Consider the following 45,815-nt stretch of genomic DNA (forward strand, 5'->3'; position numbering starts at 1 on the left):
CGGACCGTGCTGCGCGGCGACGTACGGGCCCGCGCGGCGGTCCGCGGCGACGGCGCCGGGCTGGCGCTGACCGGCTCCGGAGGCGACGGCGTCCGCGCGGTCCTCGACGGTGGCGAGCTGGTCCTGCTGGCACGCGGCTCGCGGGCCGGCGCCTGGGTGCGCACCGCGGCGGCCGCGCTGCCCTCGTCGTTCGACACCGGGAGCTGGCACGAGCTCGAGCTGCGCCGGCGCGGCGGAGCGGTCGTCATCACGGTCTCCGCGGCCGGGCAGGGCGACCCCGTGGCGACGGTGCGCGCGACTACGGGTGCCGCGACCCCGGCGCGCCTGTCGCTCGTGTCGGCCGGCGGCGCCGGCTTCGACGACGTCACCGCGGCGCCGCTGTACCTGCCGCGGACCGACGTCGTCCCGGACCCGGTGCCCGGCCCGGCCGACCCCGCGTACGGCGACGAGTTCGACGGCGGCCTCGGCGACGGCTGGACCTGGCTGCGCGAACCGGCCGCCGAGGTCGTCGACGGCCGGCTGCGGTTCACCGTGCAGGACGCCGACCTCACCGGCGCGAGCAATTCCGCGTCGGTGCTGCTGCGCGACGTCCCGGACGACGAGTGGATGGCCGAGACCGCCGTGACCGCCGACTTCGGCCGCCCCGACGGCTACCCGCAGGCCGGCCTGATCGCCTACGCCGGCGACGACCACTACCTGCGGCTGGCGGTGCGCGGCCACGGCGAGCCCGTGCTCACCACGTTCCAGAAGGAGATGCCGTACGGCACGCGGACGGTCGCCAACTCCGCCACGTTCGGCGCGGGCGAGCCCACGACCTGGCTGCGGCTGCACCATCGCCGCGACCCGGACACCGGCGCGCACCTGCTGCGCGCGGCCAGCAGCCCCGACGGCGAGCACTGGACGTGGTCGACCACCCACACCCTGCCCGCCGACGCGGAGCTGCGGCTCGGCCTCGCGGCGCACGGCGGCGAGCCGGTGGAGGCGAGCTTCGACTACCTGCGCGTCTACCGGAGGTGAGCTACGACGCCGAGGCGAGCACGTCGTCGACGACGGCGCGCGCCTCGGCCTGGATGCGGGCGAGGTGGTCCGGACCCTGGAAGCTCTCGGCGTAGATCTTGTACACGTCCTCGGTGCCGGACGGACGCGCCGCGAACCAGCCGGACTCCGTCACCACCTTCAGCCCGCCGATCGGCGCGTCGTTGCCCGGCGCCCTGGTCAGCTTCGCGGTGATCGGCTCACCGGCCAGCTCGGTCGCCGTCACCTGGTCCGGCGACAGCGCGCCGAGCGCCTTCTTCTGCTCGCGGGAGGCCGGCGCGTCGACCCGGGCGTACACGGGGTCGCCGAACGACGACGTCAGCCGGCGGTAGTGCTCGCTCGGCGTCGACCCCGTCACGGCGATGATCTCCGCGGCCAGCAGGCAGGCGATGATGCCGTCCTTGTCGGTGGTCCAGACCCGGCCGTCGCGGCGCAGGAACGACGCGCCCGCGGACTCCTCGCCGCCGAAGCCGACCGACGAGTCGACCAGGCCGGGCACGAACCACTTGAACCCGACCGGCACCTCCAGCAGCGGCCGGCCCAGCGACGCCGCCACGCGGTCGATCATCGACGAGCTGACCAGCGTCTTGCCGACGGCGGCGGCGCCGGGCCAGTCGGCGCGGTGGCGGTAGAGGTAGTCGATGGCGACGGCGAGGTAGTGGTTGGGGTTGAGCAGCCCGCCGTCGGGCGTGACGATGCCGTGCCGATCGGCGTCGGCGTCGTTGCCCGTCGCGACGGCGAACTCCGCGCCGTCGGCGAGCCGCGAGATCAGCGACGCCATGGCGTACGGCGACGAGCAGTCCATGCGGATCCTGCCGTCCCAGTCCAGCGTCATGAACCGCCACGTCGGGTCGACCAGCGGGTTGACGACCGTGAGATCGAGGCCGTGCCGCTCGGCGATGGCCGCCCAGTAGTCGACCGACGCGCCGCCGAGCGGGTCGGCGCCGATGCGTACCCCGGCGTCGCGAATGGCGCCGACGTCGACGACCGACGGCAGGTCGTCGACGTACGCGCCGAGGAAGTCGTAGGTGGCGGTGGTGTCGGCCGCCCGCGCCGAGGCGAGGTGCATGCGCCGCACGCCGTGCAGCCCGTGCTCGAGGTACTGGTTGGCGGCGTCCTGGATGGCGCCGGTGATCTCCGAGCCGGCCGGACCGCCGTCCGGCGGGTTGTACTTGAAGCCGCCGTCCCAGGGCGGGTTGTGCGATGGGGTGACGACGACGCCGTCGGCCCGGCGCGCCCCCGGCACGGAGTTGTAGGTGAGGATCGCGTGCGACACCGCCGGCGTGGGGGTGTAGCGGTCGGCGGCGTCGACCAGCAGCGTCACGTCGTTGGCGGCGAACACCTCGACCGCCGTCGCCCACGCCGGCTCGGACAGCGCGTGGGTGTCCTTGCCGAGGAAGAGCGGCCCGTCGATGCCGTTGGCGGCCCGGTAGTCGCAGATCGCCTGCGATGTGGCGGCGATGTGGTCGTCGTTGAACGCCGCGGCCAGCGACGAGCCGCGATGGCCGGACGTGCCGAACGCGACCCGCTGGCCGGGATCGGCGGGGTCGGGGTGGGTGGTGTAGTACGCCCGCACCAGCTGGGCGATGTCGACGAGGTCCTCGGGGGTGGCGGGCTGACCCGCTCGCGGGTGGTTCGTCACCGTGTCATCCTCTCGCGGCTCGGGTACGTCCTCCATACCCGGCACAGCCTTAGGATGCTCCGATGAACGACAGCACACCCGGCCGACATAGGGTGCAGGTGTCCCTCCCGTGAACCAGGGCACCCTCCTCAACCTGGGCCTCGTCCTCGTCTTCATCCTCATCGGCGGCGTGTTCGCGGCCACCGAGCTGGCGCTGGTCTCGCTGCGCGAGAGCCAGCTGGCCCAGCTGGCCCAGCAGGGCCGCCGCGGCGAGCGGGTCTCCGAGCTGGCCCGCAACCCCAACCGGTTCCTCTCCGCCGTGCAGATCGGCGTCACCGTCGCCGGCTTCTTCTCCGCCGCCTACGGCGCCTCCACGCTGGCCCCCGACCTCGCGCCCGTCCTCGAGGACTGGGGACTGCCCGGCGGCGCCGCCGACACCGTCGCGTTCATCGTGCTCACGCTGTTCATCGCCTACCTGTCGCTGGTGCTGGGTGAGCTGGTCCCCAAGCGCATCGCCCTGCAGCGCGCCGCCGGCGTCTCGCTGGCGGTGGCCCCGCCGCTGGACCGCTTCGCCACGCTCATGCGTCCGGTCATCTGGTTCCTGTCCAGGTCGACCGACGTCGTCGTGCGGATGCTCGGCGGCGACCCCTCGGCGCAGCGCGAGGAGATCAGCGACGAGGAGCTGCGCGAGCTGGTCTCCGGCCACGAGGGCCTCGGCGAGGAGGAGCGGCGCATCGTCGGCGACGTGCTCGACGTCGGCGACCGCCAGGTCCGCGAGGTCATGCGGCCGCGCACCGAGGTCGACTTCCTCGAGGCCGACCTGCCCGTGTTCAAGGCGGTCAAGCTGGCCTCGACGATGCCGCACTCGCGCTACCCCGTCGTCGGCACGTCGACGGACGACGTCGTGGGCTTCGTGCACGTGCGCGACCTGTTCGACCCGGAGATGTCCGGCCGCAGCATCCGGGTCGGCGAGCTGGTCCGCGACGTGCTCGTGCTGCCCGGCACCAAGCGGGTGCTGCCGGCGATGACGGAGATGCGCCGGCAGGGCTCGCACCTGGCCGTCGTCGTCGACGAGTACGGCGGCACCGCCGGCATCGTCACGCTCGAGGACCTCGTCGAGGAGCTGGTCGGCGAGATCCGCGACGAGTACGACACCGACGAGCTGCCCGTGTCGGCCGCGGCCGGCGGCGTGGTCGACGTCGACGGCATGCTCAACATCGGCGACTTCGCCGAGCGCACCGGCGTCGAGCTGCCCGACGGGCCCTACGAGACCGTGGCCGGCTTCGTGGTCGCCCGGCTCGGCCGGCTGCCGTCGCCGGGCGACGTCGTCGACTACGACGGCGTGCGCATCGAGGTGGTCGCGCTGGACGGACGGCGCGCGTCGCGGCTGCGCGTCCACCCGCGGCCCGAGCCGCCGCCCGTCGAGACCGTCCCGCCTGTCGCCGGCTGAGCCGTCACCAGTCGTGCACGGTGCCGTCGGCGAGGCGGTTGTACGGCAGGTAGGCCTGCTCGTAGGGGTACTTCCCGGCCTCGTCGACGTCGAGGGTGACGCCGAGGCCGGGCGCGTCCCCGGGGTGCAGGAAGCCGTCCTTCCAGGTGAACGTCTGCTGGAACACCTGGTCGGTCTTCGCGCCGTGCTTCATGTACTCCTGGATGCCGAAGTTGTGGATCGCCAGGCCCAGGTGCAGAGCGGCGGCCATGCCGACGGGTGAGATGTCGGTGGGCCCGTGCATGCCGGACTTGATCTGGTACTGCGCGGCGAAGTCGAGGATCTTGCGCAGGTGGGTGATGCCGCCGGTGTGCGTGACGGCGCTGCGGACGTAGTCGATGAGCTGCTCGGTGACCAGCGTCTGGTAGTCCCAGACGGTGTTGAAGATCTCGCCGATGGCCAGCGGCGTCGTCGTGTGCTGGCGGACCAGCCGCAGGCCCTGCTGGTTCTCGGCGGGCGTGCAGTCCTCCAGCCAGAACAGGTCGTACGGCTCCAGGCTCTTGCCCAGCTTCGCCGCCTGGATCGGCGTCATGCGGTGGTGGCCGTCGTGCAGCAGCGGCAGCTCCGGCCCGAACTCGTTGCGCACGGCGTCGAACACCGTCGGCAGGTGCCGCAGGTACGACCGGGTGTCCCAGTCCTCCTCCTGCGGGTACGCGCCGCGGCTGGCCGGCTCGTAGTCGTACCGGCCGCCGCCGGGCGCGTCCGCCGCGCCGGTCGCGATGTCGGCGCGCGGGGCCGAGGCGACGCCGTAGATCGTCTTCAGGCCCGGCACACCGCTCTGGACGCGGATCGCCCGGTAGCCCTGCTCGAGGTGGTCGCGGATGCTGTCGAACAGCTCCGGCAGGTCGCGGCCGGACGCGTGGCCGTAGGCGAGCAGCCCGGTCCGCGAGGCGCCGCCGAGCAGCTGGTAGAGCGGCATTCCGGCGGCCTTGGCCTTGATGTCCCACAACGCGACGTCGACCGCCGCGATGGCGGCCATCGTGACGGGGCCGCGTCGCCAGTACGCGCTGCGGTACAGGAACTGCCAGGTGTCCTCGATGCGGTGCGGGTCGCGGCCGATCAGCAGTGGCACGACGTGGTCGCGCAGGTAGGACACGACGGTCAGCTCGCGGCCGTTCAGGGTCGCGTCGCCGAGCCCGGTCAGGCCGTCGTCGGTGGTCAGCTTGAGGGTCACGAAGTTGCGATCCGGGCTCGTGACGACGACCTCGGCGGTCTGGATGGCGGTCATGCGGCGGGATCCCCTCGTCCGGCGGTGAGTGCCGGCGACTCATGCTAGGCACCGGCGCCGCACCCGGCGCGCATGGGGTGCCCGCGGCGCGAAGGGGTGCACCGGCGTGTCCCGCGGCGCGGTGACTGACAGAATGACCGTATGACCAACAGTCGCCGCCCACGTGTGCTCTCCGGGATGCAGCCGACCAACGCGTCGCTGCACCTGGGCAACTACCTCGGGGCGCTGCGGCAATGGGTGGCCCTGCAGGACGACCACGACGCCTTCTACTGCGTCGTCGACCTCCACGCCATCACCGCCGGACACGACCCCGCCCAGCTGCGCGAGCGCACCCGCGTCACCGCGGCCCAGTACCTCGCCGGCGGTGTCGACCCGGAGCGCAGCACCCTGTTCGTGCAGAGCCACGTGCCCGAACACGCCCAGCTGGCCTGGGTGCTCAGCTGCATCACCGGTTTCGGCGAGGCCAGCCGGATGACCCAGTTCAAGGACAAGTCCGCCCGCGCGGGTGCCGACAGCACCACCGTCGGGCTGTTCACCTACCCGATCCTGCAGGCCGCCGACATCCTGCTCTACAACGCCGACCAAGTGCCGGTGGGCGAGGACCAGCGCCAGCACATCGAGCTCACCCGCGACCTCGGCGGCCGGTTCAACTCCCGGTTCGGCGACACGTTCGTGCTGCCCAAGGCGTACATCCCCGAGGCGACGGCGAAGATCTACGACCTGCAGGACCCCACGGCCAAGATGAGCAAGAGCGTCGCCGGGTCGGGCCTCATCGAGCTGCTCGACTCGCCCAAGACCATCGAGAAGCGCATCAAGAGCGCCGTCACAGACACCGGGCGCGAGGTCGTGGCCGATGCGCAGAACAAGCCCGGCGTCACCAATCTGATCACTATCCTGTCTGCGTTCAGCGGTCGCTCGGTCGCCCAGATCGAGCAGGACTTCGCCGGACGGGGGTACGGCGACCTGAAGAAGGAGGTGGCGGCGGCGGTGCTCGACGTCGTCGTTCCGTTCCAGCAGCGGGTTCAGGAGCTGCTCGGCGACCCCGCCGAGCTGGACGCCGTCCTGGCCCGGGGTGCCCAGAAGGCTCGCGAGGTGGCCGCGCCGACGCTCGCCACGGTGTACGAGCGCGTCGGGTTCCTCGCCGCGCGGTGACCCGGTGACAGACCAACCCCGGCCCGCCGGCCAGACGATCGGCCTGGCCGTCCCGATCCCCGAGCCCTACGGCAGCGAGCTGCAGGACTGGCGCCGCTCGTTCGGCGACCCGCTGGCCGACGCCATCCCGGCGCACATCACGCTGCTGCCGCCCACGGTCATCACCGACGCCGAGCGCGCCGGCGTGTACGAGCACCTCGACAAGGTAGCCGCGCGGTTCGCGCCGTTCCGCGTGCACCTGCGCGGCACGGCGACGTTCCTGCCGGTGTCGCCGGTGGTGTTCGTGGCGCTGGCGCAGGGCATCTCGGCCTGCGAGCGGCTGTCCGACGCCATCCGCACGGGGCCGCTCGAGGTCGAGCTGTCCTTCCCGTACCACCCGCACGTCACCGTCGCCCACCACGTCTCCGAGGAGGCGATGGACAACGCCTTCGACACTCTGGCCGGCTACGACGCCGGCTTCGACGTGTCGGCGTTCAGTCTCTACGAGCACGGCGACGACGGCTACTGGCGGCGCGAGCGCGACTTCGTCCTGACGGGAGAGGCAGCGCGCGTGTGATCTCCCGGCTCCGCGCGGTCTGGGACCGGCTGCAGCTGACCCTCCCGCTGCGGGCCTGGAAGCGTTACGGCGACCTGCGGGGCAACCGACTGGCCGGCGCGTCCAGTTTCTACGGGTTCGTGTCGCTGTTCCCGTTGCTGGTGCTGGCCGCGGCGATCGTCAGCGCCATCGCCGGCGAGTCCGGCGTCGACACGGTGCAGGACATCGTCGAGGAGAACCTGCCCGGCCTGGACGTGGACGTGTCGCAGTTCCACCAGAACGCGGGGGCGGTCGGTGTGATCGGCGCCGCGACCCTGCTGTTCACCGGCCTGGGCTGGGTCGACTCCATCCGCGCCGCCGTCCGGTCCATGTGGGGCATGGACGACCAGCCGGGCAACATCGTGGTCCGCAAGCTCCTCGACATCGCGGTGCTCGCCGGCCTGGGCGTGCTGATCCTGGTGTCGTCCGGCGCGAGCGTCGTGGTCATCTCGTTCGCCGGCGAGGTGCTCGACTGGCTCGGGCTGGGCGACGGCGGCTGGATGATCCGGGTGATCAGCGGCCTGGTGTCGGTGGGCGCCAGCACCGCGTTGTTCGCCTACATGCTGTCCGGGCTGCCGCGCATCGTGGTGCCGGTCCGCATCCTCGCGGTCGTGTCGGTGCTGAGCGCCGTCGTCTTCGAGGTGCTCAAGCAGTTCTTGGTGCAGTACGTCGTCGGCACGGCGACGCAGAACTCCTATGCGGCCTTCGCCACGCCGCTGGCCATGCTGGCGTGGATCTACCTGGTGACGCGGCTGCTCATGGTGGCCGCGGCGCTGACGGCCGAGACCGCCATCGACGAGCTCGAGGCCCGGGAGCGCGCCGAGGCGGCCGCGGCGCTGCAGTCGCGGACCCGCGGCGACGGGCCGGGCGGGGTCATGGCTCCGGAGGAGGTGCTGTCGCCCGGCCAGATCCGCGCGACGGGGGTCGCCGCCGGAGCCGTCCTCGGCGCGGCCGGCCTGGCGCTGGCGCTGCTGGCGGTCCGCGCCGCACGTACCGTCGGCTCGGCCGTCCGCAGCTCGGCCGCCCGCAGCTCGGCCGACTGACGGCGCGCGCCTTCGCGGGTGCGCCGGCGCGCGATGGCCGTCGAACCAGGCGTCTGGCCGGTTCACCGGAATGCCATGGGTGGTGGAGCGGGTCCATGCCTGCTCGACGGAGCATTTCCGGTTCGGATGCTCCGTGGGTCGGGGTCGCGTCTCGGTTCGGCGTTGGTGTCGCTCGGCGTCCACGTGGTGAGATTTGGCGGCGATTCGCGGGCCATCACCAGGCGTTCTCCCGCATCACGAGGCATGCAGGCCTGGTACAGCACGAGAACGCCTCGTGATGTAGGCGATCGTCGATGATCATCGCTGTCCACAGGCAGCAACGCCCCACCGATCACGGCACACGCCCCCAGCAGGGGGACGGTCAACGCGGCAAACCCCGCGAACGGCGCCCACTGGACGAACGAGAAGCTCGACTGTCTCCAGGCGCCGGCGTCAGCGCGACGAGTAGCGGCCGGAGGACTTGGGGCGGCGCCGGCGAAGGGCGAAGCCGAGCCCGCCGGCGAGCGCGGCGGCGCCGAGGCTGAGCCAGACCACCGGGGGCACGTCGGCGGAGCTGCCGCCCGGGCTGGAGAGGGCGTCGCCGTAGTCCTCGAGCGGGTTGCGGCCGAGGATGTCGCCCTCGTCGGAGGCGTCGGTGACCATCGCCTCGACCTCGTCGGGCGCCACGAGACGGCCGACCGGCTCGGTGCCGGGCGCGGCGAACGCCCAGTCGAAGAGTGCGGCGGCGGCGTCCTCGGCGCGGCCCTCGGCGCCGAGGATGGTCGCGATGAGCAGCCGGCCGTCGCGCTCGACGGCGCCGACGAAGGTGTGCCCGGCGAGCGTGGTGAACCCGGTCTTCAGGCCGATGGCGCCCTCGTAGGAGCCGAGCAGCCGGTTCTGGTTCTGGATCTGGAACGTCGCGCCGTCGGTGCCCGGGAAGTCGTAGACAGGCGTGGCGGCCAGCCGGGCGATGGTCTCGTCGTCGAGGGCCTCGCGGCCGATCAGTGCGAGGTCGTACGCCGACGACAGCTGGCCGGGGGAGTCCAGGCCGTGCGGCGTGACCGCCTTGGTGTCGAACGCGCCGAGCCGGCGGGCCTCGTCGTTCATCCTGTCGACGGTGACGTCCTGGCCGCCGGCCGCCTCGGCGATGGCGTGCGCGGCGTCGTTGCCGGAGGCGAGGATCAGGCCGTGCAGCAGCTGGTCGACCGTGTAGGTCTGCGTGGCGACGATGCCGACGCGGCTGCCCTCGACCGAGGCGTCCTCCTCGGTGGCGACGTAGGTCTCGTCGGGGTCCAGCGCGGCGTCGGTGGCCAGCGCCGTGAGCAGCTTGATCGTGCTGGCCGGTGGACGGCGTTCGTGCGGGCTGTACGCGGCCAGCACGTCGCCGGTCCCGGCGTCGGCGACGAGCCAGGCCCGCGCGTCGATGACGGGCAGCGGCGGCGCCGACGGCGACACCAGCGGCACTCCGGTGGCCGCCAGCTCCGAACCGCCGACGATCTCGTCGACGGGGGAGTCGGCCGGCGGCTCCAGGACGGTGGGCGACGGCGTGGCCACCACGGTGCCCGGCGCCTCGGTGCTCGGCGGTTCGGTGCCGGCCGGCGTCTCGGCGTGGGCCTGCACCAACGCGCCGGACCCCAGCACGAGGAGCGCCGCCACCGGCACGATCCAGGCGCGGTGGCTGCGGCGCGAGCGCAGTGCGGAGCCCATGGTCGAGGTCAGACTAACCAAGTCTCTGGGGCGGGCGGTCAGCTCGGTGCGTCGTCGAACGGGAGCACGAGGGTCCGGAGGAGGTCGGCGAGCCGCTTCTGCTCCTCGGTGCCCAGCCCGGCCAGCAGCCGGCGCTCGTTCGCCAGCAGGCCCTCGAGGGCGGCGTCGACGGACTTCTTGCCGAACTCGGTGAGCCGGACCCGGACGGCGCGGCGGTCGTCCTCGTCGCGGCGCCGGCTGACCAGTCCGCGGGCGGTGAGCTTGTCGACACGCGCCGTCATGGTGCCGCTGGTGACCAGTGTCTGGCCGAGCAGGACGCCGGGCGAGAGCTCGTACGGCTCGCCGGCGCGGCGCAGCGCGGCGAGGACGTCGAACTCCCACGGCTCCAGCCCGTGCTCGGCGAACGCGGCCCGTCGCTCGCGGTCGAGATGCCGTGCCAGCCGGCTGACGCGCGACAGGACCTCCATGGGGCCGACGTCGAGGTCGGGCCGCTCGTGCCGCCACGCCTCGATCAGCCGGTCGACCTCGTCCTGCGCCATGGTCAGACTCTACGGCCCCTTATGTCGCTGCCCAAGCTTCTTGACGTCGAGAGAGCGGTCTGATTCATTTATCTCGACACCAAGATACTGACGAGGGTGGGCGCGATGTGGGATCCGGACCGCTATCTGACCTTCGCCGATCAGCGCGCGCGGCCGTTCGCCGACCTGCTGGCGCAGGTGCCGGCCGCGGACGTCGCCGAGGTCGCCGACCTCGGGTGCGGGCCGGGCACGCTCACCGTCGGGCTCGCGCAGCGCTGGCCCGGCGCGCACGTCGTCGGGGTCGACTCGTCGGCGGAGATGATCGCCGCGACCCCCGCCTCGCCGCCCGACGGCGTCGAGTTCGTCCACGCCGACCTGCGCGACTGGACGCCCGAGCGCCCGCTCGACGTCCTGGTCAGCAACGCGACGCTGCAGTGGGTGCCCGGCCATCTTGACCTGCTGCCCCGGCTGGCCGGGTTCGTCGCCGACGGCGGCTGGCTGGCGTTCCAGCTGCCCGGCAACTTCGCCGAACCGGCGCACGCCCAGCTGCGCGACCTCGCCGCCGGCGAGCGCTGGCCGGCGCTGCACGACCTCACCTGGCCGTCGTCGCACGACCCGGCGACGTACCTCGACGCGCTGCTCGACCTCGGGTTCGCGGCTGACGTCTGGGAGACGACGTACGTCCAGCTGCTCCAGGGCGACGACGCCGTGCTGGAGTGGATGAGCGGGACGGCGCTGCGCCCGGTCTTCGCCGCCCTGGACGACGCCGGCCGGGCCGCGTTCGTGGCCGAGTACCGCGACCGGCTGCGCGCGGCATACCCGCCCGGCCGGCACGGGACGGTGCTGCCGTACCGGCGCATCTTCGCCGTCGGCCGCAAGGGCGCCGCGGGGTAGGGCTGTCCCCAGCGCCGGACGGGTGGTGGCGGGATGTCGCCCGGAGGGTCACAGCTTCGAGGATCGGAGCATGACCACTCAGGCAGACATCCCCGCTGCTCCACGGCCCGGCAGCGACTACGCGCGGCTCTCCCGGAAGATCGCCGACGCCGGGCTGCTGGACCGCCGGCCCGGCTACTACGCCGTCCGCATCGGCCTCGTCGTCGCGGCCTACGCCGCGGCGTGGAGCGTCTTCGCCGCGGTCGGCGACTCCTGGTGGACGCTGGCGATGGCGGCCGTCTTGGCCGTCGTGTTCGCTCAGGTGGCGCTGGTGGCGCACGACCTCGCACACCGGCAGGTGTTCCGGCGGCGGCGCCCGAGCGAGATCGCCGGGCGGCTGGCCGGCAACCTCGGCATCGGCATGAGCTACGGCTGGTGGCAGGACAAGCACACCCGCCACCACGCCAACCCCAACCACGAGGAGCTCGACCCCGACGTCGCGCCGGACATCCTCGTCTGGTCCGAGCGGCAGGCGAGCAAGGCCGGCGGGCTCACCCGGATCATCGCCGCGCGGCAGGCGTTCCTGTTCTTCCCGCTGCTGACGCTGGAGGGGTTCAACCTGCACGTCGCCGGCGTCCGCGCCACGCTCGACCCCGGCCTGAAGCGGCGGCACCTGGAGCTCGGCCTGCTGCTCGCCCACTTCGCCGGCTACCTGGCGGTGGTGTTCTCGGTGCTGTCGCCGGGCAAGGCGATCGCGTTCATCGTGCTGCACCAGGCGCTGTTCGGCATTCACCTCGGCTGCACGTTCGCGCCGAACCACAAGGGCATGCCGACCCTGACCGCGGAGGACGAGCTGGACTACCTGCGCAAGCAGGTGCTGACCTCGCGCAACGTCAGCGGCGGCGCACTGATGGACGTCGCGCTCGGCGGCCTCAACCACCAGATCGAGCACCATCTGTTCCCGAACATGCCGACGCCGAACCTGCGGAAGGCCAAGCCGATCGTGCGCCGGCACTGTGCCGAGCTCGGCATACCGTACGCGGAGACCACGCTCGTCGAGTCGTACCGCATCGCGCTGCGGCACATGCACGACGTCGGCGAGCCGCTGCGAAGCCACGCACAGTGACGCTCACCGGGCGAAACGGCACCGCATCGGCACGAGTTCCGTCAAATCGCCACGGAGAGTGACCGCGAAACGGTACCTTCTCTCCTCGTGGGGGGACACAAACGAGCGCCCAGCGGCGCCGCCCTGGCGCTGCGCCACGTCCGTCACTACGCACTGCGGTTCGCGGCGCTCGCCGCGCTCACCGTCCCGGTCGTCGCCGTCGTGGCCGACCAGGGCGAGCCTGCGGCCGCCGGGCGCGACCGGGCGCCGGATACCTCGGAGGGGCAGGATCCGGAGGTCCGCGACTCGGGCGAGTCCACGGGCACGCCGACGCCACCGGCACCACGCTCGGCGTCGGCCACCCCGGCACCCCAGCCGACGGCGGGCCGGTCGGATGTGGGCGGCCCGCCGCAGGGCTCCCCGTCCAGGCCGACGGCCGACGCCGGGACCGGTGCGCCGCGGCCCGACGGCGTCGACGAGGACGATTCGGCGGGCGCGCCGCCGGACACCACCCCGCCGGACGCCCCGTCCGACCGGCCGGACCACACCGCGCCGCCGGACTCGCCGACGGACGGCGAGACCCACGGGCCGCAGCCGTCGCCGTCGTCGACCCCGCTGCCCACCCACCGGCCGGAACCGACCGATGAGCCCTCACCGACGCAGCAGCCTCCGGAGCCGTCGCAGCCGCCCGAGCCGCCGAAACCGTCGCCGACGAGTGAGCCGCCGGAGACGCCGAAGCCCTCGCTGCCGCCGGAGGAGCCGGGGGAGGAGCCGGGCGAGGACGACGGCGGCTCGCTGGTGTGCCTCGAGGTGCTGGGGATCGAGATCTGCCTGTAGGCCGGGCGGCCGTCAGTCGCCGGTGAGCCGGGGCTTGTGCTCCAGTCCGGACAGCCCGTTCCAGGCGAGGTTGACCAGGTGCGCCGCGACGTCGGCCTTCTTCGGCGAGCGCACCTCCAGCCACCACTGGCCGGTCAGTGCGACCATGCCGACCAGCATCTGGGCGTACATGGGCGCGTGCTTCGTCGCGAAGCCGCGGGCCTTGAACTGCGCGGCCAGGATGTGCTCGACCTGGCTGGCGGCGTCGGAGATGAGGCTGGCGAACCCGCCGGTCGAGTGCGCGACCGGCGAGTCGCGGACCAGGATGCGGAAGCCGTCGGTGGACGTCTCGATGTAGTCGAGCAGCGCCAGCGCGGCCCGCTCGAGGATGACCCGCGGGTGACCGGCCGAGCCGAGCGCCGTCGTGATGCGGTCGAGCAGCAGCTCCATCTCGCGGTCGACGACGACGGCGTACAGGCCCTCCTTGCCGCCGAAGTGCTCGTAGACCACCGGCTTGGAGACGCCGGCCCGCGCCGAGATCTCCTCGATGGACGTGCCGTCGTAGCCGCGCTCCGCGAACAGCGCGCGGCCGACGTCGAGCAGCTGCTCGCGACGCTGCTTGCCGGTCATCCGGACTCTGCTGGGCGTGGCGCGCGGCCTGGTCGCGACGTCGTCGGTCACGCGCCCCATCATGCTCCCGTGGTGCGACAGAGTCTCACGCGCGCGCCGGTCAGTCCGCGATCAGGTTGGCTTCGCCGCCGTAGTCGTCGACGCGCTTGGACTGGATGCGTTCCGGGCTCGGCCAGCGCACGTCCCAGACCCAGCCGGCCTTCTCCATCGCCCAGATGATGCGCGCGCTGGAGTCGATCTGGCCGCGGAGCACGCCGTGCCGGGCGCAGGTCGGGTCGGCGTGGTGCAGGTTGTGCCAGGACTCGCCCATCGAGAGGAACGCCAGCCACCACACGTTGCCGGACTTGTCGCGGCTCTCGAACGGCCGCTCGCCGATGGCGTGGCAGATCGAGTTGATCGACCAGGTGACGTGGTGCAGCAGGCCGATCCGGACCAGCGTCGCCCAGAAGAACGCCGTCAGGGCGCCGTGCCAGGACCACGTCGCCAGCCCGCCGATGAGCGGCGGCAGCGCGATCGACAGCCCGACCCACAGCGGGAACAGCTTGCTGATGCGGCGGATGTCGTCGTCCTTGATCAGGTCGGGCGCGAACTTGCGCTGGTCGGTCTGCTCGACGTCGAACAGCCAGCCCATGTGCGCGAACCACATGCCCTTGATCAGCGCCGGGATCGTCTCGCCGTAGCGCCAAGGGGAGTGCGGGTCGCCCTCCTTGTCGGCGAACTTGTGGTGCCGGCGGTGGTCGGCCACCCAGCGGATGACCGGGCCCTCGACGGCCATGCTGCCGGCGATGGCCAGCGTGTTCTTCACCGCGCGGTTCGCCTTGAAGGACCTGTGCGTGAAGTGCCGGTGGAACCCGACGGTGACCCCGTGCCCGGTGAACGCGTAGAAGACCACGGCGAGCACGACGTCGAGCCAGCTCAGGTAGCCGCCCATCCACGCGACGGGTATCGCGGCAACGAGTGCGACGAACGGCACGGCGATGAAGACACCGATCGTGATGCGTTCGCCGAGCGTCTGAGTATCGCCTGACAGCGTGCCGCGAGGGAGGTCGCTCTGCGCCGTTGGCGACTGCGGACTGCGTGTCGTGTCCGTGGAAGCCATGGAGTCTCCGTCTGTAAGGGGAACCTTCCTTACGGCACCGTAACCTACGATGCCGTAGGTCGTATAGTCCGGATCTCCCGATCCGTACCCGCTTCGTCCCTGGTGATGTATCCGGGGTGAGGAGAAGGATGGCCGGCATGGCGGAGCTGAAGACCTCCCGCAACGACGACAGCGTCGAGGCGTTCCTCGCCGCCGTCCCCGACGCCGGCCGCCGCGCCGACGCCGTCGCCGTCTGCTCGCTGATGCGGTCGGTGAGCGGGGCCGAGCCCGCCATGTGGGGCGTCGGCATCGTCGGCTTCGGCTCGCGGCGGCTGCGCTACGACAGCGGCCGGGAGCTGGACTGGTTCGACATCGGCTTCTCGCCGCGCAAGCAGGCGCTGACGCTGTACCTGCCGGGCGAGCTCGAAGAGGTCTTTCGCCGGGCCGTGGGCGCGCCAACGCCTTGATCATCAACCGTTGGCGACGTCATAGTGTCGCCAACGGTTGATGATCAAGGGCGACTGTTGCGGGAAGCGGTCCGATCGAGGCGATAACGTAGAGACGTGCGGGCGGCGATGTGACAGCCGAGCGCCATCTTTCCGCCGTAGTGTAATCGGTTAGCACGAGGGCCTTTGAAGCCCTTTGTCCAGGTTCGAGCCCTGGCGGCGGAGCGTGGTTCTCATCCTGGCAGGGGTGCTGATCGAGTTCTCGTCAGCCTGGCCGGGAAGGTAGTGTCGTTCCCGAGCCCGCCACCGAAGCCGAGGAGCACGAACGCGTGACTACGCGCCCGGCAGCCGTCGTCGTTCTCGCCGCTGGCGAGGGCACCCGGATGAAGTCGTCCACCCCGAAGGTCCTGCACGAGGTCGCCGGCCGCAGCCTCGTCGGTCATGCCGTCGCCGCCGCGCAGGAGCTGAAGCCCGACCACCTCACCGTGGTCATCGGGCACGGCCGCGACCTCGTCGCCGCGCACCTCGGTGAGGTCGCGCCCGGCGTCACCACCGCCGTCCAGGAGCAGCAGCTGGGCACCGGCCACGCCGTCGGGGTCGCGCTGGAAGGGCTGCCCGAGCTCGACGGCGTCGTCGTGGTCACGTACGGCGACGTGCCGCTGCTCACCGGCGACACCCTGCACGAGCTGGTCGAGCGGCACGTGGCCGACGGCAACGCCGTCACCGTGCTCACCGCGCACGTCGCCGACCCCACCGGGTACGGCCGCATCGTGCGCGAGGCCGACGGCGGGGTGCGCGCCATCGTCGAGCACAAGGATGCCGACGACGCGACACGGGCGATCACCGAGATCAACTCGGGCATCTACGCCTTCGACGCCGCCGTGCTGCGCGCCGTGCTGGCCCGCATCACCACGCAGAACGCGCAGGGCGAGCTGTACCTCACCGATGTGCTCGGGCTGGCGCGGCAGGACGGCCGCCGGGTCGGCGCCGTCGTCACCGACGACCCCTGGCAGACCGAGGGCGTCAACGACCGCGTCCAGCTGGCCGCCATGAACCGCGAGTTCACCCGGCGCATCAACGAGAAATGGATGCGCGCCGGCGTCACCATGATCGACCCCGCCACCACCTTCGTCGACGTCACCGTGACGCTCGAGCGCGACGTCGTGCTGCGGCCGGGCGTGCAGCTGCGCGGCCGCACCGAGGTCGCCGCCGGCGCCGAGGTCGGCCCCGACACCACGCTCATCGACACCGTCGTCGGGCCCGGCGCCAGCGTCGTGCGGGTGCACTCCGACGGCGCGCAGATCGGCGCGAACGCCACCGTCGGCCCGTACACCTACCTGCGGCCGGGCGCCGTGCTCGAGGAGAAGGCCAAGGCCGGCGCGTACGTCGAGATCAAGAAGTCGACGGTCGGGGCGGGCGCGAAGGTGCCGCACCTCACCTACGTCGGCGACGCCACCATCGGCGAGGGCGCCAACATCGGCGCCGGCACCATCTTCGCCAACTACGACGGCGTCGCGAAGCACCCCACCACGGTCGGCAAGCACGTCTTCGTCGGCAGCGACTCGGTGCTGGTGGCGCCGGTCGAGCTGGCCGACGGCAGCTACGTCGCCGCCGGCTCCACCGTCGTGTCGGGCACCGCGCCCGGCGAGCTGGCCGTCGCGCGCGGCCGCCAGCGCAACATCGCCGGCTGGGTCGCGCGCAAGCGCCCCGGCAGCAAGACCGCCGCCGCGGCCGAGGCCGCCGCCGGCGACACCACGGGGGAGAACGAGGGGGACGAGCCGTGACGGGGATCCGCGCCACCGGCACCAAGACGCTGATGCTGTTCGGGGGCCGAGCGCATCCGGAGCTGAACGAGGAGGTCGCCGACGCCCTCGGCGTCAGCCTGGTGCCGAGCAAGACCTTCAACTTCGCCAACGGCGAGATCTACGTGCGGTTCGAGGAGAGCGTGCGCGGCAGCGACGCCTTCGTCATCCAGAGCCACACCGCTCCGATCAACGAATGGATCATGGAGCAGCTGATCATGGTCGACGCGCTCAAGCGGGCGTCGGCCAAGCAGATCACCGTCGTCATGCCGTTCTACGGGTACGCGCGGCAGGACAAGAAGCACCGTGGCCGCGAGCCGATCTCCGCGCGCCTCATCGCCGACATGTTCAAGACCGCCGGCGCCGACCGCCTCATGGCCGTCGACCTGCACACCGCGCAGATCCAGGGGTTCTTCGACGGCCCGGTCGACCACCTGTGGGCGCTGCCGATCCTGGCCGGTCACGTCCAGGAGCACTACGCGCCCGAGAACATGACGGTGGTGTCGCCCGACGCCGGCCGGGTGCGGGTCGCCGACGTGTGGGCCGACCGCCTGGGCACGCCGCTGGCCATCATCCACAAGCGGCGCAACCCCGACGTCGCCAACGAGGTGAAGGTCCACGAGGTCGTCGGTGACGTCCAGGGCCGCACCTGCCTGCTGGTCGACGACATGATCGACACCGCCGGCACCATCACGCAGGCGGCCGAGGCGCTGATGGAGGCCGGCGCCGAGAGCGTCTGCGTCGCCGCCACGCACGCCGTGCTGTCCGGCCCGGCGGTCGACCGGCTGAAGAACTCGGCCGGCATCAAGGAAGTCATCGTCACCAACACGCTGCCGATCGAACAGGAGCGCCGGTTCGACAAGCTGACGGTGCTGTCGATCGCTCCGCTGATCGCCCGGGCCATTCACGAGGTGTTCGAAGAGGGTTCCGTCACCAGCCTCTTCAACGGCAACGCGTAGCCGCCCTCGGATGTACGGGGTCGGTTTCACATCGGGGCAGCTCCGGGGCTAGACTTCGAGGGTTGCCTCGGCGAGGGTGCAGTCTCTGCTGTCACCGTGATCGACGCGGTGCGCAGTCGGTGCGCGCCCTTTGCCCGAGCCCGACGTGACGCTGACCGCCCACCGTGCTTTCCGAGGAGTTCTCACCGTGTCCGACGTCAAGATCGCCGCCGAGCTGCGTACCGAGTTCGGCAAGGGCGCCGCGCGCCGCCTCCGCCGCGCCGCCAAGGTTCCCGCGGTCCTCTACGGGCACGGAACCGACCCCGTCCACCTGGCGCTGCCGGGCCACGACACCATGCTCGCGCTGAAGACCCCGAACGTGCTCATCACGCTCGACATCGAGGGCCGCGGCAGCGAGCTGGCGCTGCCGAAGCACGTCCAGCGCGACCCGCTCAAGGGCTTCATCGAGCACGTCGACCTGCTGCTGGTCAAGCGCGGCGAGAAGGTCACCGTCGAGGTGGCGGTGCACGTCACGGGCGAGGCCGCTCCGGGCACGCTGGTCAACCTCGAGAGCCCCACCGTCTCCATCGAGGCCGAGGCGACCCACCTGCCCGAGGGCATCGAGGTGTCCGTCGAGGGCCTCGAGGAGGGCACCCAGATCCACGCCAAGGACCTCACGCTGGCGCGCGGCTCGTCGCTGGCCGGCGACCCCGAGCAGCTGGTCGTCAACGTCACCGCCGCGCCGACCGCCGAGCAGCTCGAGGGCGAGGTCGAAGAGGCCGCCACCGAGGAGGAGGCGCCGGCCGGCGAGGCCGCTGCCGAGGAGGCTCCGGCCGCCGAGGCGTCCTCCGACGAGTCCTGAGTTCACTTCGCCGGGCCGGGGAGCCTGTCGATGTCCGACGCGTGGCTGGTGGTCGGGCTGGGCAACCCCGGCCCGACGTATGCCGGCACCCGGCACAACGCCGGTGCCATGGTGGTCGACCTGCTCGCCGAGCGGGCCGGCGCGCCGCTGAAGTCCCAGCGCAAGCTCCGGGCCGACGTCGCCGAGGTGCGCCTCGGTGGCGTGCCCGGCGCCCGCGCCGTCCTGGCCAAGCCGCACACGTACATGAACGAGTCCGGCGGGCCGGTGGCACTGCTCGCCGACTTCTACAAGATCGCCCCCGACCACCTGCTGGTCGTCCACGACGAGCTGGACCTGCCGTTCGGCACCATCCGGCTCAAGCTCGGCGGGGGTGACAACGGTCACAACGGGCTGCGCTCGGTGCGCGCCCGCATCGGCACCGGCGACTACTGCCGGCTGCGGTTCGGCATCGGCCGGCCGCCCGGGCGGATGGACCCGGCCGCGTACGTGCTCAAGCCGTTCTCCACTGTTGAGAAGCGCGACATCGAGCTCGAGGTCGACCGCGCCGCCGACGCCGCCGAGGCCGTGGTGGTCGACGGCCTCGTCTACGCGCAGAACCACTACAACGCCTGAGCCCGCGCGAACGCGGGTCCGAAATCGCCGCTTTCGACTGGTCCCAGTCGACCCTTCCGCGTATAGTCCGTCCCAGTTCGTCGGCTTGATGATGAGCCGGTGGGGGGTATCGGAGCCTTGGGGGGGCCATGGCTACGGTCGATCTATTGTCGGCTGGCGCGCGCACACGCTCGCGGAGAACTCCGTCCGAATTCGACGGACGCGGTCCACTGGCGTCGCCGGCGACCCGTCCATTTCGCTACCGCCGCGCCACCGCGGCCGGTGACTTGCTGACCGGTGCTGTCGCGCTCGTCGTGACGGCGGTGCTCAGCCGGTCGCGGCTCGACGTCGCGGTCGCGGTCGGTGCCATGGCGGTCGCGTGGCCGCTGGTGCTCACCGCGAAGACCGGCCGGGCGGACCGGCTGTTCGGCGTCAGGAACACCTACCTCGACGTGCTGCGGGCGCTGGCCGCGGTGGTCGCCGTGCTGGCCGTCGCCGGTGCGCTGTTCTCGATCCCGGTGCTCGGCACGGCGTTCCTGGTCGCCGCCGCGATCCTCGCCGGCGGCTCCATCGCCGTGCGGCTGGCGGTCCGCCGCAAGCTGCGCCGGCTGCGCGCGCTGGGCCGCGCGACCCGGCGCACGCTGCTGGTCGGCCCGGCCAGTGGCGTCGCGGCCGCGCTCGACCGTTTCGCCCAGGACGGTGAGCACCCGCTGTCGGTCGTCGCCGCCTGCGTCGAGGACGACGGCACCGAGCCGCCCTCGTCGGTGCCGGTGGTCGGCACCGTCGTCCGGGGCCTTCCGGGCCACGACGACGCCCTGCGCGACGAGGAGATCGTCCACGCGGTCCGGCTGGCGGCCCAGCGGGTGCGGGCCCGCACGGTGTGCGTCACACCCGGCTCGGAGTTCACCGGCGACCGCCTGCGCGCGCTGAGCTGGATGCTCGGCGACATCGGCATCGATCTCGTCACCGACCTCGGGCTGTCCGACGTCGCGCCGCACCGCATGGGCCTGGGCAGCATGGGCTCCAGCGTGCTGCTGCACGTCAAGCAGGTCCGCCCCACCGGCCTGCGGCTGGCGGCCAAGGTCGCGACCGATCGCGTGCTGGCGGCGCTGATCCTGCTGCTGCTCTCGCCGCTGCTGCTGGCCATCGGGGTCGCGGTCAAGGTCACCGATCCCGGTCCGGCCATCTACCGGCAGGTGCGGGTGGGCCGCGACGGCCTGTTCTTCACCATGCTGAAGTTCCGCACCATGTACGTCGACGCCGACCAGCGCCGCGCCGAGCTGCTCGACTCCGCCGACGGCGACGGGCCGATGTTCAAGATGCGCCACGACCCGCGCATCACCCGCATCGGTCGGCTGCTGCGCAAGTACTCCCTCGACGAGCTGCCGCAGCTGGTCAACGTGCTGCGCGGCGAGATGTCGCTGGTGGGTCCGCGGCCCGCGCTGCCTGAGGAGGTCGCCACGTACGACGGCACCGCCCGCCGCCGGCTGGCCGCGATCCCGGGCATGACCGGCCTGTGGCAGGTGAGCGGCCGCTCCAACCTCACCTGGAGCGAGACGGTGCGGCTGGACCTGCGCTACGTCGACAACTGGTCCTACGGCGACGACCTGCAGCTGCTGCGTCGCACCGCCAAGGCCGTGGTCCGCAGCACCGGCGCCTACTGAACCCGCGGGGCCGTCACAGCCAACGACGCCCACCCCCGACGCAAGTTGATCTTGGAGAACTTCGTCCATCAATCGGGCGAATCGGACCACAATGGCCGAACAACTCCAAGATCAACTTCTCGGGATGCTGCGTGGTGGGCGGGCCGGTGCGGTTGACCGGATGGTGGACGCTTCGTCTCGGATTATGGGCGAGGACGTGATTCGGGGCCGGTTCACCCTAGGCTGGGACGTTCGAAGACCGGCCTCGAGGAGTTCCGTGGCATCCACTGACGCGATCCTGGCCGCCCGCCTCGCCACCGAGGCGGGCGCGCTGCTGCTCGCGCTGCGCCGCGACCACGATCCGGCAACGGGCACTCAGGCGCTGCGCGATGCGGGGGATCGCGCAGCCCAACGATTTCTGGCCGCCGCGCTGACCGAGCAGCGCCCCGGCGACGCCGTCCTCAGCGAGGAGGCGCCCGACACCGCCGCCCGGCTCGACGCGCGGCGAGTCTGGATCATCGACCCCCTCGACGGCACGCGCGAGTTCGGCGACGGCCGCGACGACTGGGCGGTGCACGTGGCGCTGTGGGAGGACGGAGAGCTGACGGCGGGAGCCGTCGCGCTGCCCGGCCTGGGCGTCACGCTGGCTGGTGACCCGGCCGCCGTCGTCCCGGACCGCGTCCCCGCCGCACCGCCGCGCATCGCCGTCAGCCGCAGCCGTCCGCCCATCGCCGCGCAGCGGGCCGCCGACGCCCTGGGCGCCGAACTGGTCCCGCTCGGTTCGGCCGGGTTCAAGGTCGCCGCCGTCGTGCGCGGCGAGGCCGACGCCTACGTCCACGCCGGCGGTCAGTACGAGTGGGACTCCGCCGCGCCCGCGGCCGTCGCCCGCGCCGCCGGCCTGCACGCCAGCCGGCTCGACGGCACGCCGCTGCGCTACAACCAGCCCGACCCGTACCTGCCCGACCTGCTCGTCGCCCGCCCGGAGCTCGCCGACGCGCTCCTGGCGGCCGTCGCCGTCGGCAACCCCGCTCAACCCGTGAGGTCAGCATGACGATCCACGAGTACCAGCTCTCGCAGCTCGACTATCTCGAGGCCGAGGCGGTGCACATCTTCCGCGAGGTCGCTGCCGAGCTCGAGCGGCCGGTGCTGCTGTTCTCCGGCGGCAAGGACTCCATCGTCATGCTGCGGCTGGCCGAGAAGGCGTTCTGGCCGGCGCCGATGCCGTTCCCCGTCATGCACGTCGACACCGGGCACAACTTCCCCGAGGTTCTGGAGTTCCGCGACCGCCGAGTCGCCGAGCTGGGCGTCAACCTCGTCGTCGCGTCGGTGCCCGACGCCATCGAGCGCGGGCTGGTGGCCGAGGAGCCGAACGGCTCGCGCAACCGCATCCAGACGCCGGTGCTGCTCGAGGCGGTCGAGAAGCACCGGTTCACCGCGTTGTTCGGCGGTGCCCGCCGCGACGAGGAGAAGGCCCGGGCCAAGGAGCGGGTGTTCTCCTTCCGCGACGACTTCGGCCAGTGGGACCCGAAGAACCAGCGCCCGGAGCTCTGGAACCTGTACAACGGCCGCATCCACCTGGGCGAGAGCATCCGGGTGTTCCCGTTGTCGAACTGGACCGAGCTCGACGTCTGGCACTACATCCAGCGCGAGGAGATCGCCGTCCCGTCGATCTACTACGCGCACGACCGCGAGGTCTTCGAGCGCGACGGCATGCTGTTCGCGAACAACGAGTTCTGCCGCCCGCGCGAGGGCGAGACGACGTTCGTCGCTAAGGTCCGCTACCGCACCGTCGGCGACGCCTCGCTGACCGCCGCGGTGCGCTCCGACGCCGACACCGTCGAGAAGGTGATCGAGGAGATCGCCGCCACCCGGCTGACCGAGCGCGGCGCCACCCGCGGCGACGACCGCGTCAGCGAGGCCGCGATGGAGGACCGGAAGAAGGAAGGCTACTTCTGAGATGGATCTGCTCAGGTTCGCCACCGCCGGCTCCGTCGACGACGGCAAGAGCACGCTGATCGGCCGGCTGCTCTACGACTCCAAGGCGATCTTCACCGACCAGCTCGAGAGCGTCGAGCGCACCAGCCAGCAGCGCGGCGACGAGTACACCGACCTGTCGCTGCTGACCGACGGCCTGCGCGCCGAGCGCGAGCAGGGCATCACCATCGACGTCGCGTACCGCTACTTCGCGACGCCGCGGCGCAAGTTCATCATCGCCGACACCCCGGGGCACATCCAGTACACCCGCAACATGGTCACGGGCGCCTCCACCGCCGACCTCGCCATCGTGCTGGTCGACGCGCGCAAGGGCATGGTCGAGCAGAGCCGCCGGCACGCGTTCCTCGTGTCGCTCCTGCGGGTGCCGCACCTGGTGCTCGCGGTGAACAAGATGGATCTCGTCGACTGGTCGCAGGAGGTCTTCGAGTCCATCGAGAAGGAGTTCTCCTCGTTCGCGACGAAGCTCGACGTTCCCGACCTCACCGTCGTGCCGATCTCCGCCCTGCACGGCGACAACATCGTCAGCCGCTCGCCCAACATGCCGTGGTACGAGGGCCCGTCGCTGCTGCACCACCTCGAGCACGTGCACATCGCCAGCGACCGCAACCTCGTCGACGTCCGGTTCCCGGTGCAGTACGTCATCCGGCCGCAGTCGCTGCAGCGCACCGACTACCGCGCCTACGCCGGGCAGGTCGCCGGCGGCGTGCTCAAGGCCGGCGACGAGGTCATGGTGCTGCCGAGCGGGTTCACCACGCGCATCGCCAGCATCGACACCGCCGACGGCCCGGTCGGCGAGGCGTTCGCCCCGATGTCGGTGACCATCCGGCTCGAGGACGAGATCGACATTTCCCGCGGCGACATGATCTGCCGGCCGCACAACCAGCCGGCGGTCGCGCAGGACATCGACGCCATGGTCTGCTGGATGGCCGAGACGCCGCTGGCGCCGGGCCAGAAGCTGGCGATCAAGCACACGACGCGGTCGGCGCGGGCGCTGGTCAAGGAGCTGCAGTACCGGCTCGACGTCAACTCGCTGCACCGCGACGACACCGCGACACAGCTCGGCCTCAACGACATCGGCCGGGTGCGGCTGCGCACGACCGTGCCATTGCTCGCCGACGAGTATCGCCGCAACCGGCAGACCGGCGGGTTCATTCTCATCGACGAGTCGACCAACCGCACCGTGGGCGCAGGCATGATCACCTCGGCGAGCTGAGCGAGGGTGCGCTACAGTTCGCCGTAGCAGGATTCTTTGGGGGGCCGATGAAACTGCGCACCACTGGCGTCAGCTGGCGCGAGATCGACGGCGAGACGGTCATTCTCGATCTCTCGTCGTCGACGTATCTGAAGACCAATGCCGCGGGGTCGACCATCATGCGGCTGCTGGCCGAGGACCGCACCACCGCCGAGCTCGCCGACGGCCTCGTCGAGGCGTACGGCATTCCGGCCGACCAGGCCACGGCAGACGCCGAGACGTTCATCGCCATGCTCCGCGAGCGGAACCTTCTCGACTCCGCCGATTCCTGATCCGTCCGGTGGCGCAAGCCGCCGGCACCGCAATACACCATCCGCAGATAGGAAAGTGGGGGCTCCGATGGCGTACGAAGCGCCGACGCTCGAGGAGATCGGCTCGGTCCGCGAACTCACGCTCGCCGCGAGCGGCCGTGGCCGATCCGACCAGGTCCAGTGGTTCCGTTACGACAACGACCCCGGCGGCGTGCTGTCCTGACGCCCCGGTCGCCGGGACGGCACCGGACGAAAGCCCATCGACCGAGAAAATTACCGCGAAAACCTCCGGTAACGGCTTTCTGACGGTACGATCGCGGCTGTTGGAAAGCAGGGCATTGGTGGATGCTCTGCTCTTACCGCCTCCGCAGAGGGGGTCAGAAAGGGGGGCACGGCTATGGCATATCAGCCACCCGTGTTGGAAGAGGTCGGTTCCGTTCGTGAGTTGACGCTCGCGCACGGCGGCCAGGGCTCGTCGGACCAGTTCCTCTGGTTCAAGTGGGGGAACGACCGTCCGCCGGGCGGTGGCGGCCTCTCCTGACGCCGTCAATGTCGAGCACGGCGGAGTCGCCCGGATTCCGGCGGCTCCGCCGTGTCTCGCTCGTGGTGTCAGGGGAGCATCGCGTGAGTACATTCTCCGCAGCGGCGCGAATCGATGCCGATTCGGCGAATTCTTCGCCGCGCTATTTCCGTCTTTCCTCATTCGAGGTCGCCACGTCCTGGGTGCACGGCTCGTTCCGAGTGCCGCCGCCTCCGCCGACCACGGCGACCCCGCGTGAGGCGCTCGACGACGCCATCCGGCCGGCGTTGCTGCGCGCGCCGTGCTTCGTGTCGTTCTCTGGCGGGCGTGACTCGTCGGCCATCCTGGCCGCCGCGACGGCGCTGGCCCGGCGCGAGGGGCACGCCGACCCCGTCCCCGTCACCGAGGTCTATCCGGACGTCCCCGACGCCGACGAGTCCGGCTGGCAGCGGCTGGTCGTCGACCACCTGCGCCTCACCGAGTGGGTCCGGTTGCCGATCCGGGGCGAGAGCGACCTGCTGGGCGAAGGCGCGCGGGCGAGCCTGCTGCGCCGCGGCGTGCTCTGGCCACCGCCGTTCCACGTGAAGGACGCCTTGTTCCAGGTGGTCGCGGGCGGTTCGATCCTCACCGGCGAGGGCGGCGACGAGATCATCGGGCCGCGCCGCACGACGCCGGTGACGCTGCTGGTGCGCAAGCGGCGCCGGCCCCGCCCGCAGCTGCTGGTCGCCACGGCGGCGGCGCTCGCGCCGGGCTCGGTGCGCCGGTCGCGAGTACGCCGGCAGATGGCCGGCGACGCGCAGCAGCCGTGGCTGCGCCCGGCGGTCGTCCGCCGCCACCGGCGCCTGCTCGCGGCCGACGAGGCGTCCGAACCGCTGGCGTGGGACCGGTCGCTCTGGTGGGTGCGGCACCGCCGTGCCGTCGAGGCCGTCCTCGCCAACTACGACGCGCTGGGTGCGGAGTTCGGCGTCTGGGTCGGGCACCCGCTGCTCGACACCGGGTTCCTCGCCGCGCTCACCCGGTTCGGCGGCCGGTGGGGGTTCGCGGGCCGGACGGCGCTGATGCGCATCCTGTTCTCCGACGTGCTGCCCGACGAGATCCTGCGCCGGTCCAGCAAGGCCAGCTTCGACCGCGCCTACATGGGCGAGCCGACGCGCGCGTTCGCCCGCGACTGGGACGGCTCCGGGGTGGACCCGGAGCTCGTCGACCCCGAGGCGCTGCGCGCGGCCTGGCTGTCCGACCGGCCCTCGACGCTGTCCGGCACGCTGCTGCAGCAGGCCTGGCTGGCCGCGCAGCCCAGTCCCCCGCGAGGTGCCGAGTGAGGAATCCACTGTCCTTGGTCCGGGCCGTCCCGGCGCGTGAGTGGCCGTCCGTCGTGGCGGCCGTCGTCATCGCGGCGACGGTCGAGGCCGGGCTGCGGGTCATGCGGCTGCCCCGGCTGGCCGCCTGGCTGGGCGCGCCGCTGGGGCTGGAGCTGGAATCGCCGCTCATGCCGGCAGACGGCGGCACGACGCGGCTGACCGCGGCGGAACGGCGACGGCTGCGGGCGGTCTGGCGGGTGCTGCGGCACTGGCCGTTCGGCGACACCTGCCTGCGCCGGGCGCTGGTGAGCGGCCACGTGCTGCGTCGCCGGAGGCCGGTGCTGCGGGTGGGGGTGGCGAAGATCGAGGGTCGCATCCAGGCGCACGCGTGGCTGGAGATCGACGGCGTGAGCCTCGACCCCGTGGGCGCGGCCACGTATCAGGCGTTCGAGGCGATGGGCGGGCTGCGATGAGCGCGGAACGGCAGCTGCTCTACGGGCTGAGCGTGGCCTCGGAGGTCCCGCTGCACCAGGACCGCGCCGTCGGAGTCGACGGTGAGCCGGACGTCGACATCCGCTGGGGCGACCCCGTCGCACTGACGCTGGAGCCACCGGCCGGCCGCGTCCTGGCGCACCTGGAGACCGACCAGCCGTACTACACGTTCACCCGGACCGGCGACGGCGGCTGGATGCTGCGGTTCTACCGGACCTGCGACTTCGTGGTCGCGCCGGACGCCCGCTCGGTACGGGTGCACGTGGTCGAGGGCGCCGACCCGGGGGTCGCAGGCATCCTGACCGCCGGAGCGCTGCTGTCGTTCCTCGTCACGATCCGCGGCCACGTCGTCCTGCACGCGAGCGCCGTCCACCTGGGCGCCGGCGCGGTGGCGTTCGTCGGCCGGTCCGGCATGGGCAAGTCGACCATGGCGACGCTGATGTGCGCGGCCGGCGGCGCGCTGATCACCGACGACGTGCTCCGGCTGGACGATGACGGCGACGACCGGCTGGCCTGCCGGCTGGGCGCGACGGAGCTGCGGCTGCGCAAGTCCGCCGCCGAGCTGGTCGAGCAGTTCGCGGTGGCCCCGTCGAGCCGGCTCACCAGCGACGCCCGCGACGCGCTCAGCGTGGTGACGGCCCAGGCCGACCGGGTCCCGCTGGCCGGCATCGTGTTCCCGCTGCCGGACCGCGAGCGGCAGGCGATCGAGCTCACCCGCATGGGCGCGATGGAGGCGCTGATCACGCTGCTGCGGTTCCCCCGGCTGCTCGGCTGGACCGACCCCGACATCCTCGACCGGCAGTTCCAGCAGGCCGGCGAGATCGTCGAACGCGTGCCGGTGTTCGTGGCGCACGTGCCGTGGGGGCCGCCGTTCTCGCCGGCGATCGCGCCCGCCATCGCCGACGCCGTCGGCCTCGGGGTGCCGGCCGGCTGAGCGCTCCCGCCGTCAGCCCTGGCGGTAGAGCGGGGTCGCGCCGGAGGTGGCGCCGGACCGGGCGGGCGTCTCGGCCGAGACGGTGTCGGTGCGGTTGCGGGCGTGTGCCTGGCCGAGCCAGTCGCCCACCTCGGGCTCGTCGGCGTCGCGGCCGGCGTTCCGCTCGTGCCGGGCGACCTGCTCGCGCAGGTACTCGATCTCCTCGCGCCGGGCGCGCGAGCGGTTCACCCCGGCGACGATCGCCATGATGCCGAGCAGCAGGAGCAGGCCGGCGGCGACCCCCGCGGCGAAGACGCCCCAGACCGGCGAGTCGAGGTCGACGTCGAACGCGCTGAGTGCGACGGTATCGCCGCCGGCGATGACGGCGACGACGACCGCTGCCGCGGCAACGACGAGGAGGAGCAGTCCGAGCACGATCATGCCGGGTCCTTTCCGCAGGCGGCGTGTCAGTAGACATCTCTTCCCGTGCCCACATCGGGGCAAACCCGGACGTCTCGCGCGATGAGTTCCGGCGACGGGCCAGGTCGACCGTCGGAGAGCAGGCCAGGCCGCCGTGGTACGTCTTCCGCCTCTCGCCCGCGACGGTGTTCGCGCTCGGCGCCGAGGAGCCGTACGGCGCGACGCGGTTCACGTTCCGAGCAGCCTCGTTGCCCGCGCGCACCACGAAGGGTCTATTGGTCAGACGGGATCGGTGCACCTCACCCGCGGCGCGACCACGTCAGAGCGTCGCTCTGGTCTCGATCCGGTCCTGACGCGAGTGAGGTGCTTCTCATCAGCATGAGGAGCGCCGCCGCAGGCCACTCGGGCTTGTTGGCACGCCGGTAAGCGGGCGTCCTCAACACCTGGAGCCGACCTCGACAGCCAAACTCACGCTCTACGCCCGAAGCGGCGCCCAGAACCCGACGCCAGCTATCGAAGACGACCGTTCCCATCGACGACTCCCAAGCGTCCTGCCGTCGCCACACGCACCCGTCCCTCTGATAGGTGGACGAAGAACTGGCACCCCCGGGGGGTGAAGGTCACGCGGACTCACTCGGCGAACTAGTCGCCGTCGCGCATGATGTCGAGGTCGACCGGGCCGTCGATGCCGTCGACCCGGGCGAAGGTGTTCACCTGCCAGACGTGCCACCGCTCGTCCGTGGGCCGGCGGAAGAAGCGGTAGTCCCACAGCCGCCGATCCAGGCCGTCGCGGACCGGGTAGAGGTCGTCCCAGTCGGGCCGGACGTAGAACAGCAGGTCGCGGCCCCACGCGGTCTCGACCCGCTCGACGAACGCGTCGACCTCGGCGGCCACCGCGTCCGCCGGCGGGCGCTCGCTGCAGTTGCCGGTCAGCTCCAGGTCGATGACCGGCGGCAGTGCGTCGTCGTCGGGCGGCGCGACGGCGAGGAAGTTCTCGGCCTGGGCCGCGCCCGGTGCGCAGAGGGTGAAGAAGTGGTAGGCGCCGCGGTCGAGCCCGACGCGGCCGGCGCCGGCCCAGTTCTCCTCGAACCAGTCGTCGACCCAGCCCTGGCCCTCGGTGGCCTTGATGTAGGCGAACTCGATGCCGTCGCCGGCGACGGCGTCCCAGTCGATCTCGCCCTGGTGCGCCGAGACGTCGATGCCGTAGCGCTCGCCGTGCTCGAGCGCCGGCCGCCAGTGCGGGATGATGCCGAACCAGAGCACCGCGCCCAGCCCGAATGCCGCGACCACCACCACCGAGACCGTGACGATGATGCGTCGGCGCATAGGCGATTCCCCCTGATCCGTACTCTTCGTCCGCCACCCTAACCGGCCAGGAGGACGTATCGTCGCGGCATGGCACCGGACGTGTGGGATCAGGGCGACGCCTACGAGGCGTACGTCGGGCGCTGGAGCCGCCGCGTCGCCGCCGCCTTCGTGCCGTGGCTGGAGGTTCCCGCCGGCGCACGGTGGGTGGACGTCGGCTGCGGCACCGGCGCGCTCACCGAGGCCGTGCTGACGCTCGCCGAACCGGCCTCCGTCCTCGGCGTCGACCCGTCCGACGGCTTCCTCCAGACGGCCCGCGCACAGGTTCCCGGCGCGACGTTCGAGGTCGGTTCCGCGGCGGCCTTGCCGGTCGGCGACGGCGCGGCCGACGCCGTGGTCAGCGGGCTGGCGATCAACTTCGTGCCCGACGCCGCGGCCGCGGTCGCGGAGCTCGTCCGGGTGGCCGCGCCAGGCGCCGTCGTCGCCGCGTACGTGTGGGACTACGCCGAGGGCATGGAGCTCATGCGGCACTTCTGGGCCGCCGCCGCGGACGTCGACCCGGCCGGCGCCGGCCTCGACGAGGGTGCCCGGTTCCCGCTGTGCCGGCCCGAGCCGCTGAGTCACCTGTGGCTGGCTGCCGGGCTGTCCGACGTGACGGTCCGGTCCATCGACATCCCGACAGTGTTCGCGACGTTCGACGACTACTGGAGCCCGTTCCTCGGCGGTCAGGGAGCGGCACCGGGATACCTGGCCACGCTGCCGCGGCCGCGGCAGGACGCCATCCGCGACGCTGTGCGGGAGCGGCTGCCGGTGGCGGCGGACGGCTCCATCACGCTGACCGCCCGCGCCTGGGCCGTCCGCGGCGTGCGACGCTCGGTACGGAATTGAGGGTCGCGAGATGGACACCGTGAGTCCTGCGGCCGAGGGGAGCGGTCGCGGCCTGCGGGCCACCTCTAGAGCCACGGTCGGCCCGTCGCCGAAGCATCGTCGGCCGTGCTCGGTCGCACCTCGCATCTGCAACAGCCCCACCAGCGCCGACCGAAGTCGATCATGGAGAAATGCGGGTTCCAGGTCGCCTGGAAGCCGCATTTCTCCATGCTCAACGCGACGGCGTGGGTTTGCTGTCGTTGCGGGTCCCTGGGCCGTCCGCGGCGGCGTCCGGGTCAGCGGCTGAGCGCGTCCTCCAGCTCCTTGAGCAGCCGGGCCTTCGGCCGCGCCCCGACCAGCGCCTGTACCGGCTCGCCGTCGACGAACAGCATGAGCGTGGGCAGCGACATGATGCGGTAGCGGGCGCCCAGCTCGGGGTGCTCGTCGGTGTTCACCTTGCGGATCGCGACGGTGCCGTCGAGCTCGTCGGCGAGCTCGGCCAGCATCGGGGCGATCATGTGGCACGGCGGGCACCACTGCGCCCAGAAGTCGACCAGCACCGGGATGTCGCTGTGCAGCACCTCGCGGTCGAACGTCTCGTCGGTGACGGTCAGCGTCATGGCCGCTCCCGGTGCTCGGCCCGCGCCTGGGCGTCGTCGAGCTTGGCCCGGATGCCGGCGCGGATCGCCGTCAGCCGGTCGAGGTAGCCGTCGACCTCGGCGAGCTTGCGCCGGTAGGTTTCGATCGAGTCCGCACAGGAGTCGCCGGACTCGTGGCCGGAGCGCAGGCAGTCGACGAACGGGCGGGTGTCGTCGAGGCTGAAACCGATGCCCTGCAGCGTCTGGATCTCCGTGACCAGCCGCAGGTCGTCCTCGTCGTACTCGCGGTAGCCGTTCGGGGCGCGCTGCGCCATCAGCAGGCCCTGGGACTCGTAGAACCGCAGCGCGCGCGTGGTGGTGCCGGCGCGCTGGGCGAGGTCGCCGATTCGCATGCCTCGACGGTAATCCTTGACGCGCGCGTCAAGGCAAGACGCGGTCAGGCGTGCTCGACGGTGGGTGGCGTGGCGTAGACGTCGAGGAGGCGGCGTTCGGCGTCGGCGAGGGCGAGCCGGACGGCGCCGAGCGCGACGGCGTCGTCGCCGAGCCGGGACAGCTCCAGCCGCGGCTCGACCAGCGTGCGCCGGTTCAGGTGCCGGCGCAGACCGGCCACGATGACGTCGCCGGCCAGGGTGATGCTGCCGCCGATGACGACCAGTTCGGGGTCGATGGCGGACACGAAGGAGGCCAGGCCGCGCGCCAGCCGGGCACAGGCCTCGTCGACGGCCTGCAGCGCCCGGGGGTCGCCACCGGCCGCCGCGGCGAGGACGGCCGCGGCGTCGGCGCTCTGGTCGTCGCCGAGCTCACGGGCGCGGCGCAGGATCGACGACGTCCCGACGGCGGACTCCAGCGGGCCGAGCCCGTCGGCCTGCACGCCCTGCGGTTCCTCCTCGAGCTCGAGGAAGCCGATCTCGCCGGCCGCGCCGTGGGCGCCACGGTGCAGCCGGCCGTCGACCAGCACGGCGGCGCCGATGCGGGCGCCCCATTGCAGGAGGATGAGGTTCTCGGCGTCGCCGCCGGTCCCGTTCCACCGTTCGGCCATGACGGCGAGGTTGACGTCGTTCTCGACCCGCACCGGGCAGTCGAGCCCGCGGCGGAACAGGCTGGCGAGTTCCAGCGAGCTCCATCCGGGGACGGACGGGGCCTGCACGACGGCGCCGCGACTGTCGTCGACGATGCCGGGCGTACCGATGCCCACCGCCGCGACGTCAGCCGCCGGGATCGACACCTGGTCCAGCGCCGTCCGCATGGTCGCCTCGACCTGGTCGAGCAGCTCGGCATGGGTGCCGGTCGCGGTGACGTCGCGACGTGCATAGGAGACGACCCGGCCGCTGAGATCGGCGACCGCGCAGTAGATCTTGTGCGGTCCGACGTCGATGCCGAGGACGTGCCACGCGTCGGCGCGGAAGCGCAGCACGCGCGCCGGCCGCCCCATGCGGGGCAGATCGGGGTCGGGCGCCTCGGTCTCCTCGACCCAGCCGTCGGCCATCAGCGTCGACACCGCCGCGGTGACCGTCGGGCGGGACAGACTGGTCGCCTGGACGAGCTCGGTCACGCGCGCCGTCCCCGCGGCGCGGATGGCGCTGAGGACCGCCGCGCAGTTCATGAGCCGAAGCACCTGCGGCCCGCTGCCATGTCCGGTTTGCTTCACTCCGCCCCCTTGACACCGACGTGTCGTGCCAACATAGTGATCATTCACACATAGTGAAGGAAGTTTCTTTACTAAGTCTAGGCGGCGCACTGACGACACCGTCGGAGGGCCGCCGTACCCGCCGCCGACGCTCGGGAGGTCGCCCGACCGTACCTCGTCTGAGTACCGCAATCACCGCCCCGTCAGCTCGATTCGAGGCTCTGCTTGCCGGCACATGCAGGGCGCTACCCATGAACTCCACGCAGTAGTCCCCACGCGTTCGTTCAGGTCACTACCGGTCTCCCCCCGGAGGAAGCCATGTTGGGTAAGCGATCCGCATCCTTACTGTTGTTCCTGGCGCTGCTGATGTCCGTCCTGGTCAGCGCGCCGGCCACCGCCCAGACCGTCGAGCCTCCGGCCGACACCGAGAGCACGTTCGCGGAACTGTCCGCGGCCGACGAGTTCGAGAAGGTGCTGGTGGCCCCCGGTATCTCCCAGCCGATGTCCATGGACATCGCCGACGACGGCCGCGTCTTCATGACCAGCCGCGACGGCGTGATCCGGGTCTATCACCCGGATACGGAACAGGTGACCGTGGCGGCCGAGCTGAGTGTGTTCGACGACCACCCGCTGCCGCCGAATCCCGACTTCCAGGGATCGAAGAACCAGGAGGGCGGCCTCCTGGGCCTGGCCCTGGACCCGGACTTCGCGACGAACGGCTGGGTGTACGTCTACTACACCAGCCGGGAGGAGAACGCCCACTACCTCTCCCGGTACGTCGTCGAGGGCGACCAGCTCGACGTCTCGTCGGAGATCGTCATGCTGAAGGTGCCCTACAACAAGACGCACTGCTGCCACGTCGCGGGCGACCTGGAGTTCGACTCCGCCGGCAACCTCTACCTGAGCACCGGTGACGAGTCGCCGCCGGACCTGAACGAGCAGTACTCGCCGCTCGACAGCCGTCCGACCCACTGGTACAACGACGACCGGCGGACGTCGGGCAACACGAACGACCTACGCGGGAAGGTTCTGCGCATCACCCCGCAGCCGGACGGCACGTACACGATCCCGGACGGCAACCTGTTCACGGGCGAGGAGGAGGGCGGCGGCAAGACCCGCCCGGAGATCTATGCGATGGGATTCCGGAACCCGTTCCGGATCTCGATCGACCCGGCGACCGACCGGCTGCACATCGGCAACTACGGCCCGGACCGGCTCGGCGAGTGGACCGAGCGCGGACCGTGGGGCTTCGACCAGTACATGGCGACGTCCGAGGCGGCCAACTTCGGCTACCCGTTCTGCATCGGCAACAACTACCCGTACCGTCCGTGGGACTACGCGACGAACCAGCCCCTCGGCGACTTCTACGACTGCCAGAACGGGCCGGTCAACGACTCGCCGAACAACACGGGGCTCGACCAGCTCCCGCCGGTGAAGCCGGCGACCATCTACTACCCGCGCAGCTGGGCCGGCTGGCCCGAGACGTGGGTCGGCTGGCCGGCGCAGGAGATCAACCCGATCCCCGAGCCATTCCTCAACATGGGGTCCGGCGCGGGCGGGCCGATGTCCGGCCCAGTGTATCGCTACGACGCCGATCTGCAGTCCGACACGAAGTTCCCCGAACACTACGACGGGCGCTGGTTCCTGCTCGACTTCCACCGCGGGCACGTGAAGACGGTCGAGCTGGACGAGAACGAGACCGTCGTCGCCATCGACGACTTCATGCCGGGCCAGACCTGGTCGGGGCTGATGGACGGGGAGTTCGGCCCGGACGGCTCGCTGTACGTGCTGGAGGGCGGCGCGTTCGGCAGCAGCCCGAACGCCGGCCTGTACCGGGTCGACTACCTCGGCGGCGGCCCCGGCGTCGGTGAGTGCGTGAACGACGACTTCGCCGGCACCGAGCTGGACCGGGAGCGCTGGTCGACGATCGTGCGCGAGAACGCCGACGGGTACCGGCAGACCGACGGCGCCCTCGAGATCGACATGCTGCAGGGCGACATGATCAGCAACCATTTGAGCGGCAACATCAACACCACCGCGCAGAACCTGATCATGGCTCCGGTGCCGGACGGCAACTGGGTCGCCCAGGTCACCGTCGAGCTGCCGGCCGGAGTGACCAGCCACGACCAGGCCGGGTTCATCATCTACGACGACGACCAGAACTTCACCAAGGCCGCCTACTTCCCGCCCTACGGCGGTGCGGCCGACGGCCGGTTCGAGTACCTGTACCACGAGAACGGTGAGATCCGGTACCAGAGCGGCGTCGACAACGCGACCATCGCGGCCGCGCCGTTGACGCTGCAGCTGCGGCTCACCGGCGACGGCGAGAACGTGCGCGCCGCCTATTCGCGCGACGGCGTGACCTGGGTCAACGTCGGGCGGCCGGCGCCGATCTCGAACTACGAGGCGCCCACGTTCGGCTTCTTCGCCGCCCACGGCCCGGCGGAGATCGAGGACCCGCTGACGGCGTCGTTCTCGGGCTTCTCGCTGTGCGTCCCGGAGGAGCCCGCGTGCGCCGCACCGACGGTGGACGCCGGGTACCGGCCGCTGTGGGACGGCGCCACGCTGACCGGCTGGAACCAGGCCGGTCCGGGTGGGTTCGCGATCGTCCCGGACGGGGAGCGGGCGGGCTCGTGCGCGCTGGAGTCGGTCGGCGACGCGGCCGGTCTCGGGATGCTGTGGCACGAGGAGGAGTTCGAGTCCTACCGCCTGCACCTCGACTTCAAGGCCGTGGCCGCCGACGACAACTCCGGCGTGTTCATCGGGTTCCCCGACCCCGGTGACGACCCGTGGGTCGCGGTGCGCCAGGGCTACGAGATCCAGATCGACGACACAGGCGGCTCTCCCGGTGCCGCGGACAGCTCCAAGACCGGTTCGATCTACACCTTCCAGGCCCCGACGTCGTTCCCGACCGTGCCCGGTCAGTGGAACGAGATGGAGATCGAGGTCGACGACCCGATGATCCGCGTGTGGATCAACGACGTGCTGGTCAACGAGTTCCACAACCACGACCCCGCACGCGACCTCGCCTCCGGGTTCGTCGGGATCCAGAACAACCGCGTGTCGGACAACGTGTTCTTCCGCGACATCTGGATCAAGGAGCTCGGCGACGACCAGTGCCCCGAGCCGCAGACGCCGCCGGCGGGCTTCGTGCCGCTGTTCGACGGCCAGACGCTGGACGGCTGGACGATGGCCGGTCCGGGCGGCTTCGAGATCGACGAGTGCGGGCTGCTCGAGCCGTACGGCGGCATGGGCCTGCTCTGGTACGACCGGCAGACGTTCGAGGACTTCGTCATGCGGGTCGACTTCCGGGTCCACGCGCCGACGGACAACTCCGGCGTGTACGTCCGCTTCCCCGACCCGCAAGGGGACCCGACGAACACGATCGACGAGGGCCACGAGGTGCAGATCTACGACGCCACCGACAACCCGCTGACCCGGACCGGCGCGATCTACAACTTCGCACCGGCCGAGACGCTGGCCACCAACCCGATCGGCGAGTGGAACACGATGGAGATCGAGGTGATCGGGCAGGAGTACCGCGTCACGCTCAACGGCACCGAGGTCACCACGTTCACCGGCGACGGCAGCCGTCCCCTCGAGGGCTACGTCGGCCTGCAGAACCACTCGTCGGGGCAGGCCGCCGGCGAGAGCGTCGAGTTCCGTAACGTCTGGATCAAGGAGATCGAGGACGAGCTGACGGTCGACGCCTCGGTCGACCCGGCCGAGCCCGACGGCGCCGGCGGCTGGTACGTCTCGCCGGTCACGCTCACCCTCGAGTCCAACGACCCGGAGGCGGAGCTGTACTGGCGGCCGCGCACGGACGAGACGCAGTGGCGCGCGTGGACCGAGCCGGTGGTGTTCGACGCCGATGGCGTCTACAACATCGACTACAAGGCGGTCATCCCGGGCGACGGCGGCGGCGAGCCGGCCGAGAAGGAGATCCTCGTCGGATCCGGTGGTTTCGGGTTCAGCGAGACCGAGTTCAGCGTGCGGCAGGGCGACACCGTCAAGTTCCAGTACGTCCCCGGCTACGCGCACGACGTCGTGGTCACCGACGAGAACGGCGTGGTGCTGGCGTCTCGTCCGCTCGGCGACGACTGGGAGGACGACCCGTTCTTCTTCGAGGCGACCGAGGAGGGTACGTACTACGTCTACTGCACGCCGCACTCGAACCGGCCGGACCCGGACGACCCGACGACGTGGGCCGGCATGGTGGCGACCTTCGAGGTGACGCCGTCCGGTGGCGAGCCGCCGGTGGAGACCGGGATCGAGGAGATCGAGTTCCTCATCGACCAGACGGGGCCGGCCACCACGGCCACCCTCGCGGGCGAGCAGGCCGGCGACGTCTACACCGGCCCGGTCACGGTGACCCTGGACGCTCAGGACGCCACGTCCGGTGTCGCCGAAACGCACTACCGGATGGCCGGTGCGGAGGAGCCGGTGGCCTACGGCGAGCCGATCACCGTGACCGAGCCCGGCACGCACACCGTCGAGTTCCGGTCGGTGGACGTGGCCGGCAACGTCGAGGACTGGCAGTCGGTCGAGTTCACCATCGGCGACGGCGATCCGGGCCCCTGCCCGGCCCCGGATCCGCGCGAGACCGTCATGATCGGCGACGACGACAGCGGCGTGCCCAGCTATGCGCTCGAGGACGGATGCACGGTCAACGACCTGATCCTCGACGAGGCCGAGTGGAACACCCACGGAGCCTTCCTGCGGCACGTCACGGAGGTGACCGATCACCTGGTGGCCGACGGCGTGCTCGACGGCAGGGAACGAGGCGCCATCGTCCGCACCGCCGCACGCAGCGACATCGGCAAGCCGGGAGCGTCGAGCCGGATGTCGTGGTCGCTGTCCTGACCCCCCGCTGACAGCCGACGTCCGGCGCCGGTCCGCCACCCGCGGGCCGGCGCCGGACGAAGGCCGTTCCGCCCTCCAACCTCACGGGAGATCTCATGTCGAACCGACTCGGCCGGCTGGCACCGGCCGTGGGTGCAGTCCTGGTGCTCGCCGCCTGTGGCGAGAGCGTCGATCCACGGCAGGAGACCGACGCCGGCGCCGACGCGGAGACCGGCGGCGACGGCGGCCAGGTCACGCTCGTCATGGAGAGCTGGCGCAACGACGACCTCGCGATCTGGGAGGACGTCATCCTGCCCGCGTTCCACGACCAGCATCCGGACATCCGGGTGACCTTCCAGCCGACCGCGCCGGACGAGTACGACGCCGCGCTCGACGCCAAGCTCTCCGGAGGGACGGCGGGCGACCTGATCACGTGCCGCCCCTTCGACGTCTCGCTGCGCCTCTACGAGGACGGACATCTCGCCCCGCTGACCGACCTGCCCGGCATGGACGCCTTCGGCGACGTGGCTCGCGCCGCGTGGTCGACCGACGACGGCTCGGAGTCGTTCTGCGTCCCCATGGCATCGGTGATCCACGGCTTCCTCTACAACGTCGAGATCTTCGACGAGCTCGGTCTCACGCCGCCGGAGACGGAGGAGCAGTTCCACCAGGTCCTCGACACCATCGCCGCCGACGGCACCTACGCCCCGCTGGTGATGGGCACCGCCGACCAGTGGGAGGCGGCGACCATGGGCCTGCAGAACATCGGCCCGAACTACTGGAACGGCGAGCAGGGCCGGCAGGCGCTGATCGCCGGAACCGAGCGGTTCGACGACGAGCAGTACGTCGCCGCATTCACCGAGCTCGCCTCGTGGGCGGAGTACCTGCCCGACGGCTACCAGTCGCTGACCTACCCCGACTCGCAGAACATGTTCACGCTCGGCCGCGGGGCGATCTTCCCGGCCGGCTCCTGGGAGATCGCGCTGTTCAACCAGCAGGCGGACTTCGAGATGGGGGCGTTCGCCCCTCCGTTGCCGGAGGGCCAGGACGCCTGCTACATCAGCGACCACACCGACATCGGCATCGGCATGAACGCGGCCACCGAACATCCGGAGGAGGCGAGGACGTTCCTCGAGTGGACGACCACGGCCGAGTTCGCCGACCTCTATGCCAACGCGTTGCCGGGGTTCTTCCCGATGTCAGATCACGACGTCGAGGTGGACGATCCGCTGGCGCAGGAGTTCCTGAGCTGGCGCGATCGGTGTGAGTCGACCATCCGGAACTCGTACCAGATCCTCTCGCGCGGTGAGCCCAACCTCGAGAACCAGCTGTGGGACCTCAGCGCGCAGGTGCTGAACGGCACGGTCCAGCCGCAGGAGGCCGCGGCGCAGGCGCAGGCGGGCCTGGACCGCTGGTACGAGCCCCAGCAGTAGGTCGAAGGAGCGGGTGTGGCGCGCACCGCCGGACGGTCGCGCCACACCCCACTTCCGCGAAGGAGCACCCATGACCCCCCTGCGGACCACGGAGCCGCCCGACGGGCTCGGCGTCGACGACACCGCGGCGAGCGGCGCGGGCGCGGCAGCGCCACCCGCCGCCCGGCCGCGCCGCCGGTTCCCCACCCACCTGATCGTGTTCATCGTGCCGGCGGCGGCGATCTACACGATCTTCATGGTCTACCCCCTGCTCGACTCGCTGCGGCTGAGCATGTTCGCGCCCCGCGACGGCGTCCAGACGTTCGTCGGGCTGGACAACTTCGTCCACCTGCTCACCGACGACCTGCTCTCCGAGGCGTTCTGGAACGCGGTGTGGAACAACCTGGTGTTCTTCGCCGTGCACTTCGTGGTGCAGAACCCGATCGGCCTGCTGCTCGCGGCCCTGCTGGCCACGCCCACGCTGCGGGGGAGAGGCACCTACCGCACTCTGCTGTTCCTGCCGACGACGCTCAGCGTGGTGATCGTCGGCTTCATCTGGCAGCTCATCATCAGCCCGGTGTGGGGCTTCGTCGACACCCCGCTGCTCGGGCAGTCGAGCACCGCGCTGGTGACGCTGGCCCTGATGTCGGTGTGGCAGTACGTCGGCATCCCGATGATCCTCTTCTACGCCGTTCTCATCAGCATCCCCGACGAGCTCACCGAGGCGGCGACCGTCGACGGCGCCAGCGCGTGGACGACGTTCTGGCGGGTCAAGTTCCCGCTGATCCTGCCGACCGTCGGCATCGTCTCCGTCGTCACCTACGTCGCCAACATGAACGCGTTCGACCTCATCTACACCGTGAAGGGCGCACTGGCCGGGCCGGACTTCGCCTCGGACATCATGGGGACGCTGTTCTTCCGCACGTTCTTCGGCTTCCAGCTGCAGCAGGGCTCCAGCACCATGGGCGCCACGGTCGCCACCATGATGTTCCTGCTCATCCTGGCCGGCGTGCTCCTGTACTTCTACGGCTGGCAGCGGCGCGTCGAGAGCTATCAACTGTGAGGAGCCCAGAGTGAGCGCTGTGAGCACCCCGGTCCGCGGTGTCGGGCGATCGCCCGCGGCGGGCCGGCCGTGGCGGGCACGGGCCGGAGCCGCGGTTCCGCATCTCGTGCTGATCGCCTACGTCGTCGTGGCGTGCGGGCCGATCGCGCTGATCGTCATGAACGCGTTCAAGTCCCGGCAGGCGATCTTCGAGCAGCCGTTCGCCTTCCCGACCCCCGACACCTTCGACATCGCGGGCTTCGAGACGGTCTTCACCCGGGCCCGGTTCGAGCTGTACTTCCTCAACAGCTTCATCGTCACCGTCAGCACGGTGTTCCTGGTGCTGCTCCTCGGGTCGATGGCCGCGTTCGCCCTGGCCGAGTACCGCTTCGCGGGCATCACCGTCGTCTCGCTCTACCTGGCCGTGGGGATCATGATCCCGATCCGGCTGGGGACGGTCGGCATCCTCGACCTCATGGTCCGGCTGGGCCTGGTGAACTCGCTGGCCGGACTGGTCCTGGTGTACACCGCCATGGGACTGCCGCTGGCCGTGTTCGTGCTGACGGCGTTCTTCAGACAGGTGCCAGGCGACCTGAAGGACGCGGCCCGGATCGACGGCGCGAGCGAGTACCGGGTGTACGCCCTGGCCCTCCCGCTCGTGCGGCCGGGGCTCGCGGCCATCGGCGTCTACACCATGCTTCCGATCTGGAACGACCTGTGGTTCCCGCTGATCCTCACCCCCAGCGAGAGCGTCCGCACGGTCACGCTGGGCACGCAGCTGTTCCTCGGGCAGTTCGTCAGCGACTGGAACGCCGTTCTGGCGGTGCTGACGCTGGCGGCGCTGCCGATGCTGGCCCTGTTCATCATCTTCTCGCGGCAGTTCGTCCGCGGTCTGACGTCGGGAGCGGTCAAGTGAACCGGACGCGGGTCGGTATCGTCGGCGCGGGCTTCATGGGTTCGGTGCACGCGGCGGCGTGGGCCGCCTGTCCGCAGGCCCGGCTCACCGCGATCGTCGGCGGATCCACCCACCCGCCCGCGCGGCTCGCCGAGGAGTACGCGATGAAGGCGTGCGCCGATCTCGACGAGCTCCTCGACCTGGTCGACCTCGTCGACATCTGCGTGCCCACCGACCGGCACCACGAGGTCACCGTCCGCGCGGCTCGCGCCGGGCGCGCCGTGGTCTGCGAGAAGCCGCTGGCACGAACACCCGGGGAGGCCGCGGACATGATCGCGGTGTGCCGGGAGGCCGGGGTGCCGCTGCTGCCCGCTCACGTCGTGCGGTTCTTCCCCGAGTACGCGGCCGCGAAGGCGGCGGTCGACGCCGGAGTGATCGGCGAACCGGCGGTGGTCCGGCTGACTCGGGCGACCTTCCAGCCGGCGAAGCCGGCGGGCAACTGGTACCTCGACGAGGCACGCTCGGGCGGACTCCCGCTGGACCTGATGGTGCACGATCTGGACTACGCCCGCTGGATCGCGGGCGACGTCGAGAGCGTGTACGCGCGCAGCGTCCGGGCCGCTCGCCCCGACGCTGCCACCGACCACGTCCTGGCCATCCTGCGGCACTCGTCGGGTGCGATCAGCCATGTCGAGGCGTCGTGGGCCTACCCTCCGCCGACGTTTCGCACCCGAGGGGAGGTGGCGGGCTCCGGCGGTGTCCTCGAGTTCGACTCCGACCGCAGCGCGCCGGTACGTCCGATCCTGCGGGCCGGCACGGGGTCCGGGGAGATGCCGCTGCCGTCCAGCCCGCTCGCCGAGTCACCGTATGCGGTCCAGCTGCGCCATCTCCTCGACGTCGTCCGCGGTGCGGCGGCGCCGATCGTCACGGCCGAGGACGCGCTCGCCGCGGTGCGCATCGCAGCCGCCGTCGGCCGGTCGATCGCGAGTGGCCGTCCCGCGAACGTGGAGGAGGTCGCATGAGAGTCGGGTTCCTGTCCACCGCCCACGTGCACGTCGACGCCTACGTCGGCAACGTCCGCGCCGCCGGCGCCGAGGTGGCCGGCGTCACCGACGACGACGCCGAGCGCGGCACCCGGTGGGCGGCCGCGCACGCGGTGCCGTGGTTCTCCTCGCCGGAGCAGCTGCTGGACGCGGGGGTCGACGCCGTCGTCGTCGGTTCCGAGACGGTGCACCACCGCCGTCTCGTGGAGCAGGCGGCGGCGGCCGGGGTCGCCGTGCTCTGCGAGAAGCCGCTCGCCACGACCGACGACGACGCCCGGGCCATCGTGGAGGTCTGCGCCGAGGCGGGCGTGCCACTGATGACCGCGTTCCCGATGCGGTTCAGCCCGCCACTGCGAGAGTCCGCCGCGCTGCTCGCCGACGGTGCGCTCGGCCAGGTGTACGCGTGCACCGGCACGAACCAGAGCGTGCTGCCGACCCGGCACGGCGCCTGGTTCGCCGACCCCGTGCTGGCCGGAGGCGGCGCCATCATGGACCACACGGTCCATCTCGCCGACATCCTGCGCTGGTACCTCGGCCACGATCCCGTCGAGGTGTACGCCGTCACCAACCGGGTCCTGCACCGCGACACCGTCACCGTCGAGACGGGCGGGCTGGTGATGCTCACCTATCCCGACGGCGTCATCGCGACGATCGACTCGAGCTGGAGCCGTCCCGAGGGCTACCCCACCTGGGGCGGCCTCACCCTCGGGCTGGTCGGCGAACACGGCGTGGTCGCCGTCGACGCCTTCAGCCAGCACCTCACCGTCCACGGCGGCTCGCTCGGGCAGCTCGGCTGGCCGATGTGGGGCTCGGACGCCAACCAGGGCATGATCGAGGAGTTCCTCGACGCCGCACGGCACCGGCGCACGCCATCGGTCACCGGCGAGGACGGACTGGCGGCAACGCGCGTGGCGTTGGCGGCGTACCGGTCGGCCGCCACGGGCGAACCGGTCGCCGTGGCGTAGCGACCTACGCGCTGTGCTGGGCGGCGGTGGCGCAGCGGGCGCGGCCGGCGAGGACGGTCAGCCCGGCGGGGTACGCGCCGAGGCTCGGCTCGGGGACCTGCGGCGGGTCGATCCAGCGGATCTCGGTGAGGCCGCCGTGGCCGTGGATGCGCTCGACGTCGTCGATGTCGTCGTAGATGCCGACGGACTGGACGTCGGAGCAGCACCAGGCGAGCGTGGTGCGGCCGGTGGGGTACTGCGTGCCGTAGGCGATGATGCCGGTGCCGGACACGCCGCTGAGGTCGTAACGGCGGTGCAGGGCGAAGCGGCGCGGGAGTTGAGCGGGCTGGCTCACGTGACTCGTTCCCCGTTTCGTTGATCAGGCGTGGCGGCCGGGACCTGGCTGGTCCGACCGGCCGCCACGCCGGCCTGTGGTGCGCGGGTCGACGGCCGCTCGGCGCACCCCGATCGCCATGGGCCGTCCCTCCGCGCTCTCTAGGAGATGTCACCAGAGTGACACTCACCACACGTCTCGCGCAGCGTCACCGCGGACGTGTGACACGTTGAAACATCGGGGGACACGAGACGCGCGGAGAAACGGACATTCACGACATGCGTCGCGGTACTGCCCATGACGGCGGCGTTGCGGCAGCATCTGGTCGTGGCACTGGTTCACTGATCGAAATGTGATCTGTGCAGCGACAACGAACGAAGGATGCAAGGCCGGTCCGCTTCGGCGCGCCCATATGTCTATCGGGTCCGCGGAGGTTTCGTCGCCCGAAGTCCTCGGCCGTGACATCCGGGCCGCGACTGTGACGCCGGTGCGTTCGGCCGGGCCATCACGAGGATTACCCGAGCATCACCACGGCTGTAGGGGTGTTGAAGCTCACGTAAGCCTCGTGATGTGGGCGATCCTGGGATGATCATCGCTGTCCACAGCCCGACACAGCGCGCCGAGGCGTGCTGAGCAGCGTCGCCCACGTGTCAGTGCGACGTTTCGGGGGCGAGGTAGGCGGCCGCCTGCAGGCGGAACAGCTCCGCGTAGTGGCCGTCGCGGGCCATGAGCTCGTCGTGCGAGCCGTGCTCGGTGACGCGCCCGCGCTCGAGGACGTAGATGCGGTCGGCGGTGCGGACGGTGGAGAAGCGGTGCGAGATGAACAGCACCGTCCGGCCGCCGAGCAGGTCGCGCAGCGACTGGAACAGCGCGTGCTCGGCCCGCGGGTCCAGCGATGCCGAGGGCTCGTCGAGGATGACGAACGGGGCGTCGCGGAAGAACGCGCGGGCCAGGGCCACCCGCTGCCACTGGCCCAACGAGAGGTCGCGGCCGCCCTTGAACATCTTCGACAGCGCGGTGTCCCAGCCGTGTGGCAGATCCTGGATGACGTCGGCGACGCCGGCCCGGCGGGCGGCCGCGGCGATCGCGTCGATCTCGTCCATCCGGTCGGCGTCGCCCAGGCCGATGTTCTCGCGGGCGGACAGGTGGTAGCGGACGAAGTCCTGGAAGACGACGGCCACGGAGCGGCGCAGCCCGGGTCGCGAGTACGCCGCGACGTCGATGCCGTCCCAGCTGATCGTGCCGCCGTCGGGCTCGTAGAGCGCCGCCAGCAGCTTGGCCAAGGTCGTCTTGCCGGAGCCGTTCTCGCCGACCAGCGCCACGATCTCGCCCGCGTTCAGCCGGATCGACACGTCGTCCAGCGCCGGTGCGGTGCTGCCGGGGTAGGTGAAGCTGAGGCCGTCGGCCCGCAGGGTCTGGAAGGACGGCGGCGCCGGCGCGCCTGCCTCGGCCTGCTCGGCCTCCGGCCGCATGGCCACGAACCGGTCGAGGTCGTCGAGGAACAGCCCGGACTCGAAGATCTGCTGCGCCCCCTTGAACAGCGTGCCGACCTGGGTGGCCAGCAGCCGGATCGCGACGATCGCCGCGCCGGCCTCGGCCAGCGTGACCCGTCCCCGCCCGACGAGCCAGACCAGCGCCAGCAGCGTCGCGGCCAGGAAGGCCGCCGACGTGAGGTTGCCGGCGACGGCCAGCCGGGTGCGGCGGCGCAGATGTGCCCGCAGGTCGTCGGTGTAGGCGGCGTAGACGGCGTCGAAGCGGGCGCGCAGCGCGCCGGTGAGCCCGTACGCGCGCACCTCCTTCGCCTCGTCGCGGCCGGTCTGCACCAGGCCGAGGTACTGGCGCAGCCGCAGCCGGGGCGTCTGGGCGACGGCGAAGTCGAACTCGAGACGGCTCTCGCGGCGGCTGGTGAAGAACAGCGGGACGCCGGCCAGCAGCAGGATCGGCAGCAGCGCCGGCTCGAGGCTGATGATCGCGACGGACAGTCCGACGCAGCCGGCCAGGCCGCCGGCCAGGCCGACGAGGCCCTGCGTGAGCTGGTACGGCCGGCTCAGCGCGTTGGTCTGCACCCGCTGCAGCCGGTCGTAGAACCCCGGCGACTCGAACGCCCGCAGCCCCACCGCCCCCGCGACGTCCAGCAGCTGCTGCCAGGTCGAGCGCAGCACCAGCTCCGACAGCAGCCGCTGCTGGTTGGCCTGGACCGCGGTCGCGACGGCCACCAGCGCCGTGACCCCGGCCAGCAGCACCACCGGCAGCACGACCGGTCCGACGCCGCCGCCGTCGCCGACGACCAGGATCGCGTCGAGCACCGACTTGACGATGAGCACCTGCGCCGCGATGACGGCCGCGCCGAGCAGCTGCAGCACCGTCGTGATCACGAAGGCCCTGCGATCGGCGGACCAGGTGAGCCGGATGCTGTGCCCGATCAGCGCGCGCAGCCGGCTCACCGACCGCCGCTGCCGCCGCGCCGACGCCGCGAGGTCGACATAGTCGTCGCTGGCCGGCGGGTCGTCGTCGGGCGGAGGGCCGGGGTGCGTCCGCCCGGCCGCGTGCCGGGGCGTCACGTCGCCGCCCGCGCGTGTGCCTCGACGGCGTCCAGGTAGGCGGCCAGCGCCGCGGCGTCGGCCGGCTCCCGCT

At 71.6% G+C, this 45,815-nt stretch carries 43 protein-coding genes and 1 tRNA gene; 31 read left to right on the forward strand and 13 right to left on the reverse strand.

The features are described from left to right. On the forward strand, positions 1 to 1,017 hold a 1,017-nt coding region (locus DY240_RS32095), incomplete at its 5' end, for a beta-xylosidase family glycoside hydrolase (protein WP_199701686.1). A gap of 1 nt (position 1,018) precedes the next feature. On the opposite strand, the gene pgm is transcribed toward DY240_RS32095, so the two are convergent. Next, a complete protein-coding gene (gene pgm / locus DY240_RS17665; RefSeq protein ID WP_233552780.1) occupies positions 1,019 to 2,677 on the reverse strand; it encodes a phosphoglucomutase (alpha-D-glucose-1,6-bisphosphate-dependent) in 1,659 nt (552 codons plus the stop codon). A gap of 109 nt (positions 2,678 to 2,786) precedes the next feature. Here pgm and DY240_RS17670 point away from each other — a divergent pair, with 109 nt between their 5' ends. Then, positions 2,787 to 4,106, forward strand: coding sequence for a hemolysin family protein (locus tag DY240_RS17670; protein WP_119661163.1), 1,320 nt, complete (start codon positions 2,787 to 2,789; stop codon positions 4,104 to 4,106). A 4-nt stretch (positions 4,107 to 4,110) separates the two neighbouring features. Here DY240_RS17670 and manD read toward each other — a convergent pair whose 3' ends face one another. Then, positions 4,111 to 5,373, reverse strand: a complete 1,263-nt coding sequence (manD, locus tag DY240_RS17675; RefSeq protein ID WP_119661164.1) for a D-mannonate dehydratase ManD — start codon at positions 5,371 to 5,373, stop codon at positions 4,111 to 4,113. A gap of 141 nt (positions 5,374 to 5,514) precedes the next feature. Here manD and trpS point away from each other — a divergent pair, with 141 nt between their 5' ends. From trpS to DY240_RS17690, 3 genes are read left to right on the forward strand one after another with little or no spacing between them, the layout of a single operon-like run. Continuing rightward, a complete protein-coding gene (gene trpS, locus DY240_RS17680) occupies positions 5,515 to 6,525 on the forward strand; it encodes a tryptophan--tRNA ligase (protein ID WP_119661165.1) in 1,011 nt (336 codons plus the stop codon). A 4-nt stretch (positions 6,526 to 6,529) separates the two neighbouring features. After that, positions 6,530 to 7,081, forward strand: coding sequence for a 2'-5' RNA ligase family protein (locus DY240_RS17685; protein WP_119661166.1), 552 nt, complete (start codon positions 6,530 to 6,532; stop codon positions 7,079 to 7,081). Further along, positions 7,078 to 8,142, forward strand: coding sequence for a YihY/virulence factor BrkB family protein (locus tag DY240_RS17690; protein WP_158602893.1), 1,065 nt, complete (start codon positions 7,078 to 7,080; stop codon positions 8,140 to 8,142). Before DY240_RS17685 ends, DY240_RS17690 begins: the two co-directional genes overlap by 4 nt. 432 nt (positions 8,143 to 8,574) lie before the next feature. On the opposite strand, the gene DY240_RS17695 is transcribed toward DY240_RS17690, so the two are convergent. Together DY240_RS17695 and DY240_RS17700 are read right to left on the reverse strand one after the other, a co-directional pair. Continuing rightward, complete coding sequence (locus DY240_RS17695) at positions 8,575 to 9,828, reverse strand: D-alanyl-D-alanine carboxypeptidase family protein (RefSeq protein WP_119661168.1); 1,254 nt, start codon at positions 9,826 to 9,828, stop codon at positions 8,575 to 8,577. Between the two features lie 38 nt (positions 9,829 to 9,866). Next, a complete protein-coding gene (locus DY240_RS17700; protein ID WP_119661169.1) occupies positions 9,867 to 10,367 on the reverse strand; it encodes a MarR family winged helix-turn-helix transcriptional regulator in 501 nt (166 codons plus the stop codon). Between the two features lie 105 nt (positions 10,368 to 10,472). Between DY240_RS17700 and DY240_RS17705 the strand changes: the two genes are divergently transcribed. From DY240_RS17705 to DY240_RS17715, 3 genes are all read left to right on the forward strand, one after another. Next, on the forward strand, positions 10,473 to 11,240 hold the full coding sequence (locus tag DY240_RS17705) for a trans-aconitate 2-methyltransferase (protein ID WP_119661170.1): 768 nt from the start codon (positions 10,473 to 10,475) through the stop codon (positions 11,238 to 11,240). Between the two features lie 70 nt (positions 11,241 to 11,310). Continuing rightward, complete coding sequence (locus DY240_RS17710; RefSeq protein WP_119661171.1) at positions 11,311 to 12,345, forward strand: fatty acid desaturase family protein; 1,035 nt, start codon at positions 11,311 to 11,313, stop codon at positions 12,343 to 12,345. A gap of 87 nt (positions 12,346 to 12,432) precedes the next feature. Then, the gene (locus DY240_RS17715) at positions 12,433 to 13,161 is read left to right on the forward strand and encodes a hypothetical protein (RefSeq protein WP_119661172.1); all 729 of its coding nucleotides are present in this window, start codon (positions 12,433 to 12,435) and stop codon (positions 13,159 to 13,161) included. A gap of 12 nt (positions 13,162 to 13,173) precedes the next feature. Here DY240_RS17715 and DY240_RS17720 read toward each other — a convergent pair whose 3' ends face one another. Both DY240_RS17720 and DY240_RS17725 read right to left on the reverse strand, forming a co-directional pair. Then, positions 13,174 to 13,770: a TetR/AcrR family transcriptional regulator gene (locus tag DY240_RS17720; RefSeq protein WP_407659338.1), complete on the reverse strand. Its 597-nt coding sequence runs from the start codon at positions 13,768 to 13,770 to the stop codon at positions 13,174 to 13,176. A gap of 100 nt (positions 13,771 to 13,870) precedes the next feature. Further along, positions 13,871 to 14,869, reverse strand: coding sequence for an acyl-CoA desaturase (locus DY240_RS17725; protein WP_119661174.1), 999 nt, complete (start codon positions 14,867 to 14,869; stop codon positions 13,871 to 13,873). Between the two features lie 137 nt (positions 14,870 to 15,006). Between DY240_RS17725 and DY240_RS17730 the strand changes: the two genes are divergently transcribed. From DY240_RS17730 to DY240_RS17805, 16 genes are all read left to right on the forward strand, one after another. Then, positions 15,007 to 15,315: a hypothetical protein gene (locus DY240_RS17730; protein ID WP_147375379.1), complete on the forward strand. Its 309-nt coding sequence runs from the start codon at positions 15,007 to 15,009 to the stop codon at positions 15,313 to 15,315. A gap of 131 nt (positions 15,316 to 15,446) precedes the next feature. Then, a tRNA-Gln gene (locus DY240_RS17735) sits at positions 15,447 to 15,519 on the forward strand. A gap of 104 nt (positions 15,520 to 15,623) precedes the next feature. Continuing rightward, positions 15,624 to 17,078, forward strand: coding sequence for a bifunctional UDP-N-acetylglucosamine diphosphorylase/glucosamine-1-phosphate N-acetyltransferase GlmU (glmU, locus tag DY240_RS17740; protein WP_119661176.1), 1,455 nt, complete (start codon positions 15,624 to 15,626; stop codon positions 17,076 to 17,078). Continuing rightward, the gene (locus DY240_RS17745; protein WP_119661177.1) at positions 17,075 to 18,055 is read left to right on the forward strand and encodes a ribose-phosphate diphosphokinase; all 981 of its coding nucleotides are present in this window, start codon (positions 17,075 to 17,077) and stop codon (positions 18,053 to 18,055) included. The genes glmU and DY240_RS17745 overlap by 4 nt, the downstream gene beginning before the upstream one ends. A gap of 187 nt (positions 18,056 to 18,242) precedes the next feature. Next, entirely contained in the window at positions 18,243 to 18,896 is a 654-nt protein-coding gene (locus DY240_RS17750; protein WP_119661178.1) for a 50S ribosomal protein L25/general stress protein Ctc, read from the forward strand. Positions 18,897 to 18,926: 30 nt separating this feature from the next. Continuing rightward, positions 18,927 to 19,508: an aminoacyl-tRNA hydrolase gene (gene pth / locus DY240_RS17755; RefSeq protein ID WP_119661179.1), complete on the forward strand. Its 582-nt coding sequence runs from the start codon at positions 18,927 to 18,929 to the stop codon at positions 19,506 to 19,508. Between the two features lie 266 nt (positions 19,509 to 19,774). After that, on the forward strand, positions 19,775 to 21,151 hold the full coding sequence (locus DY240_RS17760) for an exopolysaccharide biosynthesis polyprenyl glycosylphosphotransferase (RefSeq protein ID WP_158602894.1): 1,377 nt from the start codon (positions 19,775 to 19,777) through the stop codon (positions 21,149 to 21,151). A gap of 256 nt (positions 21,152 to 21,407) precedes the next feature. Beyond that, a complete protein-coding gene (locus DY240_RS17765; protein ID WP_233552782.1) occupies positions 21,408 to 22,181 on the forward strand; it encodes a 3'(2'),5'-bisphosphate nucleotidase CysQ in 774 nt (257 codons plus the stop codon). Further along, positions 22,178 to 23,086, forward strand: a complete 909-nt coding sequence (gene cysD, locus DY240_RS17770; protein WP_119661182.1) for a sulfate adenylyltransferase subunit CysD — start codon at positions 22,178 to 22,180, stop codon at positions 23,084 to 23,086. Before DY240_RS17765 ends, cysD begins: the two co-directional genes overlap by 4 nt. Before the next feature lies 1 nt (position 23,087). Next, positions 23,088 to 24,338, forward strand: a complete 1,251-nt coding sequence (gene cysN / locus DY240_RS17775) for a sulfate adenylyltransferase subunit CysN (RefSeq protein ID WP_119661183.1) — start codon at positions 23,088 to 23,090, stop codon at positions 24,336 to 24,338. Positions 24,339 to 24,385: 47 nt separating this feature from the next. Beyond that, the gene (locus DY240_RS17780; RefSeq protein ID WP_119661184.1) at positions 24,386 to 24,649 is read left to right on the forward strand and encodes a PqqD family protein; all 264 of its coding nucleotides are present in this window, start codon (positions 24,386 to 24,388) and stop codon (positions 24,647 to 24,649) included. Between the two features lie 67 nt (positions 24,650 to 24,716). Beyond that, positions 24,717 to 24,851: a lasso RiPP family leader peptide-containing protein gene (locus DY240_RS17785; protein ID WP_119661185.1), complete on the forward strand. Its 135-nt coding sequence runs from the start codon at positions 24,717 to 24,719 to the stop codon at positions 24,849 to 24,851. A gap of 174 nt (positions 24,852 to 25,025) precedes the next feature. Further along, positions 25,026 to 25,169 (forward strand): lasso RiPP family leader peptide-containing protein, encoded by a 144-nt coding sequence (locus tag DY240_RS34135; protein ID WP_119661186.1) that lies wholly within the window; start codon positions 25,026 to 25,028, stop codon positions 25,167 to 25,169. 200 nt (positions 25,170 to 25,369) lie between these two features. Beyond that, entirely contained in the window at positions 25,370 to 26,467 is a 1,098-nt protein-coding gene (locus DY240_RS17795) for an asparagine synthase-related protein (protein WP_158602896.1), read from the forward strand. Then, positions 26,464 to 26,919 carry a lasso peptide biosynthesis B2 protein gene (locus tag DY240_RS32100; RefSeq protein ID WP_158602897.1) on the forward strand — a complete coding sequence of 152 codons (456 nt, stop codon included), beginning with the start codon at positions 26,464 to 26,466 and terminating at the stop codon, positions 26,917 to 26,919. The genes DY240_RS17795 and DY240_RS32100 overlap by 4 nt, the downstream gene beginning before the upstream one ends. Next, on the forward strand, positions 26,916 to 27,872 hold the full coding sequence (locus DY240_RS17805; RefSeq protein ID WP_119661188.1) for a hypothetical protein: 957 nt from the start codon (positions 26,916 to 26,918) through the stop codon (positions 27,870 to 27,872). The genes DY240_RS32100 and DY240_RS17805 overlap by 4 nt, the downstream gene beginning before the upstream one ends. 12 nt (positions 27,873 to 27,884) lie before the next feature. Here the strand turns inward: DY240_RS17805 and DY240_RS17810 are convergent, their stop codons facing one another. Together DY240_RS17810 and DY240_RS17815 are read right to left on the reverse strand one after the other, a co-directional pair. After that, the gene (locus DY240_RS17810) at positions 27,885 to 28,292 is read right to left on the reverse strand and encodes a hypothetical protein (RefSeq protein WP_119661189.1); all 408 of its coding nucleotides are present in this window, start codon (positions 28,290 to 28,292) and stop codon (positions 27,885 to 27,887) included. A 621-nt stretch (positions 28,293 to 28,913) separates the two neighbouring features. Beyond that, complete coding sequence (locus tag DY240_RS17815) at positions 28,914 to 29,597, reverse strand: GH25 family lysozyme (RefSeq protein WP_119661190.1); 684 nt, start codon at positions 29,595 to 29,597, stop codon at positions 28,914 to 28,916. A gap of 69 nt (positions 29,598 to 29,666) precedes the next feature. Between DY240_RS17815 and DY240_RS17820 the strand changes: the two genes are divergently transcribed. After that, on the forward strand, positions 29,667 to 30,464 hold the full coding sequence (locus tag DY240_RS17820; protein WP_119661191.1) for a class I SAM-dependent methyltransferase: 798 nt from the start codon (positions 29,667 to 29,669) through the stop codon (positions 30,462 to 30,464). A gap of 275 nt (positions 30,465 to 30,739) precedes the next feature. On the opposite strand, the gene trxA is transcribed toward DY240_RS17820, so the two are convergent. From trxA to DY240_RS17835, 3 genes are read right to left on the reverse strand one after another with little or no spacing between them, the layout of a single operon-like run. Further along, entirely contained in the window at positions 30,740 to 31,063 is a 324-nt protein-coding gene (gene trxA / locus DY240_RS17825; RefSeq protein WP_119661192.1) for a thioredoxin, read from the reverse strand. Continuing rightward, positions 31,060 to 31,434 (reverse strand): MerR family transcriptional regulator, encoded by a 375-nt coding sequence (locus DY240_RS17830; protein WP_119661193.1) that lies wholly within the window; start codon positions 31,432 to 31,434, stop codon positions 31,060 to 31,062. Before DY240_RS17830 ends, trxA begins: the two co-directional genes overlap by 4 nt. Positions 31,435 to 31,478: 44 nt before the next feature. After that, positions 31,479 to 32,645 (reverse strand): ROK family transcriptional regulator, encoded by a 1,167-nt coding sequence (locus DY240_RS17835; RefSeq protein WP_119661194.1) that lies wholly within the window; start codon positions 32,643 to 32,645, stop codon positions 31,479 to 31,481. Positions 32,646 to 32,987: 342 nt separating this feature from the next. On the opposite strand from DY240_RS17835, the gene DY240_RS17840 reads away from it, so the two are divergent. The 6 genes from DY240_RS17840 to DY240_RS17865 all read left to right on the forward strand — a co-directional run bounded on the left by DY240_RS17840 (position 32,988) and on the right by DY240_RS17865 (position 42,868). Then, a complete protein-coding gene (locus tag DY240_RS17840) occupies positions 32,988 to 37,532 on the forward strand; it encodes a family 16 glycoside hydrolase (protein WP_233552784.1) in 4,545 nt (1,514 codons plus the stop codon). A 95-nt stretch (positions 37,533 to 37,627) separates the two neighbouring features. Next, the gene (locus tag DY240_RS17845) at positions 37,628 to 38,944 is read left to right on the forward strand and encodes an ABC transporter substrate-binding protein (RefSeq protein WP_119661195.1); all 1,317 of its coding nucleotides are present in this window, start codon (positions 37,628 to 37,630) and stop codon (positions 38,942 to 38,944) included. Positions 38,945 to 39,014: 70 nt separating this feature from the next. After that, positions 39,015 to 39,986 carry a carbohydrate ABC transporter permease gene (locus tag DY240_RS17850; protein WP_119661196.1) on the forward strand — a complete coding sequence of 324 codons (972 nt, stop codon included), beginning with the start codon at positions 39,015 to 39,017 and terminating at the stop codon, positions 39,984 to 39,986. A 10-nt stretch (positions 39,987 to 39,996) separates the two neighbouring features. Next, positions 39,997 to 40,881: a carbohydrate ABC transporter permease gene (locus DY240_RS17855; protein WP_119661197.1), complete on the forward strand. Its 885-nt coding sequence runs from the start codon at positions 39,997 to 39,999 to the stop codon at positions 40,879 to 40,881. After that, the gene (locus DY240_RS17860; RefSeq protein ID WP_119661198.1) at positions 40,878 to 41,882 is read left to right on the forward strand and encodes a Gfo/Idh/MocA family protein; all 1,005 of its coding nucleotides are present in this window, start codon (positions 40,878 to 40,880) and stop codon (positions 41,880 to 41,882) included. The genes DY240_RS17855 and DY240_RS17860 overlap by 4 nt, the downstream gene beginning before the upstream one ends. Further along, complete coding sequence (locus tag DY240_RS17865) at positions 41,879 to 42,868, forward strand: Gfo/Idh/MocA family protein (RefSeq protein ID WP_119661199.1); 990 nt, start codon at positions 41,879 to 41,881, stop codon at positions 42,866 to 42,868. The genes DY240_RS17860 and DY240_RS17865 overlap by 4 nt, the downstream gene beginning before the upstream one ends. Positions 42,869 to 42,872: 4 nt before the next feature. Here DY240_RS17865 and DY240_RS17870 read toward each other — a convergent pair whose 3' ends face one another. Next, positions 42,873 to 43,202, reverse strand: a complete 330-nt coding sequence (locus DY240_RS17870; protein ID WP_199701689.1) for a hypothetical protein — start codon at positions 43,200 to 43,202, stop codon at positions 42,873 to 42,875. 629 nt (positions 43,203 to 43,831) lie between these two features. Further along, positions 43,832 to 45,742, reverse strand: coding sequence for an ABC transporter ATP-binding protein (locus tag DY240_RS17875; protein WP_199701691.1), 1,911 nt, complete (start codon positions 45,740 to 45,742; stop codon positions 43,832 to 43,834). Positions 45,743 to 45,815 lie beyond the last annotated feature (73 nt).

Origin of the sequence: Jiangella rhizosphaerae, from assembly GCF_003579925.1 — a bacterium.
GTDB lineage: Bacteria > Actinomycetota > Actinomycetes > Jiangellales > Jiangellaceae > Jiangella > Jiangella rhizosphaerae.

Excerpts from the sequence above, each read along its gene's own strand:
- manD (WP_119661164.1), bottom strand. The coding sequence starts at position 5,373 with ATGACCGCCATCCAGACCGCCGAGGTCGTCGTCACGAGCCCGGATCGC.
- trpS (WP_119661165.1), top strand. The coding sequence starts at position 5,515 with ATGACCAACAGTCGCCGCCCACGTGTGCTCTCCGGGATGCAGCCGACC.
- DY240_RS17695 (WP_119661168.1), bottom strand. The coding sequence starts at position 9,828 with ATGGGCTCCGCACTGCGCTCGCGCCGCAGCCACCGCGCCTGGATCGTG.
- DY240_RS17700 (WP_119661169.1), bottom strand. The coding sequence starts at position 10,367 with ATGGCGCAGGACGAGGTCGACCGGCTGATCGAGGCGTGGCGGCACGAG.
- DY240_RS17705 (WP_119661170.1), top strand. The coding sequence starts at position 10,473 with ATGTGGGATCCGGACCGCTATCTGACCTTCGCCGATCAGCGCGCGCGG.
- DY240_RS17710 (WP_119661171.1), top strand. The coding sequence starts at position 11,311 with ATGACCACTCAGGCAGACATCCCCGCTGCTCCACGGCCCGGCAGCGAC.
- DY240_RS17720 (WP_407659338.1), bottom strand. The coding sequence starts at position 13,770 with ATGACCGGCAAGCAGCGTCGCGAGCAGCTGCTCGACGTCGGCCGCGCG.
- DY240_RS17725 (WP_119661174.1), bottom strand. The coding sequence starts at position 14,869 with ATGGCTTCCACGGACACGACACGCAGTCCGCAGTCGCCAACGGCGCAG.
- DY240_RS17730 (WP_147375379.1), top strand. The coding sequence starts at position 15,007 with ATGGCGGAGCTGAAGACCTCCCGCAACGACGACAGCGTCGAGGCGTTC.
- pth (WP_119661179.1), top strand. The coding sequence starts at position 18,927 with ATGTCCGACGCGTGGCTGGTGGTCGGGCTGGGCAACCCCGGCCCGACG.
- cysD (WP_119661182.1), top strand. The coding sequence starts at position 22,178 with ATGACGATCCACGAGTACCAGCTCTCGCAGCTCGACTATCTCGAGGCC.
- cysN (WP_119661183.1), top strand. The coding sequence starts at position 23,088 with ATGGATCTGCTCAGGTTCGCCACCGCCGGCTCCGTCGACGACGGCAAG.
- DY240_RS17780 (WP_119661184.1), top strand. The coding sequence starts at position 24,386 with ATGAAACTGCGCACCACTGGCGTCAGCTGGCGCGAGATCGACGGCGAG.
- DY240_RS17785 (WP_119661185.1), top strand. The coding sequence starts at position 24,717 with ATGGCGTACGAAGCGCCGACGCTCGAGGAGATCGGCTCGGTCCGCGAA.
- DY240_RS34135 (WP_119661186.1), top strand. The coding sequence starts at position 25,026 with ATGGCATATCAGCCACCCGTGTTGGAAGAGGTCGGTTCCGTTCGTGAG.
- DY240_RS17805 (WP_119661188.1), top strand. The coding sequence starts at position 26,916 with ATGAGCGCGGAACGGCAGCTGCTCTACGGGCTGAGCGTGGCCTCGGAG.
- DY240_RS17810 (WP_119661189.1), bottom strand. The coding sequence starts at position 28,292 with ATGATCGTGCTCGGACTGCTCCTCCTCGTCGTTGCCGCGGCAGCGGTC.
- DY240_RS17815 (WP_119661190.1), bottom strand. The coding sequence starts at position 29,597 with ATGCGCCGACGCATCATCGTCACGGTCTCGGTGGTGGTGGTCGCGGCA.
- DY240_RS17820 (WP_119661191.1), top strand. The coding sequence starts at position 29,667 with ATGGCACCGGACGTGTGGGATCAGGGCGACGCCTACGAGGCGTACGTC.
- trxA (WP_119661192.1), bottom strand. The coding sequence starts at position 31,063 with ATGACGCTGACCGTCACCGACGAGACGTTCGACCGCGAGGTGCTGCAC.
- DY240_RS17830 (WP_119661193.1), bottom strand. The coding sequence starts at position 31,434 with ATGCGAATCGGCGACCTCGCCCAGCGCGCCGGCACCACCACGCGCGCG.
- DY240_RS17835 (WP_119661194.1), bottom strand. The coding sequence starts at position 32,645 with ATGAACTGCGCGGCGGTCCTCAGCGCCATCCGCGCCGCGGGGACGGCG.
- DY240_RS17840 (WP_233552784.1), top strand. The coding sequence starts at position 32,988 with ATGTTGGGTAAGCGATCCGCATCCTTACTGTTGTTCCTGGCGCTGCTG.
- DY240_RS17845 (WP_119661195.1), top strand. The coding sequence starts at position 37,628 with ATGTCGAACCGACTCGGCCGGCTGGCACCGGCCGTGGGTGCAGTCCTG.
- DY240_RS17850 (WP_119661196.1), top strand. The coding sequence starts at position 39,015 with ATGACCCCCCTGCGGACCACGGAGCCGCCCGACGGGCTCGGCGTCGAC.
- DY240_RS17865 (WP_119661199.1), top strand. The coding sequence starts at position 41,879 with ATGAGAGTCGGGTTCCTGTCCACCGCCCACGTGCACGTCGACGCCTAC.